Genomic DNA, 57530 nt, shown 5'->3' with positions numbered 1-57530 from the left:
GCCTGGTCCCGGGAGAACGCCAGGTCCAGGCGGCTCAGATCACCGCGGATCAGCCACTCCTGCAGTTCATCCTTGCAGTAGAAATCATGCTCGGCATTGCGCTCGCCGAAGATCAGCCAGTTGGCTTGCTGACCCTCGGCGATTCGCGCCTTGAGCAGGCTGCGCAAGCCCGCCAGCCCGGTGCCGTTGCCCAGCAATATCAGTGGGCAAGGTTCGGTCGGCAAGTGGAAGCCGCTGTTGCGTCGCACTCGCAAGCTGATGGCCGAGCCCACCGGAGCCTGTTCGGTCAACCAACCGGAGCCGATGCCCAGGCTGCCGTCGGGGTGGCATTCCTGCCGCACCAGCAACTCCAGGCAGCCGTCGGCGGCAATCGAGGCAATCGAGTATTCACGCATGCGCAAGGGCACCAGCGCATCCACCAGCGCCTGGGCGTGCAACCCCACCAGGTGCGCGCGGTTTTCCGGCAACTGGCGGCTGGCCAAGGCCTGTTCAAGGCTTTCCTGCAGGCCGTCCAGTTGCACCGGGGCACTGCCGGAAAGACCCAGGCCACCGAGGAAGTCGATCACGGCTCCGGGGCTGTTGCGTGGCATGACTTCCACCAGGTCGCCCGCCAGCCAGCTGCTGGCGCTGGGGGCGCTCAGTTGCAGCAGATAGACCCCGGAGCCACTGCTTTCGGGGTTGAGCAGGGTGCGGCTGTTCAAGGTCCAGTTGTCGAAGGCCGGAGCTTGCCACAGGTCCACCGGGGCATGGCCGGTGAGTTGGCCCAGTTGCTGCTGCCAGTGACGCAGGGCATAGGTGTCGCCACTGTCCACTTCGATGGGGGCGAACAGGGTGCTGCCGCCTTGGCTCGATAGCCAATCATGCAGGCGTCGGGCAAAGCCACAGAAGTGCGGGTATTGACGGTCGCCGAGGCCGAGCACGGCGTACTGCAGACCCTGCAGCGACAGTTCACGCCCCAGCAACTTGCGTTCGAAACCTCGAGCGCTGTCGGGTGCTTCGCCGTCACCGAAGGTGCTGACCACGAACAGCGCATGCTGGGCGTCGCGCAGGTCCTGTTGGCTGAGACTGGCCAGCGGCTGGACCTTGGCAGCGACCCCTGCGGCCTGCAGTTGGCCGGCAGTCTGCCAGGCCAGTTGCTCGGCGAAACCGCTCTGGCTGGCGAAGCCGATCAACCACGCCGAAGCATCATTGGTGGGGTTTTCCAGGCCCTGGCGGGCACTCTTGATCTGGCGTTTCTTGCGTCGGCGATCCAGGTACAGCAACCAGCCGGTGACGAAGAACAACGGCATGCTCAATGAGGCGAGGGCCAGCACGATGCGTCCGATCAGGCCGAAGTAGCTGCCCACGTGCAGCGCATAGACGCTGGTGAGCAATTGCGCCTTGAAGCTCTTGTCGGCATAGCGGTCGTGGCGGCTGATGACCCCGGTGACGGGGTCCAGGGTGATCTGGTTCAAGGCCCGCTCGTGGGGCGAGGTCTTGAGCAGGTAGAACACCGTTGCCGGTTGCCCGGCCACCGGCGGCATGCGCACGTTGTAGGCATTGAGGTCTTTGCCGGCGGCGCTGTAGATGCTGCTCCACATGGCGTTGTAGTCCGCCACCGGTGCCGGGCCCTTGGGCGCTGGGCCACCACGGCCACCACGGGCGCGTTCACTTTGCGGTGAATCGGAGAGCAATTGGGTCAGGCCCTTGTTGTACCACTCGTAGGACCAGTACAACCCGGTGAGGGCGAACAGCAGATAGAACAGCAGGCACCAGGTGCCGAACACGGCGTGCAGGTCCCAGTTGAAGCCGCGGCCTTTCTTGGCCCAGTCCAGGGTCAGCCACACGCGCCATTTGCCGACCTGGCGCGGCCAGCGCAGGTACAGGCCGGACAGGCAGAAGAAGATCAGGATCAGGGTGCAGGCGCCAGTGATCTGCCGACCGGTGTCACCGATCGCCAGGAAGCGGTGCAGTTGCAGCATCAAGCCGAAGAAGTCCTGGCCGACGGCGTCGCCCATGAACTCGCCGGTATAGGGATCGAAGTAGCGCATCTGCCCACGGCGTTCACCTGGCGGTGGGGTGAAGAACACCCGCGCGGCGTTGCCACTGTCGGTTTCCACCCAGAGCATGGACACGGTCTTGCCTTCGGCGGCCTGGATCTTGTCCACCAGTTCGGCGGGCGGTAATACCCCGGCAGGGAGTTTCTGGACTTGCAGTACCGATGGATTGAGGGCGCGCAGGATCTCGTCTTCGAACGATACCGTCGCTCCCGTAATGCCCATCAGGGCCAGGACCAGTCCTGCGCTGATGCCGAAGAACCAGTGCAACTGAAACAGGGTTTTCTTCAACACGTCACTCGCCTTGTTCGTCCAGAGAGGTGAAGCACGGCGCGCATTATGCCGTGGGTTGTCGAGAAGCATTCGTTCTTACACACGAAAGCCCCAGGCATTGGCGTGCATGGGGCTTGAGTGCCTGTGGCCGTGGCCACAGGGTTTTGTGCTGGATCAGAAGTGGAAGCTGGTGGTCAACAATGCGGTACGACCGGCTGCCTGGTTGGCGAAGTGCGCCGCGTAGGCCTTGTCGTAGTAGGTCTTGTCGGTCAGGTTCTGCACGTTCAGTTGCAGGTCGACGTTCTTGGTCAGCTTGTAGCTGGCCATGGCGTCGTAGCGGGTGTAGGAGGGAACGTACACGGTGTTGGCAGTGTCGCCGTAGACATCGTCGACATAGAACGCGCCGCCACCGACGGTCAGTTTCGAGGTGATGTCGTAGGTGCTCCAGAGGCTGAAGGTGTTCTTCGGCGTGTTCGGCATTTCATTGCCTTTGGCCGAGGCCGCACCGACGGTGATCGCGCCGTTACGACCGGTCAAGCCTGCGTCCACCAACTTGCTCTTGAGGTAGCTATAGCCGGCGAAGACTTGCCATTTGTCGGTGATCTTGCCGCTGGCGCCCAGTTCCAGGCCGTCGACACGGGACTCACCGGCGTTCTCGTAGGTCATTGCGTCAACCAGGACCCGGGTGTTTTTCTTCTCGGTGCGGAATACCGCCGCGGTGAGAGACAGGCGATCGTTGAGCACATTCCACTTGGTGCCCAGCTCGTAGTTGACGGTTTCTTCAGGCTGCAAGTCGCTGGTGCTGGCGCCAGCCGCCAGAGGGTTGCCTTCTGCACCTTCACCCACCAGTGCACCGGCCGGGGTGGCCGAGGTCGCGTAGGAGGCATAGACACTGCCGTTTTCCATCGGCTTCCAGACCAGTCCGGCCTGCCAGTTCCAGAACTGGCTGCTGTCTTTCAGCTTGCTGCGGGCCTTGACCGTGGAGGTTGGAACGGCATTGGTATTGGCCACGGTATCGAAGGTGTCGTAGCGCAGGCCCAGGTTCAGCAGCCATTTCGGATCGAGTTCGATGGTATCGAAGACGTAGGCGGCGCGGGAGGTGGCCTTGGTGTTGGTGCCGTTGTAGTTGCGCGCGGCACTGCCGGTCCAGGCTTCGTCCGGGTTCGGATTGGCCAAGGAGGTGCAACTGCCACCCGTGCTGCCGACCTTGCCTGCAGTACAGGTCGGGTTGCTGTTGGGGCTCACGGTGTAGCTGCTGACTCGGGTTTCTTCGCCGGTGAATTCAAGACCGGTCGAGTAGTTGTTCTTGAAGCCCAGTGCGTGGAACTCGCCAAACAGATCGGTCTGGTTGGTGGTGGTTTCCGTGGTCGACACGCGGCTGTTGGCGCGGCGCCAGACGGTACCGAACTGGTTGACGTTGTGCTGGCTGTCATCCGGTTGGGTGAGGATGTAATCCTGTCCGGTGTTGCCATGACGCAGGGTATTTTTCAGCGTCATGTTTTCGTTCAGGTCGTGCTCGATGGAGACGGTGCTGATGTCCGCGCGGGTCTTGCGGAAGTCTCGACCTTTCAGGCCATAGAAGTTGTTGCTGTCGCCACCGTCGGTCGGCTTGTCATGCACGTGCGGCGCTTTGGCAGCGCTCGAACTGTAGCCATACGGAATGCCCGAATCCGGCAGATCGTCGCTTTCCATGTGGTAGTAGCTGACGTTGACCCGGGTAGGGGTACCCAAGCCAAAGGTCAACGATGGCGCTACGCCCCAGCGGTCGTAGTTGACGGCGTCACGACCCGCTACGTTCTGTTCGTGGCTCATCAGGTTCAGGCGGAAAGCCGCGCCTTCGAGGAACTGACGGTTGACGTCGAGGGTGTAACGGCGGGTCTGGTCGGAACCGTAAGTGAAACCACCATTGAGGAAATCTTGTTGCTTGGGCAGCTTGCTCACCAGGTTCAGGCTACCGCCGGCCGAGCCGCGTCCACCGAATGAGGAGTTCGGGCCCTTGCTGACTTCGACCGACTCGATGTCGAAGATTTCGCGGCTTTGACCACCGGTGTCGCGTACGCCGTCGAGATAGGTGTCGCCTTGAGCGTCAAAACCACGAATGAACGGGCGATCGCCTTGGGGGTTGCCACCTTCACCTGCGCCGAAGGTGATCCCCGGAACGGTACGCAATGCATCCTGCAGGGACGTGGCGGCGGTGTCTTTGAGCACTTGCTGGGGAATCACCGTGACCGAACGTGGCGTATCCACCAGTGGTGCGGTGTATTTCTGTGAGGAGGCTTTGTCTACCTGGTAGGACGTCGACTCCTGCGCTTCACCGGTGATGCTGGTGGCATCCAGGGCGATGGCGTTGCCCGAGGTCTTCTTGCTGGTGTCTTCAGCAGCCTGGACCATGTGGCCTGCAGAGCCGGCGGTGATTGCCACGCCAATCGCAGACGCCAGCAGGCGTGGTGAACTGACGGCGGATAGTGGTTGTTGGCGTGACATTTTTATTCCCCTCCCCAGGGATTTGAGGCGGCGGAATATAGGGGATAAAAGCATTCGTTATCAATTGCGAAATATTGCTATTAGAGAAGAATTTACATTCTTTACAATTTATCTTTACGGTTTTTGCGTTCTCGTTCGTCCCCGGGTTTTACACAGTCAATAAGAATCAATATCATTGACGATCTTTTGGTTCTCAGGTACCTGGCCATGTTGCTGCACATTCCTGGCGTGTTCACCCGTGATGAAGTGGGGCGCATTCGTGAAGCCCTGGAGCAGGCCGACTGGGCGGACGGCAAGATCACCGCCGGGTACCAATCGGCCAAGGCCAAGCACAACCTGCAGTTGCCCGAAGGGCACGCGCTGGCCCAGGAGATCGGTGCGGCGATGCTCGACCGGCTGTGGAAGAACCCGCTGTTCATGTCTGCCGCCTTGCCGCACAAGGTGTTCCCGCCGTTGATCAACTGCTACACCGCCGGTGGCAGCTTCGACTTCCACATCGACAATGCGGTGCGCCAGCCCAAGGGCAGCCCGGAGCGGGTGCGCACCGACCTGTCGTCGACCCTGTTCTTCAGCGACCCCGAGGATTACGACGGTGGCGAGCTGGAGATCCAGGACACCTACGGCCTGCAGCGAGTGAAGTTGCCGGCGGGGGACATGGTCCTGTATCCCGGTACCAGTCTGCACAAGGTCAACCCGGTAACCCGCGGCGCCCGTTACGCTTCGTTCTTCTGGACCCAGAGCCTGGTGCGCGAGGACAGCCAGCGTGCTCTGCTGTTCGAAATGGACGGGGCGATCCAGGAGCTGACCCGGGACATGCCCGAGCATCCCTCACTGATCCGCCTGACCGGCACTTACCACAACCTGCTGCGTCGCTGGGTTGAGGTGTAAGCCGTGACCTTTCAACTACGCCGTGAGGAAATCCTTGATGGCGCGCAATTGAGTGCCATGCTCGAAGAGAGCCCGGCCCGTGCCGCCCAGGCAGTGCTGGTGGCGGCTCGTGAGGGGCTTGTCGATGCCCAGGCATTGCTGGGGCAGATCCTCCTCGACGGTCGGGGCATTCAGCAGGACCAGCCTTTGGCGGTGCGCTGGTTCGAGATCGCGACCCAGGGAGGGCACCTGATGGCGCGTAACATGCTCGGTCGTTGTCATGAGCACGGCTGGGGCTGCACGGCGGATGCTACCCGTGCTGCCGGACACTATCGTCTGGCCGCCGAGGCGGGTCTGGACTGGGGGCTGTACAACTACGCCAACCTTTTGGCCACCGGCCGTGGCGTGGAACAAAACCATTCCCTGGCACTGGCCTGCTATCGCCGCGCGGCGCAGTTGGGCCATGCCAAATCGATGAACCTGTTGGGGCGTTACCTGGAGGAGGGGTTGGTGTGTCCGGTCGACCTTGAAGCGGCCCGTGACTGGTATCGGCGCTCGGCCGAGGGCGGTGATTTCCGTGGCCAGTTCAGCCATGCGGCGGTGCTGGCCGATGCTGGGCGAATCGACGAGGCGGTGGAGTGGCTGAATCGAGCCCTGGCCGGCGGCAACCTGAATTTCCTCCGGGTGGCCTGCACCGCGTTGCTCAATGCCACGCACCCGGAGATTCGCGAACTGGCTCTGGCCTATCATCAGCGCGCAGCGCAATTGGGTGATGAACGGGATGTAGAGCGGCTTGCTGTCTTGGCTTAAATCACTATGATTCAAAACTAATCATTTTTAATCATTCTGATGCAGGTCTTGTCTCATGCCCTCGACAAAAGTACTGACCGCTCATATTCCCTTGGATCTGGCTGATAAGGTCGATCAACTGGCTTCTCGCCTGGAGCGCTCCCGTGCCTGGATCGTGAAGCAAGCGTTGGTGGCCTGGGTTGACCAGGAAGAAGAGCGCCGCCGACTGACGCTTGAGGCCTTGGCAGATGTAGATGCTGGAAGGGTTGTCGATCATCAGTCAGTGCTGGCTTGGGCGGAGAGTCTGTCTGGCGACAACCCTCTACCGTTACCGAAATGAGACAGCTGCAATGGACGAGCAAGGCCTTGTCCGATCTGGCTCGGCTTTTTGAATTTCTCGCCCAGGTCAATCGCTCCGCTGCTGCTCGGACCGTGCAATCTCTCGTACAGACTCCAGATACTCTTCTATATAACCCTCGATTGGGGGAAGAGTTGGAGGAGTTCAAACCAAGGGATGTTCGACGACTGCTGGTGGGGCATTACGAGATACGTTATGAGATTCAAGGCATGACCTTGTCTATCCTGCGTATTTGGCATGCCCGGGAAGATCGTTGAACCATTGAGCCACGCTCATAAAAAAGCCCATGACAAGTCATGGGCTTTTTCTTGCCGCTTGCCGCTGCGGTTAAACGTAAAACGCTTTGAGTGGCGGGAAGCCATTGAACTCAACAGCGCTGTAGCTGGTGGTGTAGGCACCGGTGGACAGCCAGTACAGGCGGTCACCGATGGCCAGGTTCAGTGGCAGGCCGTACTTGTAGTTCTCGTACATGATGTCGGCGCTGTCGCAGGTCGGACCAGCGATCACCACTTCTTCCATCTCGCCTTTCTTTTCGGTCCAGATCGGGAACTTGATGGCTTCGTCCATGGTTTCGATCAGGCCGGAGAACTTGCCCACGTCGGTGTACACCCAGCGCTCTACCGCGGTGCGCGACTTGCGCGCCACCAGCACCACTTCACTGACCAGGATGCCGGCGTTGGCGATCAGCGAACGGCCTGGCTCGAGGATGATTTCCGGCAGGTCGTCGCCGAAGTCTTCCTTGAGGAAGCGGATGATCTCTTCAGCGTAGGTTTCCAGGCTGTTGGTACGGGTGATGTAGTTGGCCGGGAAGCCACCGCCCATGTTGATCAGCTTGAGGTGGATGCCGTCTTCTTCCTTGAGGCGCTCGAAGATCACCTTGACCTTGGCGATCGCCGCGTCCCAGACGCTGATGTCGCGCTGTTGCGAGCCAACGTGGAACGACACGCCGTACGGCACCAGGCCGAGGTCGCGGGCGAGGATCAAGAGGTCCATGGCCATGTCGGTCTGGCAGCCGAATTTGCGCGACAAAGGCCAGTCGGCAGTGGTCGAGCCTTCGGTGAGGATGCGCACATAGACCTTCGAGCCAGGAGCGGCCTTGGCGATGTTGCGCAGGTCGGCTTCGGAGTCGGTGGAATACAGGCGCACGCCCTTCTCGTAGAAGTAGCGGATGTCCTTGGATTTCTTGATGGTGTTGCCGTAGCTGATGCGGTCGGGGCTGACGCCCTGGTTCAGCACTTTGTCCAGCTCATAGATCGAGGCGATGTCGAAGTTCGAGCCCTTGTCACGCAGCAGGTCGATGATCTCGACGGCCGGGTTGGCCTTGACCGCGTAGTAGACCTTGGCGAATTCGAAACCGGCGCGCAGGTCGTCGTAGGCCTGGGAGATCATCTGAGTGTCGATGACCACGAACGGGGTTTCTTGCTGGTCGGCGAACGCTTTCATTTTTTGAAAGGTTTCGCGCGCGAAATAGTCTTCGACATTAATCGACATGCGTTGGAAGCTCCTACTGGCAAACATGAGTCATCAATGGGTTTAAGGAGGTGTCATTAATGACCCCTCCTTGTGAACGTCCTCCGTATCCCCACTTTGGTTCGCCTACTTCCCAAGGCATGTCGCCGAAAGCAAAAAGGCCATGGGAAACCTGCCCTTGGCCTTGCTGTCTCGTCGTCAGTACTTGAGCCGGATGGATCGTTTCCAGCATGGACGTTCGGCGCGAACTTTAGGCGGTGAGGGGGCTGAGATCAACAAAAAATGTCGCGTTTTTGCACTTGTCTGACGTGCGTGGCGGACACCACTCTTTGTAGTCGATACAGATGACGGGCAGATGTTCCCGAAGAATTCCCCGGTGTTAAAAATACCTGCACGTTCGACGCCTTTGTCTACCTGATCACCGTAAACAACGAAGTCGTCAACATCGGCGACGTTGCCTGCGAAACGCTCCATCAGAGGGTTATTTTGATCATTGCGGCCCCTGCTTGCCGTGGCCGCGACAGGTCCGGGTGTTCATATTTCTTGCCGCCCCCGTAGGAGCCGGCTTGCCGGCGAAAAAGGCCCTTGAACCTTGCGCAGTTCTGGCGGGCGCCTTCGCTGGCAAGCCAGCTCCTACGGGGGAGGGCTGTGACTATCAGGCAGAGGCTGTTTCCGCGGGGGAAACGATGCTGGTCTTGGCCCCTCGCGAACGCCCCGAGCTCAGGTAGGCGGCAATGGATTCCTGGGTCACTTCCCCGAGGAACACCCGTTCGGCGTCCATCACCGGCAACCATGAGCGGTTGAACTCGTACATGCGCGACAGAAGAATCCGCAAGTGTTCGTCGTAGGCTGCAGTGGCGTTGAACTCCCGCAGGAATTGCTGGCAGGTGCCGGTCTGACGGTGCAAATCGCGGCGTCGTACATAACCCAGGGCCTTGTTCTCGGCACAGGTCACCACCACGTAGCGCCGGTCGTGTTCGTCCATCAGTTCCAGGGCGTCGGCCACCGGGGTTTCCGGGCTCACCGACGGCGCGTTGTCCGCAGCGTCTTCGGCCTTGACCAGCAGCAGGCGCTTGAGGGTGCTGTCCTGGCCGACGAAGTTGCTGACGAAGTCGTCCGCCGGGTGTGCCAGCAGGGTGTCCGGGTGGTCGATCTGCAGCAGTTTGCCGGCGCGGAAGATGGCGATCTTGTCCCCCAGCTTGATGGCTTCGTCGATGTCGTGGCTGACCATGATCACAGTCTTGTTCAGCGCCCGCTGCATCTCGAAGAACTCGTTCTGGATCATCTCGCGGTTGATCGGGTCCACCGCGCCGAAGGGCTCGTCCATCAGCAGCAGCGGAGCATCCGCCGCCAGGGCGCGGATCACCCCGATGCGCTGTTGCTGGCCACCGGACAGTTCCCGCGGATAACGATGCAGGTACTGCTTGGGTTCGAGCTTGATCATGCTCATCAGCTCGCGGGCGCGGTCATGGCATTTCTGCTTGTCCCAGCCCAGCAGGCGCGGCACCACCACGATGTTTTCCTCGATGGTCATGTTGGGGAACAGGCCGATCTGCTGGATCACGTAGCCGATGTTGCGGCGCAGGGTCACTTCATCCAGATCGGTGGTGTCCTCGCCATTGATCAGCACCTTGCCCGAGGTGGGCATGATCAGGCGGTTGATCATTTTCAGCGTGGTGCTCTTGCCGCAACCGGAGGGCCCGAGGAATACGCAGATCTCACCTTCATTGACGGTCAGGCTTACCGAGTCGACGGCTTTGACATCCTTGCCGTTGCTGCGAAAGGTCTTGGTCAGGTTTTGAAGTTCGATCATTTCAGGAGTCCTTTTGGAGTCAGCGTGCGTTGCAGCCATTGCAGAAGCAGGTCGGCGAAGATGGCCAGGAGACTGACCAGCACCGCGCCGACGATCAGCATCGACATGTCGCTGCGGCTGATGGAAGCAAGAATGAGTACGCCCAGGCCGCCGGCGCCGATGGTGGCGGCGATGGTCATGACGCCGATGTTCATCACCACCGCGGTGCGGACTCCGGCGAGAATCACCGGCACCGCGATCGGCAACTCGACCATGCGCAGGCGCTGGCCGAAGGTCATGCCGATGCCGCGGGCGGCTTCGCGAATGCCCGGCTCGACACCGGTCAGCGCCAGGTAGGTGTTGCGCATGATCGGCAGCAGGGAATAGAGGAACACGGCGGTGATGGCCGGCAGCGGACCGAGGCCCTGGCCGAACTTGGAGTAGAACGGCAGCAGCAGGCCGAACAGGGCGATGGACGGAATGGTCAGCAGCACGGTGGCGCTGGCCTGCAGCGGGCCGGCGAGGGTCGGGAAGCGGGTCATCAGCACGCCCAGGGGGACGCCGAAGACGATGGCCAGGGTGACGGCGATGCCCACCAGGGTGATGTGCTGCCAGGTCAGGTGCAGGACCTGGGCCCAATCGAGATGGGAAAAGGCGTTCAGGAATTCCATGTCTTCTCCTCTTTAGTTGATCGGGTGCTGGCGCAGGAAATCTGCGGCCACGGCGGAGGGGCTTTCGTGGTCGACGTCGACCCGCGCGTTCAGCTGGCGCATGGTTTCGTCGTCGAACAGCGCAGCCAGCGGCTTGAGCTCGGCGGCCAGTTGCGGGTGGGCGTCGAGGTAGACCTGACGCACCACGGGCGCGGCGGTGTAGTCCGGGAAGTAGTGCTTGTCGTCTTCCAGCAGTTTCAGCTTGAAGGCGTTCAAGCGCCCGTCGGTGGTGTAGACCAGGCCGGCAAACACCTGGCCATTGCGCAGGGCGGTGTAGACCAGGCCGGCGTCCATCTGCCGGGTGTTCTTGCGGGTCAGGGCCATGTCATACAGCTTGACCATTCCGGCCATGCCGTCGGAACGGTTGGCGAACTCGGTGTCCAGGGCCACCAGGCGATGTTCCCGGGTGTTTTCGGCCAGGGCCTGGGTCAGGTCGCTGATGCTGTTGATCTGTGGATGTTCCTTGGCCACGTTTTCTGGCAGCGCCAGGGCATAGGTGTTACTGAACTTGGACGGCGACAACCAGACCAGGCCTTTTTTCGCGTCGAGTTCTTTCACCCGGGCGTAGGACTGTTCGCTGTCGAGCTTCTCGTCGATGTGGTTGTAGGCCACCAGCGACACCCCGGTGTATTCCCAGATCAGGTCCAGTTGGCCACTTTCCTGGGCGCTGCGGGCCAGGCTGCTGCCCAGGCCGCCGGTGACGCGGGTGTCGTAGCCCTTGCTGCGCAGGTACTGGGAGGTGATTTCCGCCAGCAGGGTCTGCTCGGTGAAGACCCGGGCGCCGATGCGGATCAGCGGTTTTTCCGCGGCGTGGGCCAGTCCGCTGAAAAGCAGGACGCAGCCGAGTATCAGGCTTAATTTCTTCATGTCGGTTCCTTGTCTCTGACGGGCTTAAGACGGGCGCAGACCACGTTCCAGCCAAAGGCGGCTGGCCAGGGTCACCAGGCCGTCGAGGAGCAAGGCCAGCAGTGCGGTGCAGGCGGCGCCGAGCAGCAGTTGCGGCTGATTGTTCAGGGCGATGCCGGGGAAGATCAGGCTGCCCAGGCTGTTGGCGCCGATCAGGAAGGCCAGGGGCGCGGTGCCGACGTTGATCGCCAGGGCTACCCGCACGCCGCCGATGATGATTGGCACGGCATTGGGCAATTCGACTTTCCACAGCACCTGGCGTGGCGTCATGCCGATGCCGACTGCGGCTTCCTTGAGAGAACCCTGGACGTTTTTCAGGCCCTCAAAGGTGTTGCGCACGATGGGCAGCAAGGAGGCGAGGAACAGAGCGAAGATGGCCGGGCCACTGCCGATGCCGAGGATCCCCAGGGCGATGGCCAGGACGGCCAGAGGGGGAACGGTGTTGCCAATGTTGAAGATTTGCATGAAGCGTTCAGCGCGCCCGACCATCGAGGGTCGGCTGAGGAAGATCCCGGCGGGGATTCCCACCACCAGCGCGGCGAGCATTGACGCGAGTACCAGGTACAGATGGGCTTGCAGGTAGAACAACAGATCGTCGCGGTAGTGTTCGATCGTCGTGATGCCGATCCAGTGGACCAGCAGGGCCAGGAGGGCGATTACCGCAACCCCTCCTATCAGCCCTTTGCCATAGCGAATAGCCACAGGCGGACTCCTTTTTTCAGTCGGCGGGCACTTTCCCGTGTGGCAAGGCCATTCCTGGCTGCCGCGAAAGTACGCGCGAAAAGCAGCTCGTCGGTTGCCGGCAGAGCGGCAGGTGAACGAGCCATGAGCGCAGCTTCGTCAAGCTAACTAGCTGATATTTCAGCCCCTGACGACAGCGCGTGACAGGGGAGTGGACGTCTCCACGTTTTAAAAGGTTCCATACTTGGCAGCATATAGCCACCGTTTATCTGCCGCGTGGTGGCTTGGGCGACGGGGGCAGCGGTGGCCCGAGAGGCTATGTCTGGGCTATAATCTGCGCCCTTTTTTGATCATCGCCAGGCGATTTCCCATGACCCAACAGGCCGCCGAAGTCGCGAAACGCCGCACTTTCGCCATTATTTCCCACCCGGATGCGGGTAAGACCACCATCACCGAGAAGCTGTTGCTGATGGGCAAGGCGATTGCGGTGGCGGGTACCGTCAAATCGCGTAAGTCCGACCGCCACGCCACTTCCGACTGGATGGAGATGGAGAAGCAGCGGGGTATTTCCATTACCACGTCGGTCATGCAGTTCCCCTATCGCGAACACATGATCAACCTGCTGGACACCCCGGGCCACGAAGACTTCTCGGAAGACACCTATCGCACCCTGACCGCAGTGGACTCGGCGCTGATGGTGCTCGACGGCGGTAAGGGCGTAGAGCCACGGACCATCGCCCTGATGGACGTCTGCCGCCTGCGTGACACGCCCATCGTCAGCTTCATCAACAAACTCGACCGGGACATTCGCGACCCGATCGAACTGCTGGATGAAATCGAGGCGGTCCTGAAGATCAAGGCTGCACCCATCACCTGGCCGATCGGTTGCTACCGCGACTTCAAGGGCGTGTACCACCTGGCGGGCGACTACATCATCGTTTACACCCCGGGCCACGGCCACGAGCGCACCGAAACCAAGATCATCGAGAAACTCGACTCCGACGAAGCCCGGGCCCACCTGGGTGACGAGTACGAGCGTTTCATCGATCAGCTGGAACTGGTGCAGGGCGCCTGCCACGAGTTCAACCAGCAGGAGTTCCTCGACGGCCATTTGACCCCGGTGTTCTTCGGTACCGCCCTGGGCAACTTCGGTGTCGATCACGTGCTTGACGCGGTGGTTGACTGGGCACCGCGGCCGCTGCCGCGGGTTGCCAACGAGCGCACTGTGACGCCCCAGGAGGAGAAGTTCAGCGGCTTCGTGTTCAAGATCCAGGCGAACATGGACCCCAAGCACCGCGACCGTATCGCCTTCATGCGCATCTGCTCGGGCAAGTACGAGAAGGGCATGAAGATGCGCCACGTGCGTACCGGCAAGGACTTGCGCATCGGCGACGCCCTGACTTTCTTCTCCTCCGAGCGTGAGCAGCTGGAAGAAGCCTATGCCGGCGACATCATCGGCCTGCACAACCACGGCACCATCCAGATCGGCGACACCTTCACCGAAGGCGAGGCCCTGGGCTTCACTGGTATCCCGCACTTCGCCCCGGAACTGTTCCGCCGCGTGCGCCTGAAGGACCCGCTCAAGTCCAAGCAGCTGCGTCAGGGCCTGCAACAGCTGGCCGAAGAGGGCGCGACCCAGGTGTTCTTCCCGGAGCGCAGCAACGACATCATCCTCGGCGCCGTCGGTGTGCTGCAGTTCGATGTGGTGGCCAGCCGCCTGAAGGAGGAATACAAGGTCGAGTGCTCCTATGAGCCGATCACCGTGTGGTCCGCCCGTTGGATCGACTGCAGCGACAAGAAGAAGCTCGAAGAGTTTTCCAACAAGGCGGTGGAAAACCTGGCCCTGGACGGCGGTGGTCACCTGACCTACCTGGCGCCGACCCGGGTCAACCTGGCGCTGATGGAAGAACGCTGGCCGGACGTGAAATTCCGCGCCACCCGCGAACACCACTAAGTTCGCCGGTGACACCCCGAGCCCCGCTGTGCAGACAGCGGGGCTTTTTTTTAGCCGATGGATTCCCGGATTGGCTTGGCACCTCTCCCTGTAGGAGCTGGCTTGCCAGCGAAGAGGCCAAACGGGACGCAACACGAACCATGGCCTGTATAGGGAATGGCCGCGTGCCTTTCGCCGGCAAGCCGGCTCCTACGGGTTGCGGTGTTTTCAGGGGCTGGGCGCCGTTAGTCGGAAGGGCCCGGTCGGCTCGGGTATCGATAGCCTGCTATCTGGAAAAGCCGGGATATCGCGACTAGGTTTCAGACAGTGCTGTGGCCACTGTAAGGCAGGGTTCGCAGCCTTCGATGATTCACCTATGAAGGGATGGAATCGGCTATGAGAATGTTCCAACGCGTTGTGCTGCTGCTCAAAGTGCTGGTGATGCTGTCGCTGGGAACCTCGGCGGCCTGGGCTCACAACCTGATGCAAGTGACCGAGCCAGGCTTCACATCGAACCAGAGCACGCCGGTGCAGATGCTCGCCAAGTCCGACTCGGAGCCGGGCGATGAAGGCCAGGGTGGCAGCTCCGGCGATGACGATCAGACCACTGACGACGACGGTGACAGCCAGGGCTAAAAGAAAGCCCCCGACAACGGACTGATGCGCAATCCGTTGCCAGGGGCGGGTCGAACAAGGTTCAGGCGCTCCCGGAAGGCTTTCCGGGAGCGCCTTTTTCATGGCTGTCTACACCAGGAATTGCTCTGCGTAGTGACAGGCCACCTGCCGGCTGTCGAGCTGGCGCAGGGCCGGCTCTTCAGTGCTGCAACGCTCGGTGGCGTAGGGGCAGCGTTTGTGGAAGGCGCAACCGGATGGCGGGTTCAGTGGGTTGGGCAATTCGCCGACGATCTTGATCTTCGGCTTGTCCGGGTCCGGGTGAATGGTTGGGGTCGCCGACAGCAGCGCCTGGGTGTAGGGGTGCAGGGGACGGGTGTAGATGTCCTCCTTGGGCCCCATCTCCACCGGCCGGCCGAGGTACATCACCAGCACCTGATCGGCGACGTGACGCACCACCGCCAGGTTGTGGGAGATGAACACGTAGGCGGTGTTGAATTCCTGCTGCAGGTCCATGAACAGGTTCAATACCTGGGCCTGGATCGATACGTCCAGGGCCGAGGTCGGCTCGTCCGCCACCAGCACCTTGGGTTGCAGCATCATCGCCCGGGCCAGGGCGATGCGCTGGCGTTGCCCGCCGGAGAACATGTGCGGGTAGCGCTGATAGTGCTCGGGGCGCAGGCCTACCTGCTTCATCATCGCCTGGACTTTCTCGCGCCGTTCGGCAGCTGACAGTTTGGTGTTGATCAATAAAGGCTCTGCCAGTTGATCACCAATCTTCTGCCGTGGATTGAGCGAGGCGTAAGGGCTCTGGAACACCATCTGCACGTCTTTGCGCAGTTGCTTGCGCTGGGCCTTGTTGGCGCCGGCAACTTCCTGGCCGGCGATTTTCAGCGAGCCCGAAGAGGGCTCTTCAATCAGGGTCAGGGCCCGGGCCAGGGTCGACTTGCCGCAACCGGACTCGCCCACCACGGCCAGAGTCTTGCCGGCTTCCAGTTCAAAGGACACGCCGTTGAGCGCGCGCACGGTGGCGTGGCCCTTGAACAGGCCGCGGGATACTTCGTAGTGACGGGTCAGGTCGCGGGCGGTAAGAACGACGGCCATTACGCCACCTCCTGATTCAGCGGGTAGAAGCAGCGCGCCAGGCTGGCGGCTTTTTGATCAAGGCTGGGGCGCACTTGACGGCAGTTGTCCTGGGCATAAGGGCAGCGTGGTGACAGCAGGCAACCCTGGGGTCGATCGTAGCGACCAGGGACGATACCCGGCAGGGTCGAGAGGCGGGAGGCCCCCAGGCTGTGCTCGGGAATTGCCGCCAGCAGCGCTTCGCTGTAGGGATGCGCGGGGATGTCGAACAACTGCGGCACTTGCCCCACTTCCACGGCTTGGCCGGCATACATCACACAGACTCGCTGGGCGGTCTCGGCCACCACGGCGAGGTCGTGGGTGATCAGCACCAGGCCCATGTCCTGCTCTTTCTGCAGGGCGAGCAGCAGTTCCATGATCTGCGCCTGGATGGTCACATCGAGGGCGGTGGTGGGTTCATCGGCGATCAGCAGCTTGGGCTCGCCGGCAATCGCCATGGCGATGGCTACCCGTTGGCTCATGCCACCGGACAGTTGGTGCGGGTAGGCGTCCATACGGCTGGCAGCGCCAGGGATCTCGACCTTTTCCAGCAACTCGATGGCGCGCTTGCGTGCCGCCTTGCTGGACATCTTCAGGTGCAGGCGCAGCACCTCCTCGATCTGGAAACCCACGGTGTAGCTGGGATTCAGCGCGGTCATCGGGTCCTGGAAGACCATGGCCAGGTCCTTGCCGACGATCCGCCGGCGCTGGCGGGCGCTGAGCTTGAGCATGTCGCGGCCGTCGAAGTTGAGAGCGTCGGCGGTGACGATGCCGGGGTGCTCGATCAGGCCCATCAGCGCCATCATGGTCACCGATTTGCCGGAGCCGGATTCGCCAACGATGGCCAGGACTTCGCCCTTGTCGACCTTGAGGTCGAGGCCATCGACTACCGGAACCGCCCTGGCGTCGCCGAAGCGGACATTGAGATTCTTGATTTCTAGCAGTGACATGGGAATCTCCTCAGGCGGCGTTCTTGAGTTTCGGATCCAGCGCATCGCGCAGGCCGTCGCCCATCAGGTTGATTGCCAGCACGCTGAGCAAAATGGTCAGGCCCGGCAGGCTCACGACCCACCAGGCGCGTTCGATGTAGTCGCGGGCCGAGGCCAGCATGGTGCCCCACTCAGGGGTCGGTGGTTGCACGCCGAGGCCGAGGAAGCCCAGGGCGGCGGCATCGAGGATTGCCGAGGAGAAGCTCAGGGTCGCCTGGACGATCAGCGGTGCCATGCAGTTGGGCAGTACGGTGATGAACATCAGGCGCGGCAGGCCGGCACCGGCCAGGCGGGCGGCGGTCACGTAGTCGCGATTCAGTTCGCCCATTACCGCGGCGCGGGTCAGACGGACATAGGACGGCAGGGACACCACGGCGATGGCGATCACGGTATTGATCAGGCCAGGGCCGAGGATGGCGACAATCGCCACAGCCAGCAGCAACGAGGGCAGGGCCAGCATGATGTCCATCAGGCGCATGATGGTCGGGCCCAGCAAGCGCGGGAAGAACCCGGCGAACAGTCCGAGGAGAATCCCCGGGATCAGCGACATCACCACCGACGACAGGCCGATCAGCAGCGACAGGCGTGAACCCTGGATCAGGCGTGACAGCAGGTCACGGCCCAGTTCGTCAGTGCCCAGCAGGAATTGCATCTGCCCGCCTTCAAGCCAGGCCGGCGGCGTCAGCAGGAAGTCGCGGTATTGTTCGCTGGGGTTATGCGGGGCAACCCAGGGCGCGAACAGGGCGCAGAAGACCACCAGCATCATGAACAACAGACCGGCCACTGCCCCTTTGTTGCGGGAGAAGTGCTGCCAGAACTCTTTGTACACGGACGGATAGAGCAGGCTTTGATCGACTGCTACTGAGGAGGTTTGAGTGCTCATTAGTCTTGATCTCAGCGCTGGTGACGGATGCGTGGATTGGCAAAGCCGTAGAGGATGTCCACCACGAAGTTGACCATGATCACCAGGCAGGCGATCAGCAGGATGCCGTTCTGCACCACGGGATAGTCCCGGGCGCCGATGGCTTCGATCAGCCACTTGCCGATACCCGGCCAGGAGAAGATGGTCTCGGTCAGGACCGCGCCGGCCAGCAGTGTGCCGACTTGCAGGCCAACCACGGTCAGCACCGGAATCAGTGCGTTGCGCAGGCCATGGACGAACACCACGCGAGCTGGCGACAGGCCCTTGGCCTTGGCGGTGCGGATGTAGTCCTCACGCAGCACTTCGAGCATCGAGGAGCGGGTCATCCGCGCGATCACCGCCAGCGGAATAGTGCCCAGGACGATGGCCGGCAGGATCAGGTGATGCAGGGCGTCGAAGAAGGCGCCGGTGTCATCGGCCAGCAGGGTGTCGATCAGCATGAAGCCGGTTTTCGGCTCGATGTCGTAGAGCAGGTCGATACGCCCGGAAACCGGGGTCCAGCCCAGGCTCACCGAGAAGAACATGATCAGGATCAGGCCCCACCAGAAGATCGGCATCGAGTATCCCGTCAGGGAGATGCCCATCACCCCATGGTCGAACAGCGACCCTCGCTTCAGGGCGGCAATCACCCCGGCCAGCAGCCCGAGGACACCGGCGAACAGCAGGGCGGCCATGGACAACTCCAGGGTCGCGGGGAACAGCGAAGTGAACTCGCTCCACACGCTGGTGCGGGTGCGCAGCGACTCGCCCAGGTCACCGTGGGCCAGCTTGCCGATGTAGTCCAGGTACTGGGCGTACAGCGGCTTGTTCAATCCAAGGCGTTCCATTGCCTGGGCATGCATCTCAGGGTCGACCCGACGCTCGCCCATCATGACTTCCACGGGGTCGCCGGGAATCATGCGTATCAAGGCAAAGGTCAGCAAGGTGATGCCGAAGAATGTGGGGATCAGCAACCCCACACGGCGGGCAATAAAACTAAACATCTTCTGAAGTACCTCAATCAGCCGGTTCGGCGTTCCCGCCGCCCTTGGGGTCAAGGGCGGCGGGCGTTTCTTATTACTTCACTTGGGTGGTAGCGAAGTTGTTAGTGGCCAGGGGGCTCTGGTGATAACCCTCGACGTTCTTGCGCATGGCGGTGAACATTTTCGGATAGGCCATGGGAATCCACGGTTGATCCTGTTCGAACACCAGCATGGACTTTTCATAGAGCGCTGCCCGTTTGGCAGGTTCAGCGTCGGAGCGGGCCTGGTCGATCAGGTCCTGGAACGTTTTGTTGCACCAGCGGGCGTAGTTTTCGCCGTTTTTCGCCGCGTCACAACTCAGGTTCGGGGTCAGGAAGTTGTCCGGATCGCCGTTGTCCCCCGCCCAGCCGGCCGACACCATATCGTGTTCGCCGTTTTTCGCACGCTTGAGCATCTCGCCCCACTCCATGACGCGGATGTCGAGCTTGAGGCCGATCTTGGCCAGGTCGGCCTGCATCATCTGGGCGCCGAGCATCGGGTTGGGGTTGGTCGGACCGCCGCCGTTGCGGGTGAACAGGGTAATCATCGTGCCGTCCGGCACTGCGGCCTCCTTGAGCAGGGCGCGAGCCTTGTCCAAGTCGCGGGGCGGATTTTTCAGGCTGGTGTTGAAGCCCAGCAGGGTCGGTGGATAAGGCCCGGTGCCGATCAGGGCGTTGCCTTTGCCGTACAGGCTGTTGACGTAGGCCTCTTTGTCGAAGGCGATGTTGATGGCCTGGCGTACGCGCACATCGCTCATGTATTTGCGGGTGGTGTTCATGGCGATGTAGCTGGTGGTCATGGCTGCCAGTTCATCGACCTTGAGGTTGGCATCGGCCTTGATGCTGGGAATGTCATCGGGCTTGGGATAGAGGGCGATCTGGCATTCGTTGGCCTTGAGCTTCTGCAGGCGCACGTTGTTGTCGACGGTGATCGCCAGCACCAGCGGGTCGGCTGGCGGCTTGCCGCGGAAGTAGTCCGGGTTGGCCTTGAAGCGTACCTGGGCGTCCTTGGCATAGCGGTTGAAAATGAATGGGCCGGTACCGATGGGCTTGCTGTTGAGGTCGGCAGTCTTGCCTTCCTTGAGCAGCTTGTCGGCGTATTCCGCCGGGAAGATCGAGGAGAAGGCCATGGCGATGTCGGCCAGGAATGGGGCTTCACGACGCGTCAGGGTAAAGACCACGGTGTGGTCGTCGATCTTTTCGACGCTTTTCAGCAGTTCCTTGAAGCCCATGCTTTCGAAGTAGGGGAAGCCCACGCTGGACTTGTCATGCCAGGGATGCTTCGGGTCCAGCTGGCGCTGGAAACTCCAGAGCACGTCGTCGGCGTTCATCTCGCGGGTCGGGGTGAAGTAGTCGGTGCTGTGGAACTTGATGTCTTTACGCAGGTGGAAGGTGTATTGCAGGCCGTCCGGGCTGATGTCCCAGGATTCGGCCAGGGCCGGCTCGATGTCCGTGGTGCCGGGCTTGAAGTCCACCAGGCGGTTGAAAATGGTTTCTGCCACCGCATCGGCAGTGACTGCAGTCGTGTACTGGACCATATCGAAGCCTTCCGGGCTGGCTTCGGTACAGACCACCAAGGGTTTGGCTGCGGCGCCCATGGCGACGCTCAGCAAGGCGGCGCTCATGGCCGCTCTCAGGGGAAGCATTTTCATCAAGAACCCTCTGCAATCGATTGAACCAGATTAGCTTGAATGGCGGATTCGTCATGAACCCGCCTTTCAACTGGTGGGTTAGAGAATGTTGAACGGGATGGTGGTGACCAGGCGGAATTCGTTGATGTTGCCATCTGCCTGATGTTCGCTGGCGCGGTGGGTGGTGTACGTCGCGCGAATAGCGGTGGCCTTGAGTGGGCCGCTCTGCACTGCGTAGGACGCACCGATGCCGTATTCATAGTGGCTTTCGCCGTCCATCAGGCTCAGGTCGCCACGCTTGGCGCCTGGATCGGTGTAGGCAACACCGCGGTAGTGGGTACCGTCGATGCCCCAGCCGCGCGCCTGGTAGATGTTGAATTTCAGACCTGGTACGCCGTATTCGGCCATGTTCAGGCCGTAGGCGATCTGGAAGGATTTCTCGTTCGGTCCGTTGAAGTCCGAGAGCAGGGAGTTGGCCAGGTAGATGCCGTTGGTTTCGTGCAGGTAGTCGAAGTACTCGTTACCGCTGACTTCCTGGTACGAGAAGGTCAGGCTGTGGGCCTGGTGAGTCAGGCCGAGCGACAGCGAGTAGGTGTCGTTGTCGATCTGGCCCATCAACTTTTTACCTTCGTCGACGGTTTTGTAGTAGTTCAGGCCAGTGGTCAGGCTCAGCACCTGGCTGTCACCCAGTTCGTGGGTGGCGCCGAAGTAGTACTGGTTCCAGAAGTCTTTGACCTTGGCACCGTACAGGCTGGTTTTCAGACTCTTGAACGGCTGATAGTTGAGGCCGGCGGTATAGACCTTGTCGGTTTCCACGCCAGTGGCGGAGTACTCGCTGCGAAACTTCGACAGGCTCTGTTCGGTTCGTGGCGAGACTCGATCGAAACCAGCGAGGTCGAACGACAGGTTGTTGAGTTCTTCACTGTGCAGGCTGATGCCTTCGAAGCTCGAAGGCAGCGGACGGTTGCCGATGACGTCGACGATCGGCGTGCTGAAGTTCTGCCGGCCGGCGGTGAGGGTGGTGTTCGACACACGAAACTTGACGTTGGCCAGGCCCAGCTTGCTCCACTGGCCCACGGCGTCGCCGTCGGAGTGGGTCAGGGTACGGTTGTTCTTGCCGGCGATATCCTTGCGATCACGATCCAGAGCAATAGCGTTGTAGGCCGCCACTTCGGTACTGACACCCACGGTGCCTTCGGTGAAACCCGAGGTGTAGTTCAGGATGGTGCCCTGGACCCAGTTGATACGACGGGGAGTCGGAGTTGCGACGCCGTTGTGATTGTACGAAAAACGATCATCACGACGTTTCAGCTCGTTGGCGTACCAGTTGCGGGTACTCCCCGACAGGCTTTGCCCTTCGATGAACCCCTTGGTTTCAGCCTGGGCGCTTTTGCTGTTCAGTTCAGTCGGGACGAAGTCCTGGCTGATGCTCTCCGCATGTGCCGTGGCGGTGATGCTACTGATAGCCAAGGCTAACAATGCGCTGTTGCTCAGTTTCATGGGTGAAGCTCCTTTGCTTTCTTTTTTAAATGCCGGTTTTTTTGGGCCGGCTGTTTTTTGGAACTCATTCAAGGCTTCGCAAACGTTTGCATGTGGCTAATTCGCCAAATTCAGGCAAAGCGCCTGCGTGAGGGCGAAAAACGCCCCCAGGGTTTTGGGCTCATCGGTTATGGGTCTAGGCTGACACCTGAGAAGGAGTTACGGCCAAATGGGCTGACCATGAAACCCTCGACTTTGGCGCTTAATGGCTGGTTGATGGTTGAGTGGGCCACCGGGGTGATCGGCACTTGCTGCTTGAGCAACTGCTGGGCCTGTTTGTAGAGTTCGGTCCGCTGCTGGCGATCGGTGACGACTTTGGCTTGCTTGACCAGCTTGTCGTACTGCGGGTCGCACCACATGGAGTAGTTGTTGCCGCCGATGGCGTCACAGCTATAGAGGGTGCCGAGCCAGTTGTCCGGGTCACCGTTGTCTCCGGTCCAACCGATCAGGCTGATGTCATGTTCACCGTTCTTGGTGCGCTTGATGTACTCGCCCCATTCATAGCTGACGATCTTCACCTTGAGGCCGATTTTCGCCCAGTCGGCTTGCAGCATCTCGGCCATCAGCTTGGCGTTGGGGTTGTAGGGGCGTTGCACGGGCATGGCCCAGAGGGTGACTTCCGTGCCTTCCTTGACCCCCGCGGCCCGGAGCAGCTCACGGGCCTTTTCCGGGTTGTAGGCGGCGTCCTTGATGCTGTCGTCGTAGGACCACTGGGTCGGCGGCATGGCGTTGACTGCCAGTTGGCCTGCGCCTTGGTACACGGCATTGAGAATGCTCGGCTTGTTCACCGCCATGTCCAGGGCCTGGCGTACTTCGAGGCGGTCGAAAGGTTTGTGCTGCACGTTGTAGGCGATGTAGCCAAGGTTGAAGCCGGGCTTCTCGATGACCTGCAGTTTCGGATCGTTCTTCAGCGCATCGATGTCTGCAGGGCGCGGATGCAGGGTCACTTGGCATTCGCCGGCACGCAGTTTTTGCACCCGTACCGAGGCGTCGGTGTTGATGGCGAAAATCAGCCTGTCGAGCTTGACCCGGCTCGGGTCCCAGTAGTGCGTGTTGGCGGTGTAGCGGATCTGCGAATCTTTCTGGTAGCGCTGGAAGACAAATGGCCCGGTGCCGATGGGTTTCTGGTTGATCTGGCTAGGGGTGCCGGCCTTGAGCAACTGTTCGGCATATTCGGCAGAGAGGATCGCGGCGAAACTCATGGCGATGTTCTGGATGAAGGCTGCGTCCACGCTGTTCAGGGTGATGACCACGGTCAGCGGGTCGGTCTTCTCGACCTTGGCGATGTTCTTGTTCAGGCTCATGCCGGTGAAGTAGGGGAACTCCGTCGGGTAGGCCTTACGGAATGGGTGTTCGGCGTCGAGCATGCGGTTGAAGGTGAACAGCACATCGTCGGCGTTGAGGTCACGGCTCGGTTTGAAGTACGGCGTGCTGTGGAACTTCACCCCTTCACGCAGGTGAAAGCTGTACGTGAGACCGTCATCGGAAATGTCCCAGCTCTTGGCCAGGCCGGGAACCACGTTGGTGGCACCTCTTTCGAACTCTACCAGGCGGTTGTACAACGGCTCGGCGGCATCGTTGTCGGTGGCGGTGGTGTATTGCGCGGTATCAAAGCCTGCCGGGCTGCCCTCGGAACAGAACACCAGGCTGCGGTCGGCGGCGCTGCTGAACGAGGCACTGGCCAGTAGACTGCTGCCCAGCAGGGTCGAGAGAATCAGGGAATGACGCATGACGGTCCATCTCCATTTTTATTGTGATGATCAATGGCCATGGCTCCTTCCTGGAGCCTGTACAGGTCATTGATGCCAAACCATGGCTTGCAGCAAATGCCCGTCGGCAGGCGCAGGTTTGCCTTGCACCGACGTTAGGGATCGAGTGCAGGGGCGTACATGCGATGTGCCTTATAGCCTTGTAGGAATCGGCTTTTAATACGAAAGACCGTGTGCTCGAAGGACGGTATCTCGCAGATAGGGCCGGATTCTTCCAGGGTGGGCCGGTCAAGCAATGGCGACGTCAGGGACGTCGCCGTTGCAGGACCTTACTTGCCGATGCTGACGCCGTAGAAGGAATTCAAACCAAAGGGGCTGATCTTGAAATCCTGCACGTTGGCGCGCATGGGTTGGAACACCGTCGAGTGTGCGATAGGTGTCATCGGGACTTGGTCTTTGATGATGTGCTGCGCCTGCTTGTACAGCTCGGTGCGTTTGGCCACATCGGATGTAGCTTTGGCCTGCTTGATCAGTGCGTCGTAAGGCTTGTCGCACCATTTCGAGAAGTTGTTGCCGTTCATTGCATCACAGCCGAACAGGGTGCCGAGCCAGTTGTCCGGGTCACCATTGTCGCCGCTCCAGCCGATGATCATCGCCTGGTTTTCGCCGCCTTTGGAACGCTTGATGTACTCGCCCCATTCATAGCTGACGATGTTCACCTTAAGACCGATCTTGCCCCAGTCGGACTGCAGCATTTCGGCCATCAGCTTGGCGTTCGGGTTGTACGGACGTTGTACCGGCATGGCCCACAGGGTGATCTGAGTGCCTTCCTTGATGCCGGCTTCCTTGAGCAGCTGCTTGGCTTTCTCCGGGTCGTACTTGGCATCTTTGATCGTGGTGTCGTAGGACCATTGGGTCGGCGGCATGGCATTGACTGCCAGTTGGCCGGCGCCCTGGTACACCGAATCGATGATCTGCGGCTTGTTCACCGCCATGTCCAGCGCTTCTCGCACCTTGAGGTCGGCCAATGGGTTGGCGTCGGTGCGGCCCTTGAGTACCGGCATCACGTTGTAGGCGATATAGCCAAGGTTGAAGCCTGCCTGTTCAGGCAGCTTCAGGTCCTTGTCTTCCTTGAGCGCCTTGAGGTCGGCTGGACGCGGGAAGAGGGTGACCTGGCATTCGTTTTTCTTCAGTTTCTGAATACGTACCGATGGGTCGGTGGTGATGGCGAAGATCAGGTTGTCGATCTTCACGTCTTCAGGCTTCCAATAGTCCTTGTTGCCGGTGTAACGGATATTGGAGTCTTTCTGGTAGCTCTTGAAGACGAATGGGCCGGTGCCGATCGGTTTCTGGTTGATGTCACTGGTCTTGCCTTCCTTGAGCAGCTTGTCGGCGTACTCGGCGGACTGGATGGAGGCAAAGCTCATCGCCAGGTTCTGGATGAACGCGGCGTCAACGGTTTTCAGGGTGAACTTGACGGTCTTGTCGTCGAGCTTCTCGATCTTGGTGATGTTGGTGTCCATCCCCATGTCGGTGAAATACGGGAATTCGGTCGGGTACGCCTTACGGAACGGCATGTCCTTGTCGATCATGCGGTTGAAGGTGAACAGCACGTCGTCGGCGTTGAAGGTGCGGGTCGGAGTGAAGTACGGCGTGGTGTGGAACTTGACACCTTCACGCAGGTGGAAGGTGTAGGTCAGACCGTCGTCCGAGATGTCCCAACTGGTGGCCAGGCCAGGAATCACGGCGGTGCCGCCACGTTCAAACTGGCTCAGCCGGTTGTAGATGGTTTCGGCTGAGGCGTCGAAGTCGGTTCCGGTGGTGTACTGGCCAGGGTCGAAACCGGCCGGGCTCCCTTCAGAGCAGAACACCAGGTTAGTTGCCGCGTGGGCGAAGGGTGCGCTGGCAAGCAAGCCGGCGCTGACTAATAACGGAAGGACTGCTTTTTTGAACATGGTGGCCTCATGATTTGTTGTCATTTTTGGTGTAGAGGGCGACCTTGTGAGTCGACCCATCGATACTTATGCAGGCCCCATACCCAATGCAAGATGCAGGGCCGTCACAAGTCTCAAAGAGTGGAACGGACGTACAGGAATGACGCATTTGTATAAGTGTTGACGCATTTGATCGTTTGCGCCGGCTTTTTGTGGTGCATATGCCGCCTTCTTGTGGAGCAATCAGGGCGAATCGCGCTCACCGTTGGTGCGTCACTGGAGCCCGTTACGGCCGGCTTCGGGTTAAGCTGCTGGGTCTTGCCTTCCTTGTGCAGAGGGCCGGCGTATCTGGCTGACCGAATGAAGTAGGGCGACTCGGAGGGGGAGACCGTGCGCAACGGATGCCTGCGCTCGAGCAGGCGTTGGCAGGTGAACAGCACATTGCCGGCGGCGTTGAAGTCGCGGCTCGAAGTGACGTAGTCGGTGTGGAGGTTGCTGGCGGTGTGTGACCGCGGGGAGCCGAGGATCAGACCAGCTGTCTGCCAAACCTGGAGCGGAAAGGTCTTACGCATGCAAACCTCATTATTCTTTTTCTAGGGCGTATCTGAGGATTGGCCTTGTGGGCCATGGCAACTCGCCTTTCTATGGGGAGTGGATGCAGCCCCATGGACCCTGTGCGGCGACGGCGATCGCTTGTTGTGTTGTTGATTGTCGATTCGCCGATGCCGAAATTAAGTCATGCTGAAATCGGGGTCAACGAAAATTAAGTGTGACTTACATTTCTCCTGCGCAAAGGATGCCTCTGAGGTTCGATAGGCGGCCATGGATTGAGCTCAGGCTGCCGAATGGTCGTCGAACAGGCCCATGGTCGTGATGGTCAGGACTTCCGCCGGGCCGTTGCCGACGTTGGCCAGGCAGTGAGTCTTGGTCGCGTCGAAGTGCACCGAGTCGCCAGCGCCGAGGGGATATTGGCGGCCCTCGATGGTGTAGACGATCTGCCCTGAAAGAACATAGGAGAACTCTGAGCCATCATGGGAAATCAGCTCCGACTGGTAGCCCACCGATATGTTCATCTTCACCGCGTTGATCAGGTTGCCGGGAAAGGAACTGGACAGCCGCTCGTAGGCCAGTGGCTGGCCTTCGATGGTGTAGCGCACCCGCTTGCCTTCGTGGGAGTCGGGTTGCGCTTGAGTCGGCTGGTCGAACAGAGCGTTCAGCGGAACGTTCAGAGACTTGGCAATGTTGACCAGGGAAGAGATCGAGACACCGGTGAGATTGCGTTCCGCTTGGGAGAGGAAACTGGCAGTAAGACCGGACTCGCTGGCAATTTGGCGCAAGGTTTTCTTGGCGGCGCGGCGATAGCGGCGCAGGCGTTCGCCGATGCGATCTGCGGTCATTGGAGAGACTCTTATTGAAAGGCGCAGTATACCCGGCAGACGTCACTAACGCCTGGCAGGCGCAATACTGAGGTCGCTAACTTTAACCGCGCCGAGGTGGCCGAACGGATGCACCGTGAGCTGAGTACTCCTGGTTCGGGCTGAAATAGTTGGTAACGAAAAACGGCGATAACCTCGGTTTCGTGCTGGAGGCTACCGCCGTTTGGGGGAGGCAGGGAAACTTTACGGCATCAAGACTTCGATGGCGCCATCAGCCGTCATGCTGACCTGGCTGGTGCCTGCTTCGACTTCCGGGGTCACCGGCGCCGAATCCATGCTGGCGGCCTTCATCATCATTGGTGCGCGCATGTAGGGCTGTGGATAACCGTTGCTGTTGAGGTTCAGGTTGACGATCTTGTAGCCCTTGCCGCCCAGAGCTTCGGTGGCCAGTTGGGCGCGGGCCTTGAATGCTTTGACCGCATCTTTGAGCAGGGCGTCTTCGCTGGCTTTGCGGGTCGGATCGGCGATGGCGAAGTCCATGCCGCCCATTTTCAGGTCGCCCAGCAGTTCGCCGGTAAGCTTGGACAGAGCGGCGAAGTCGGAGCTTTCCAGGCGCAGTTCGGCGCGCTCGCGCCAGCCGGTGATCTTCTGGCCCTTGCCATCGTAGATTGGGTAGCTGTTGCGACTGCCCTGGCGCAGGGTCACATCCTTGACTTGGCGTGCCTGGCCGAGGGCCTTGTTCATGGTGGTGGTGATTTCGGCGGCGAGCTTGGCCGGATCGGTGTTCTGCGACTCGCTATAGAGGGTCACAATCATCAGATCGCGAGCCACTTCCTGGCTGACTTCGGCGCGCAGGGAAATCTGGTTGTAGTGCAGTTCATCGGCGGCCAGCGCTGGCAGGCTGATGAGGGTACCGGCGCTAAGGGCGAGAAGGGCGACGCTGCGACTGAAATGCTGCATGGAAACTCCTTGAGTGCGGTCCGCAGGCCAAAGGTTCGAGCTGCGTGAGCAGATAAGACTGTAGTTTTTATTCGCTGTTGCAGCCTTTTACAACTTTGATACATGTAAGCAGGCTACGATCCCGGGCTTGCGCTGGTAGCTGAAAGTTTGCCGCTGTCGCGGCTTTTCTCTGTGGCGCTTTGCCGCAGTTTTGCCTGCGCTGCGGGCGGCTTGGTTATACTCCCGGCGATTGCCCTGGAGCGCTCATCAGGAGAGCTCATGCTCGCCCCCGTAAAATTGCTGTCCGCGACCCGCCAGAACCTTTGGCGCCTGACCTTTATTCGTACCCTCGTGCTAGCCGCTCAGGCCGGTTCAGTGGGGATCGCCTACTGGCTCGACCTGCTGCCACTGCCTTGGCTGCAATTGAGTGTCACCCTGATTTTCTCCATGGTGCTCTGCGCCTTTACCGCCATTCGCCTGCGCACTTCCTGGCCGGTGACGGAGTTGGAGTACGCTCTGCAGCTGGCCTGCGACCTGTTTATCCACAGCGTGTTGCTATATTTCTCCGGCGGCTCCACCAACCCCTTCGTGTCTTATTACCTGGTGCCCCTGACCATTGCCGCGGTGACCCTGCCCTGGCGTTACTCGGTGGTCCTTTCGGGCATCGCACTGACCCTTTATACCTTGCTGCTGGCACGTTTTTACCCCTTGCAGACTTTCCCCATTGCCCGGGAGAACTTGCAGGTCTATGGCATGTGGCTGAGCTTCGCCCTGGCTGCGGCGGTGATTACGTTCTTCGCCGCGCGAATGGCTGAAGAGCTACGCCGTCAGGAAGAGTTGCGGGCGATCCGTCGTGAAGAAGGGCTAAGAGACCAGCAATTGCTGGCCGTGGCGACCCAGGCCGCCGGCGCCGCTCATGAGTTGGGCACGCCACTGGCGACCATGAGCGTACTGCTCAAAGAAATGCGCCAGGACCATCCCGATCCGTTGCTGCAGGATGACCTCAGCGTGCTCCAGGATCAGGTCAAGCTGTGTAAGGAAACCCTGCAGCAACTGGTGCGCGCTGCCGAAGCCAATCGTCGCCTGGCGGTGGATATGCAGGACGTCACCCAGTGGCTGGACGAAGCCTTGAACCGCTGGCACTTGATGCGCCCCGAGGCCAGTTACCGTTTCCATCTGCTGGGTGAGGGGCCGGTGCCGCGACTGGCGCCACCACCGGACCTGACCCAGGCTTTGCTCAATCTGCTGAACAATGCAGCCGATGCCTGCCCCGAAGGCCTGGAAGTACGCCTGGACTGGGACGTGGAAAACCTCACTATCAGTATTCGTGACCACGGCCCCGGAGTACCCTTGGCCATCGCCGAGCAGATTGGCAAACCGTTTTTTACCACCAAGGGCAAAGGCTTTGGCCTGGGCCTGTTTTTGAGTAAGGCCAGCGTGACCCGCGCTGGCGGCTCAGTGAAACTCTACAGTCATGAGGAAGGCGGTACGCTCACCGAGCTGCGCCTGCCTCGTGCCGCCCGAGGAGACGACCATGAGTGAAGAGATCCAAGTCGAAGGCGAGGAACTGCCACATCTGTTGCTGGTGGATGATGACGCCACCTTTACCCGCGTGATGGCCCGAGCCATGAGCCGCCGGGGCTTTCGCGTCAGTACCGCAGGCTCCGCCGAAGAGGGCCTGAGCATCGCGCAACAGGACTTGCCGGACTACGCCGCGCTGGACCTGAAGATGGATGGCGACTCCGGGCTGGTGCTATTGCCCAAGCTGCTGGAGCTGGATCCGGAAATGCGCGTGCTGATCCTGACCGGCTATTCGAGCATTGCCACTGCGGTGGAGGCCATCAAGCGCGGTGCCTGCAATTACCTGTGCAAGCCGGCAGATGCCGATGACGTTTTGGCTGCGCTGCTTTCCGAACACGCCGATCTCGACACCCTGGTACCGGAAAACCCGATGTCGGTGGACCGCCTGCAATGGGAGCACATCCAGCGCGTGTTGACCGAACACGAAGGCAACATCTCCGCCACTGCCCGAGCCTTGGGCATGCATCGCCGTACCTTGCAGCGCAAGCTGCAGAAGCGTCCCGTACGTCGCTGAACTGCGACTGAACGAATGTCCGCTGGGCGTCGTGAAAAAGCGAGCCGATCTACTATGATCGGCTCAGCGCTTGTCCCTTTCCCTATCGAGCCTCAACGATGAATCAGAACGCTGAATACTCCGCGGTCAATGATGCTGTGCGCGGGCAATTCTTTCGCCGGGTGTGGGCGATGATCACGCCTTACTGGCGCAGTGAGGAAAAGGGCAAGGCCTGGTTGCTGTTGATTGCCGTGATCGGCCTGTCGCTGTTCAGCGTGGCCATCTCGGTGTGGATCAACAGTTGGTACAAGGATTTCTACAACGCCTTGCAGAAGAAGGATGAGGCTGCGTTCTGGCACTTGATCCTGTATTTCTGCGGGATTGCTGCGGTGGCGATCCTGGGTACGGTGTACCGTCTGTACCTGACTCAGATGCTGACCATCCGCTGGCGGGCCTGGCTCACCGAGCAACACTTTGCCCGCTGGCTGGGCCACAAGAACTACTACCAGCTGGAGCAGGGCGGCTACACCGACAACCCGGACCAGCGGATTTCCGAAGACCTCAACAGCTTCACCAGCAATACCCTGGCCCTGGGCCTGGGGTTGATCCGTAACATGGTCAGCCTGGTGTCCTTTTCGATCATTCTCTGGGGCGTGTCCGGCAGCATCGAGGTCTTGGGCTACACCATTCCCGGCTATATGTTCTGGTGCGCGCTGGTGTATGCCGCAATCGGCAGCTGGCTGACCCACCTGATCGGGCGCCGCTTGATTGGCCTGAACAACCAACAACAACGTTTCGAAGCCGATTTGCGTTTCTCCATGGTGCGGGTGCGGGAGAACGCCGAGAGCATTGCCCTGTATGACGGCGAGAAGAACGAGAACCAGCGCCTGAGCAGTCGCTTCGGCAAGGTCTGGCACAACTTCTGGGACATCATGAAGGTGTCCAAGCGCCTGACCTTCTTCACTGCCGGTTATGGCCAGATTGCGATTATCTTTCCGTTCATCGTCGCTGCGCCGCGTTACTTCACCGGCAAGATCGAACTGGGCGAACTGATGCAGATCAACTCGGCCTTCGGCAACGTCCAGGAGAACTTCAGCTGGTTTATCAGCGCCTACTCGGACCTGGCCGCCTGGCGTGCCACCTGTGACCGTCTGCTGAGTTTCCGCCAGGCCATGAGCGAAAACGAGGAGCGTCCACCGGCCATTGATGTGCAGCGCCAGGGCGATCATTTGCAGGTCCGTGACCTCGCTCTGGACCTGGCAGATGGTCGTCACTTGCTGGCCGGTGCGCAGATGACTGTGCGGCCCGGTGAACGGCTGATGCTCAGTGGCCGCTCCGGCAGTGGCAAGAGCACCCTGCTGCGGGCCATGGGGCGGCTGTGGCCGGCGGGGCATGGGAGCATTTTGCTGCCGGCCCAGCGCTATCTGTTCTTGCCGCAAAAACCTTATCTGCCCATTGGCAGTCTGCGTGATGCCTTGAGTTATCCACAGCCGGGTGAAAGCTATTCCCAGGAGCGTTATGAACAGGTCCTGGAAACCTGCCGCCTGCCCCATCTGGTGGCGCGCCTGGATGAGAGCAATCACTGGCAGCGCATGTTGTCCCCGGGCGAGCAGCAGCGACTGGCTTTTGCCCGGGCACTGCTTTATGCCCCGCACTGGCTCTACATGGATGAGGCCACCTCGGCCATGGACGAAGAAGATGAGGCCACGCTGTATCAGGCACTGATCGACCAGTTGCCGGGGGTGAGCATCGTCAGCGTTGGTCACCGCAGCAGCCTCAAGCGTTTCCACCCGCGGCACATCCGTATCGAGCAGGGGCACTTGGTGGATCAGGCCCAGATGGCCTGAGTGAGGGTTTCGCCCAGGCCGCCAGGCGCTGGCGCCTGAGCCGTCTTGCGAGCGGTGCCTCAGGTTGATGCCAAGGCACGCAGGATCAAGCGCTGATCTTGGTTGCTGTGTGGTTTGAGGCGTTTCCTCCGTGGTTAATCCCGCTCCTGCAGTGGCTGCAGGGCGGGAGTGGCTCAGGACTTGTGCAGGATCATTCGATCCACTCTTACCGCCAGCTGGCCGCTTCCCGGTTGGGCGTTGAAGGTCACGTTGCCGTGTTCATCCACACTGGCCCGGGCAATCGGAGCGCCGTTGAGCAGCAGCTCCAGTGGCGCGTCCTTGAGGGATTGGCCGGAGGCCAGTTGCAGTTTCAGATTGATAGCCATGGTGATCTCCTTATCAGGCGTTGCGGTCGATGAAACGGCTGGCGCTCTTGTCGATGGAACCGATCAGTTCCGGTGAGCCTCCTCGGAACTGGCGGAACACATTGCGCCCGGTCGAGCTGCTGTTGCTGGTCCCGGACGGGATGCTCAGGGTCGGTTGGAAGCTGTCACTCAGTTCCACATAGGCCGACCAGGGGCCGTTGTAGGACTCGTTCAAGCCGCTGGTTTCGCTGAGGGCGTAGCGCACTGCGTGGCCCGGCAGCCAGTTGGGTTCGCTGGGGGTATGGCTCTGCCAGCCATCGGCCAGGATCGTTGGAGTTGTGTTGGGTGTTTCCAGGTAGCCGGCGGGTTTGTTCGGGCTGTAGTTTTTCAGCAGCAGGTAGGTACTCCAGCCCCACCAGTTATCGATGGTCTTGTTGTCATTCAGGTTATTGACGTCGCTGCGACGCAGTACCTTGTTACCACTCATCACGAACAGCGGCGAGAAGTTGCCGGCTTTCGCGGCGTTCAGGTCCGGAAGAACTTTTAACGCCGAGTAACTGGCTGGAGCCGGGAGGCTGCCACTCAAGTAGCTGGCGAAGATTTCGTCCGCCGAGCGCTGTACCGCAAGCTTCACTTGTTGCCGATTGTGGTGGTCGACGCTGTCGAAGTAGCGCTTGTCGCCGTAGGCGTGCCAGTGATCGCCCTGGGTGTTGCTGACATTGAGGCCGAACTTGCTGTCTTCGTCGTGCATGAAACGGGTAATCAGTGAGCCCAGGTCGCTGGGGGTGACCACCGCTGCCAACTGTTTGCGTGGCACTCGCACATGACCGGCGGAAAACAGGTCTGTGAGGAAGTGATCGGCGAAGGCGCTCATTGCATAGGCCAGTTCCAGTTGCTTGTCATCTGCGGTTTTACCCGCCAGCACCGCTTGCTGCAGGGCCGCCGTGTGCCCGGCGATGTAAGCCGCCAGGGCCCATTCACCAAAGTGGTCGGCATTGTTGGCCGCCAGCTTCAAGTAGCGCCCCAGAGGGAACAACGCGGAGACCAGGCTGCCGCCGCCAGTGATCTTGTTCCACTCTTCGGACAGCGTATCGCCCAGGGCATCATAGGCTTCGTGGGGTTGTTTGCCGTCGCGGATCGCCTGGTTGGCTGCGGCGATTTCTTTTTGCATTACCGCGAGGATCTGCCGGGCTTCGTCTTTGGCCGCTGGCAGCACTGCGAGGGAATTGAAGGCGGCGGTAAAACGTTGCACTCGATCGGTCGGGGTCGCGCCTTCGCAAATCGGCTGCTCGGGAATGCCGTAGAAATCCCCCCCCAGGGTAACCACCTGGCCATAGGTCAGTGACAGGCCATTGGGCAAGTGCAGTTCGACCTGCCAGGCGGGAATAGCCGGTGCGTCCTTGGTAAAGCGCAGCAGGGTGCTGTCACCGATTGCGGTGTGCTCACCACCCTCGAAACGTAGCTGTGGCCTGGTGGCTTTTTGCACGGCGCGGGGAAGGACTTCGGGGCGGTGATACTTGATGGTGTGATGGCCATCGGCGACCAGTACCAGGGTGTCGCCATCGCCTGAGATGGCAATGCCCTGTTCACTGAACAGGTGATCCAGGTCGGCAATGATCTTGCCGGCGTGTTGTGGCTGTTGCTGCTTCTGTGCAGAGAGTCCTGACATTTCTAGCTCCTTGATATGTCATGGGGATGCTTTGAATTTAACTGTATGAATATACAGTTATCTGGATAATAGAGGAAGACTTTCCGCCGTCAAGCAAGGAATGATTCCTTCCTGTATCAAGCATTGCGAATGGCAGGTTTTGCTCGGTGCTTCGGCTTCGTTCTCCAAGGCGTCAATACGCTTGGGAGATCGAGCGGACGGGGCTGTTGCATGGGCTGAACGAGCCGAATCCAGATGGAGGCAACGCCGGGCGGCGGCCTGTGGATTGGATTATCATTGGCGCCCTGACGACAGGCTCAAGGTTCATTCGCGCATGCTGGCCATCTTTTTCGAAACGCTGACGATCACTGCGCCTGTTTTTGCGATGTTGTTCCTTGGGCTACTGCTCAAGCGGGTGGGGTGGATCAACGACAACTTTATCCATGTCGCTTCGGCGCTGGCGTTCAACGTCAACATGCCGGCGCTGCTGTTTCTCGGCATTCTGCATGCGGACCTGCATTCGGCGTTGAAACCGGCGGTATTGATCTACTTTGGCGTGGCCACCCTGGTGTGTTTTGCTCTGGCCTGGGGCTGGGCGATCTGGCGTTGTCCACGGGCCGATCGCGGTATCTATACCCAGGGCGCATTTCGCGGCAATAACGCAATCATCGGTCTAGCCCTGGCGGCGAGCATGTATGGGGATTACGGGATCTCCCTGGGGGCGGTGCTGGCGGCCCTGGTGATCCTGTTCTACAACACCCTGTCGACCATTGTCCTGGCGGTCTATAGCCCGCAGATCAAGTCAGATCCCTGGAGCATCTTCAAGAGTGTGGTGCGCAATCCGCTGATAATCAGTGTGCTGGCGGCGGTGCCGTTCGCTTACTGGCAGATTCCGTTGCCGGGTTGGCTGGAGACGTCGGGTCGATACCTGGCGCAGATGACCTTGCCCATGGCACTGATCTGCATTGGTGGCACCTTGTCCATGGTGGCCTTGCGCAACAGTGGTCGGATGGCCATGAGTTCGAGCCTGTTGAAGATGGTCAGCCTGCCGGCGTTGGCGACCCTGGGGGCCTGGTTATACGGGTTTCGTGGGGCGGAACTGGGGATCCTGTTCCTGTACTTTGGCAGCCCGACTGCGGCGGCGAGTTTTGTCATGGCCCGGGCGGCCAATGGCAATCATGAACTGGCGGCGGCGATCATCGTCATCACCACCGTAATGGCGGCCGTGACCACCAACCTCGGGATCTTCCTGTTGCAGTGGGGCGGTTGGATCTGAGCACCCGATGAAGCGGATCGCCGGTCAGCCGGCGATCATTGCCCCGATGGCGAGTCTTCAGTTGGCCTGTTGATAAGTGTCTATCACTTCCTGCGCGGCGCGGAAGGCGTCGATGGCCGCGGGTACGCCGGCGTACACCGCGCAATGCAGCAGCGCTTCGCGAATCTCGTCCACAGTGCAACCGTTGTTCAGGGCGCCACGCACGTGGCCTTTAAGCTCCTGCGGGCATTTGAGTGCCGTCAAGGCCGCCAGGGTAATCAGGCTGCGGGTTTTCAATGGCAGCCCTTCGCGGTTCCATACCCCGCCCCAGGCATGCTCGTTGACGAAATCCTGCAACGGCTGGGTGAACTCGGTGGCGTTGCCCAGGGCGCGATCGACAAAGGCATCGCCCATTACCTGGCGACGCATTTGCACCCCGTTTTTCTTGTTCTCGCTCATGGCGTTTCTCTCTTGTGTTGGCGGCGCCAGGCCCGTAGCGAACTGAACAGCAGAAACGCCACCAGCGCTGGCAGGACGAAAAACAGCATCAAGTGTTCCAGTTTGCCGGCCAGGGGCATGCCGGTGGTGAAGGACACCACGTGCAGGCTATAGGCCAGGTACAGGCCGAGAAACAGTAGGCCTTCAGCCCGGGTCACGCGGTACCCGGAATAGAACACTGGCAGGCATAGCACCGCCACGCCGAGCATCACTGGCAGGTCGAAGTCCAGGGCATTGGGCGAGACCGAGAGCGGCGTCGGCGCCACCAGGGCGGTGAATCCCAGCACCCCCAGCAGGTTGAACAGGTTGCTGCCAATGACGTTGCCCACGGCGATATCCCGCTGGCCGCGCAAGGCAGCAAGCAACGAGGTGGCGAGCTGCGGCAGGGAGGCGCTGACGGCAATCACCGTCAACCCCATGACCCGCTCCGACAGCCCCAGGTTATCAGCCACGGTGATGGCAGCGCCCAGCAACAGGTGCCCGGCGAAGACCAGCAGCCCCAGGCCGAGGAGGACCATCAGCATGCTGCTGAATCTGGGGGCTGCGCTGCGCTGGTCGGCAGGATCGGGTAAACGAGGGCGCGCCGAGTGCCTTGACTGGCGTAATAGCAGGACCAGATACAGCACCAGGGCTGCGAGCAGGATCAGGCCATCAACCGAAGTGAGGCGTTCGTTATAGGCAAGGGCGAACACCAGCAGGCTGGCGCCGATCATCAGCGGGATGTCCAGGCGTACCAGTTGCCGCGACACTCGCAGTGGAATGATCAGGGCCGAGAGGCCGAGGATCACCAGGATGTTGAAGATGCTGCTGCCGATCACGCTGCCCACGGCAATGTCGGTGTTATCGGCCAGGGTCGCTTGCAGGCTGATGGCCATTTGCGGCGCGCTGCTGCCGAAGGCGACGATGCTCAGGCCCATGATCAGCGGGCGTACATGCAGCCGCGCCGCCAGGCGCACGGCGGCGCGCACCAGCAACTCGGCGCCGGCGATCAGCATCAGCAGGCCGCTGATGAGCTGGATCAGGCTGAGCAGGGGCAGTTCGGCAAAGGCGGTAATGGCTAGGGCTCCGTCGGTCAGTCGCTGAGGGCTTGGATGCGTACTTTGGCGGTACCGCTGCGCAGCATATCCAGCTGTTGAGCGGCAGTGCGGGACAGGTCGATCAGGCGGCCACGGGTGTGCGGGCCACGGTCATTGATGCGGACCACGACACTTTTGTCGTTGCCCAGGTTGGTGACTTGCACCCGGGTGCCGAACGGCAGTTCTCGATGGGCGGCGGTGAGGCCGTTCTGGTCGAAGGCTTCGCCACTGGCGGTGCGTTTGCCGTGGTGCTGGGCACCGTAATAGGAGGCCGTTCCGGTTTCGTCATAACCCCGAGGGTCGATGACATGGCTGCTGACGCAACCCGTGAGTAGAACGAGCAGGGCACCGACAATGAGCAGAGGCCGCATGCTGGAACGCTCTATTGAAAGGGGGGGAGAAGCAGTCGCGAGTAGGCGCTGGCTTGCCAGCGAAGACCGGGGTGCGTGCATCCCGTTTCGACTGACAAGCCACCGCGTCACTTTTCGATCAGCCTTCGAGCTTGCTTTTCAGCAGTTCGTTGACTTGTTGCGGGTTGGCCTTGCCTTTGGAGGCCTTCATCGCTTGACCGACAAAGAAGCCGAACATCTTGCCGCGCTTGGCTTCATCGGCGGCGCGGTATTGTTCAACCTGTTCGGCGTTGGCCGCGAGCATCTCGTCGAGCACCGCCGAGATCGCGCCGCTGTCAGTGACTTGCTTGAGGCCGCGCTTGTCGATGATCTCGTCGGCGCTGCCTTCGCCATTGGCCATGGCTTCGAACACGGTCTTGGCGATCTTGCCGGAGATGGTGTTGTCCTTGATCCGCAGCAGCATGCCACCCAGTTGTTCCGCCGAGACCGGGGCTTCGTCGATTTCCAGGCCTTGCTTGTTCAATAGGCTGCCCAGCTCGACCATGACCCAGTTGGCCGCGAGTTTGGCATCGCCGGCGATGCGGGCGACCTGCTCGAAGTAGTCCGCTTGCTCACGACTGGTGGCAAGCACGCTGGCGTCGTAGACCGACAGGCCGAACTGCTCCTGGAAGCGCTCGCGTTTCTGTGGCGGCAGTTCCGGCAGGGTGCTGCGTACCTGGTCGAGGAAGCTGTCCTCGATGACTACTGGCAGCAGGTCCGGGTCGGGGAAGTAACGGTAGTCGTTGGCTTCTTCCTTACTGCGCATCGGACGGGTCTCGTCCTTGTTCGGGTCGTACAGGCGAGTCTGCTGGATCACTTTGCCACCGTCTTCGATCAGCTCGATCTGGCGCTGGATTTCGCTGTTGATGGCCTTTTCGATGAAGCGGAACGAGTTGACGTTCTTGATCTCGCAGCGGGTGCCGAACTCGACCTGGCCCTTGGGGCGGATCGAGACGTTGCAGTCGCACCGCAGGGAGCCTTCGGCCATGTTGCCGTCGCAGATTCCCAGGTAACGCACCAGCGCGTGGACCGACTTGACGTAGGCCACGGCTTCCTTGGCGCTGCGCATATCAGGCTCGGAAACGATTTCCAGCAGCGGCGTACCGGCACGGTTCAGGTCGATGCCGGTGACGCCGTTGAATTCTTCGTGCAGGCTCTTGCCGGCGTCTTCTTCCAGGTGCGCGCGGGTGATGCCAACGCGTTTCACCGTGCCGTCTTCCAGGGGGATGTCCAGGTGGCCCTTGCCGACGATCGGCAACTCCATCTGGCTGATCTGGTAGCCCTTGGGCAGGTCCGGGTAGAAGTAGTTCTTACGGGCGAACACGTTGTGCTGGCCGATTTCGGCATCAATGGCCAGGCCGAACATCACGGCCATGCGCACAGCTTCCTGGTTCAGCACTGGCAGTACGCCGGGCATGCCCAGGTCGATCAGGCTGGCCTGGGTGTTGGGCTCGGCACCAAAGGCGGTGGAGCTACCAGAGAAAATCTTCGATTTGGTGGTGAGCTGGGTATGAATCTCCAGCCCGATCACGACTTCCCATTGCATGTGTATCTCCTCAGAAGCCGGTTGGGGTGCGGGTGTGCCAGTCAGTGTTGAGCTGATACTGGTGGGCAACGTTCAACAGGCGACCTTCCTGGAAGTACGGCGCAAGCAACTGCACGCCTACCGGCAAGCCATCGACGAAACCGGCTGGCATGGACAAGCCCGGCAGGCCGGCGAGGTTGGCGGTGATGGTGTAGACGTCTTCCAGGTACGCAGCGACCGGGTCGCTGCTCTTGGCCCCGAGCTTCCAGGCCGGGTTCGGCGTGGTTGGGCCAAGGATGATGTCGACTTCATTGAAGGCGGTCATGAAGTCGTTTTTTACCAGGCGCCGGATTTTCTGCGCCTTGAGGTAGTAGGCGTCGTAGTAGCCGGCGGACAGCGCATAGGCACCGACCATGATCCGGCGCTGCACTTCGCTGCCGAAGCCTTCGCCACGGGAGCGTTTGTACAGGTCTTCCAGCTTCTCTGGGTTGTCGCAGCGATAGCCGAAGCGCACGCCGTCAAAACGCGACAGGTTGGAGGAGGCTTCCGCCGGGGCGATCACGTAGTACGCGGGAATCGCGTGCTGCATGTTCGGCAGGCTGATTTCCTTGATCACGGCGCCGAGCTTTTCCAGCGCCTTGATGCTGTTGTGGATCAGCTCGGCGATGCGTGGGTCGAGGCCGGCACTGAAGTACTCTTTCGGCACGCCGATCCGCAGGCCCTGCAGCGAACCGTTAAGGCCGGCGCTGTAGTCCGGCACCGGTTCATCGATGCTGGTGGAGTCGTTCGGGTCGAAGCCAGCCATGCCTTGCAACAGGATTGCGCAGTCTTCGGCGGTGCGGGCCAACGGGCCGCCCTGGTCGAGGCTGGAGGCGTAGGCAATCATGCCCCAGCGGGAAACGCGACCGTAGGTCGGTTTCAGACCGGTGAGGTTGGTGAAGGCAGCGGGTTGGCGGATCGAGCCGCCGGTGTCGGTAGCGGTGGCCGCAGGCAACAGGCGCGCGGCGACGGCTGCGGCGGAACCACCGGACGAACCGCCCGGCACGTGTTCCAGGTTCCATGGGTTTTTCACCGCACCGTACCAACTCGACTCGTTGGCCGAGCCCATGGCGAACTCGTCCATGTTGGTCTTGCCCAGGGTCACAGCCCCGGCAGCGGCCAGTTTGGCGACCACGGTGGCGTCATACGGCGCCTTGAAGTTGTCCAGCATTTTCGAGCCGCAGCTGGTGCGGATGCCCTGGGTGCAGAACAGGTCCTTGTGCGCGATCGGTGCGCCGAGCAGGGCGCCGTTCTCGCCATTGGCACGACGGGCGTCGGCGGCCTGGGCCTGGGACAGTGCCAGGTCCTGGGTTAGGCTGATGAAGCTGTTGAGCTGAGGATCCAGCTGGGCGATGCGCGCCAGCAGGGTCTGGGTCAGTTCTACGGAAGAGAATTTCTTGTCGGCGAGTCCGCGGGCGATCTCGGCCAGAGTCATGTGATGCATTGCAGGCTCTTTCCCTTTAGTCGATGACTTTCGGAACCAGATACAGGCCGTTTTCGACCGCTGGCGCGATGGACTGATAAGCCTCGCGATGATTGGACTCGGTCACAACGTCTGCGCGCAGGCGCTGGCTGGCCTCCAGTGGGTGGGCCAGGGGCTCGATACCGTCGGTATCGACTGCCTGCATTTCATCCACCAGCCCGAGAATGCTGTTCAGGGCGGAGGTGATGTGTGGAAGATCGCTTTCATTGAGCTTGATGCAGGCCAAATGAGCGATTTTTTCCACGTCGGAGCGTTCAAGCGCCATGGGATTCTCCAGTGGAAAACAGAACGGATCTCGTCCGTGTGTTAGATTGTCGGAACACTACCGCATTTCTACGGTCTTATGGCCGCGATTGTGGGGGTTGGTGCACAGAAAAGCGGTCAATTTAACATATTGGCGCCTTGCCCAAAATCCCTGTCGTTGTTAGAGTTTGCCGCACTTTTTTACCCACGCGTTGCCTAGGGTCCCTTCCCCATGTTCAAGAAACTGCGTGGCATGTTTTCCAGCGATCTTTCCATTGACCTGGGCACTGCCAACACCCTTATTTACGTGCGCGAGCGCGGTATTGTCCTGAATGAACCATCAGTTGTGGCCATTCGGACCCACGGTAATCAGAAAAGTGTTGTGGCGGTTGGTACTGAAGCCAAGCGCATGCTCGGTCGTACTCCGGGCAATATTGCAGCCATTCGTCCGATGAAAGACGGCGTGATCGCCGACTTCAGCGTCTGCGAAAAGATGCTGCAGTACTTCATCAACAAGGTTCACGAAAACAGCTTCCTGCAGCCTAGCCCTCGTGTGCTGATCTGCGTTCCATGCAAGTCCACCCAGGTTGAGCGTCGTGCCATCCGTGAATCGGCCCTTGGCGCCGGTGCCCGTGAAGTGTTCCTGATCGAAGAGCCGATGGCTGCTGCCATCGGTGCCGGCCTGCCGGTTGAAGAAGCCCGCGGTTCGATGGTGGTGGACATCGGTGGTGGTACCACTGAAATCGCCCTGATCTCCCTGAACGGTGTGGTGTATGCCGAATCCGTCCGTGTCGGCGGCGACCGTTTCGACGAAGCGATCATCACCTACGTGCGTCGCAACTACGGCAGCCTGATCGGTGAATCCACCGCCGAGCGCATCAAGCAGGAAATCGGCACCGCTTACCCGGGCGGTGAAGTACGTGAAGTCGACGTACGTGGTCGTAACCTGGCTGAAGGCGTGCCACGTGCCTTCACCCTGAACTCCAATGAGGTGCTGGAAGCTCTGCAAGAGTCCCTGGCCACCATCGTTCAGGCAGTGAAAAGCGCCCTGGAGCAATCGCCTCCGGAGCTGGCTTCGGATATCGCCGAGCGTGGTCTGGTACTGACCGGTGGTGGTGCATTGTTGCGTGACCTGGACAAGTTGCTGGCCCAGGAAACCGGTCTGCCGGTGATCGTCGCCGAAGACCCGCTGACCTGTGTCGCTCGTGGCGGTGGTCGTGCATTGGAAATGATGGACAAGCACACCATGGACCTGCTCTCCAGCGAATAACATCGCTGCGAGGTCTATGCTGTTGCGCCCACAGGCAGCACTTTGCAGTGCTGCCTGTGGCGTTTATCTTCTGTCAATCTGCATCCAGGCCGGTTTGATGCCGTATGAATAAACACAACATTTGCCTGGGAGGAGCGGCTTATTAAACCGCTTTTCGCCAAAGGTCCCTCATTAGGCGTGCGCCTCCTGGTGCTGGTCGTGCTGTCGGTCGCACTGATGGTGGTCGATGCCCGCTTCACACTGCTCAAGCCAGTGCGTAGCCAGATGTCGCTGGTGTTGATGCAGTCCTACTGGATCACCGACCTGCCACAACGGCTATGGCAAGGTGTGGCCAGCCAGTTTGGCAGCCGTACCGAGCTGGTGGCCGAAAACGAAAAACTCAAGACTGAAAACCTGCTGTTGCAGGGACGCATGCAAAAGCTCGCGGCCCTGACCGAGCAGAACGTGCGCCTGCGTGAGTTGCTCAACTCTTCGGCGCTGGTCAACGAGAAGGTCGAAGTGGCCGAGTTGATCGGCATGGACCCGAACCCCTTCACCCATCGCATCATCATCAATAAAGGTGAGCGTGATGGTGTGTTCCTCGGTCAGCCGGTGCTCGATGCCCGAGGCCTTATGGGGCAGGTGGTCGAGTTGATGCCCTACACCTCTCGTGTCCTGTTGCTGACCGACACCACCCATAGCATTCCGGTTCAGGTCAACCGCAACGGCCTGCGCGCCATCGCCAGCGGCACCGGTAATCCGGAGCGCCTGGAGTTGCGCCATGTGGCCGATACTGCCGACATCAAGGAAGGCGACCTATTGGTCAGTTCCGGTCTTGGCCAGCGTTTCCCTGCCGGCTATCCGGTGGCCACGGTCAAGGAAGTGATTCACGACTCTGGCCAGCCCTTCGCTATTGTGCGAGCAGTGCCCACTGCAGCGTTGAACCGCAGCCGTTACCTGCTGCTGGTGTTCAGCGATCCACGTACCGCTGAAGAGCGGGCCAACGATGCCGCCCAGGCCCAGGAGGCCCAGGACCGACAGGGTGGCAACGCGACGCCGGTGGTCCCGGCCACAGTACCCAAGCCTGCAACAGCTCCGGCCGGGGCGGCCAATGCTGCTCCGGCGCCAGCCGCGGCGACGCCGGTCAAGCCTGCGGCCCATGCTCCGGTCAAGCCGGTTCATAAACCTGTGGTGAAACCGGCGGCTGCCAAGCCACCGGCAGCGGTACCGGCCACCACCGGAGGAAGAGAATAATGGCGGGCAGTACCTATTCACGAAACGGCTGGATTGTCTGGCTGACATTCCTCATCGGCCTGCTGCTGAGCGTGTCGCCGTTGCCACAGTTCATGGAAATCCTGCGCCCATTGTGGCTGGCTCTACTGCTGGCCTTCTGGGCCTTGGCCCTGCCGCACAAGGTGGGGATGGTCACCGCCTGGTGCCTGGGGCTGGCCGAGGATGTGCTCTATGGCACCCTGCTGGGGCAGAACGCCTTGATCCTGACGTTGATCACGTTCCTCGTGCTGTCCCTGCAGCAGCGTCTGCGGATGTTCCCGATGTGGCAGCAGAGCTTGGTGATCCTGGTGATCTTTGGCCTGGCGCAGCTTGTGCAGCTATGGCTCAGTGCCCTGACCGGCAATCGTCAGCCGACCCTGGCCTTGGTGTTGCCGGCGCTGGTCAGTGCCTTGTTGTGGCCCTGGGTCAGCTTTGGCCTGCGTGGTTTGTGCCGACGTTTCAAAATCAATTAATTCGGTCAGGCATTGGCCCGTACCTCGACAGGGAGATGTCTTGATGAGTCCGCTTTACCTCGCTTCGGGTTCACCCCGTCGGCGTGAGTTGCTCACGCAGATTGGCGTACCTTTCACCGCCATCAATGCGGATATCGATGAAACCCCGCTGGCCGATGAGCCTCCTGCCGCCTACGTCGAGCGCCTGGCTCGGGGCAAGGCAGCGGCCGGTCGCGGGTTGATCACCAGCAGTGAATCCCAGGCTCCGGCTTGCGTGCTGGGCGCCGATACTGCGGTGGTGCTCGATGGGCTGATTCTTGGCAAGCCGCAGGATCAGGCCGATGCCCTGGCGATGCTTATGGCGCTGTCTGGACGCGAACACGAAGTGCTGACTGCGATTGCCTTGCTCGACGGTGATCGTTGCGAGTCGCTGGTGGTGCGTAGCCTGGTGCGTTTTCGCCCCATCTCGGCCGAAGAGGCAGCGCTCTACTGGGCCAGTGGCGAGCCTGCGGATAAAGCTGGCGGTTATGCGATTCAGGGACTTGCGGCGGTGTTTGTGTCCGGGCTCAATGGCAGCTATTCCGCCGTGGTCGGCTTGCCGGTGTGCGAAACCGCAGAACTGCTCGGCCATTTCGGCATACCCTGTTGGCAAAACCTTCCAGTGCGCTAAAGCGCCGTACCCAACTACTGCGGCCCTCTATGAACACGCCTGAACGAGACACTGCCATGAGTGAAGAGATTCTGATCAACATCACGCCGATGGAATCGCGGGTGGCGGTGGTCGAAAACGGAGTGCTGCAAGAGGTTCACGTCGAGCGCACCCAGCGCCGGGGCATTGTCGGCAACATCTATAAAGGCAAGGTGGTGCGGGTATTGCCGGGCATGCAGGCAGCCTTCGTCGACATCGGCCTGGATCGTGCGGCCTTTATCCATGCTTCGGAAATCTCCAACCGCGAAGGCCCGGCAGTCGAGAGCATCAGCGCCCTGGTGCACGAAGGGCAGAGCCTGGTGGTGCAAGTCACCAAGGACCCCATTGGCTCCAAGGGCGCACGCCTGACCACCCAGCTGTCGATCCCGTCCCGCTACCTGGTGTACATGCCGCGTACCGCTCATGTTGGTATCTCGCTGAGGATTGAAGACGAGGCCGAGCGTGAGCGCTTGAAGCAAGTGGTCAGCGATTGCGTGGCCCAGGAAGGCATCAAGGAGGCTGGCGGGTTCATCCTGCGTACCGCCGCCGAGGGCGCCGGGGTCGACGAGATCATGATGGACATCCGCTACCTGCGCCGGCTCTGGGATCAGATCGGTATGCAGATCAAGACCATTGGCGCACCCAGTGTGATCTACGAGGACCTCGGCCTGGCGCTGCGTACCCTGCGGGACCTGGTGAGCCCGAAGATCGAGAAGATCCGCATCGATTCCCGGGAAACCTTCCAGAAGACTACCCAGTTCGTTGCCGAGCTGATGCCGGAAATCGCCGATCGCCTGGAGCATTACCCTGGTGAGCGCCCGATCTTCGACCTGTACGGCGTCGAGGATGAAATCCAGAAAGCCCTGGAGCGCAAAGTGCCGCTCAAGTCCGGTGGCTACCTGGTGGTGGACCCGGCGGAAGCCATGACCACCATCGACGTCAACACCGGGGCCTTCGTCGGCCACCGCAATCTTGAGGAAACCATCTTCAAGACCAACCTCGAAGCCGCCACCGCCATTGCCCGGCAATTGCGCCTGCGCAACCTCGGCGGGATCATCATCATCGACTTCATCGACATGGAAGATGAGGAGCATCAGCGGCAGGTGCTGCGCACTCTGGAGAAGCAGCTGGAGCGCGATCACGCCAAGACCAACATCATCGGCATTACCGAACTCGGGTTGGTGCAGATGACGCGTAAGCGGACCCGGGAAAGCCTCGAGCAGGTGCTCTGCGAACCCTGCAGCAGTTGCCAGGGACGGGGTAAGTTGAAGACGCCAGAAACCGTCTGTTACGAAATATTCCGTGAAATCCTCCGCGAAGCTCGGGCTTATCAGGCAGAAGGGTATCGGGTGCTGGCCAATCAGAAAGTGGTTGATCGTTTGCTGGATGAGGAGTCCGGTAACGTTGCGGAGTTGGAAGGTTTTATTGGCCGGACCATCAGGTTCCAGGTCGAAACCATGTATTCCCAGGAACAATACGACGTGGTGCTGCTCTGATTCCGCGTGCTTTACATCAGTGGAAACGGCTGGCTTCAGCTTTTTGCATGACTTTTGCCATGGGAGCCAACTGAAATGGAGCGGCTGATCCGCCTGTTCACCACGCTGACTCGCTGGGGGCTGGGCCTCTGTGCGTTGGCGCTGGTGATGACTGCCTTGTATGTCAGCCTGGGGCGCGAACTGACTCCGTTGGTGGCTGAATACCAGGCTGAAGTTGAAGCCAAGGTACAGCAGGCCGTGGGCTTGCCGGTACATATCGGTAGCCTCGAAGGCCGCTGGAGAGGCTTGTCACCGATCCTGCTCGCCCATGACGTGATGGTCGGCGAGGGCGCCAATGCCTTGCGCCTGGATCAGGTGAGTGTGGCGCCGGATGTGCTTGGCAGCCTGCTGGCGGGTGAGCTGCAGATTGGACGCCTGGAACTCAGCGGCCTGAGCCTGAGCCTCAAGGAGGGGGTGGACGGCCAATGGCAGTTGCAAGGCCTACCAGTGCAGCAGGATCAGCCAGTGGACCCCGAGCAATTGCTGACCCGCCTGCAGCAGGTGGCGGAACTGTCGGTGTTGGACAGTCAGATCACCTTGTTGCCGCAAGATCATCAACCGCTTGCCCTGACCTATGTCGGACTCAACCTGCGTACCGGCCCCAGTCGCCAGCGCCTGGATCTGCGCCTGACCCTGCCGGACGGCCAGCCCCTGGCCTTGAACCTGCGCACGCGGATCCGTGCCGACGCCTGGCGTGACGCTCAAGCCGACCTGTACCTGAGTCTGCCGCAAAGTGACTGGTCGCGCTGGCTGCCGGCTCGCCTTACCCAGGAATGGAAACTGTCCGCGCTCAAGGCCGGCGGCGAGCTGTGGCTGAACTGGGGCCAAGGCACGGTGCAGAACGCCACGTTGCGCCTGAATGCACCGCAGTTCACCGCTGCCTATGCCGAGCGTGCCCCGGTGACCCTGAAGAACCTGGCCTTGAACGCCTACTTCCAGCGCAGTGAACAAGGCTTGCAGGTGCAACTTGATTCCCTGGCGCTGAACCTCGGCGAGACTCGCTGGGAGTCTCGCTTGCTAGTGCAGCAGACCAAGGCCACGGAACAAAGCGAAGAACTCTGGCAGTTGCAGGCTGATCGCCTGGATCTGACCCCGGTAACGCCGATCCTCCACGCGTTGGCGCCGTTGCCGGAGGCGCTGGCCACGACCATCGATCGCCTGAAGGTCACCGGTGGGCTGCGCAATGTGCTGCTCGACTACCGGCCCCAGGCCACCGACGATCAGCGTCTGAGCTTTGCTGCCAATCTCGAACGCGTCGGTTTCGACGCCTATCATGGTGCCCCGGCAGCGCGGAACGTCAGCGGTAGCATCAGCGGCGACCTGGGCAAGGGCGAGCTGCGTATGGACAGCAAGGATTTCTCCCTGCACCTGTTCCCGATTTTCGCCAAGCCCTGGCAGTATATCCAGGCCAACGCCACCTTGACCTGGACGCTCGACAAGCAAGGTTTCACTCTGATTTCCCCCTACCTCAAGGTGCTCGGAGAGGAGGGCAAGATCGCCGGCGATTTCCTGATCCGTCTGCATTTCGATCACAGCCAGGAAGACTACATGGACCTGCGGGTCGGCCTGGTCGATGGCGATGGGCGCTACACCGCCAAGTACCTGCCGCAAATGCTCAACCCGGCGGTGGACGAATGGCTGCGCACGGCGATCCTCAAGGGCGCGGTGGACCAGGGTTTCTTTCAGTACCAGGGTTCGCTGAACCATGACGCCATCGAGGCGGCCCGCAGCATCAGCCTGTTCTTCAAGGTGCATGACACCGAGCTGGCGTTCCAGCCGGGCTGGCCGCACCTGAGCAAGGTCAGTGGGGATGTGTTCGTCGAGGACAGCGGGGTGCGCATCGTCGCCAGCAAAGGGCAGTTGCTGGACACCAAGGTACGGGATGTGTTCGTCAACATTCCCCATGCCGCCAGCGGTAAGAGTGCCCATATGTTCATCGACGGTGGTTTTGCCGGTGGCCTGGGGGACGGGGTAAAGATTCTCCAGGAGGCACCGATCGGAACCGCCTCGACCTTTGCCGGCTGGCAAGGCGAGGGTGACCTGCAAGGCAATCTGGATTTGGACATTCCCCTGGTCAAAGGCGAAGAGCCGAAGATCGTGGTGAACTTCAAGACCGACAACGCGCGACTCAAGCTCAGTGAGCCGGAACTGGAATTGACCCAGCTCAAGGGCAATTTCCGTTTCGACAGCGCTAAGGGCCTCAGTGGCGAAGGCATCAGTGCCCAGGCCTTCGACCGACCGGTGAGCGCGCAGATTTTCGCTGATGGCAAACCTGGCAAGCCCAATACTCGAGTGGTAGCCAAGGGGCAGGTGGCGGTGAAGAAACTCACCGACTGGCTGCAAGTCAGCCAGCCGCTGCCGGTGTCTGGCGAGGTGCCGTATCAGCTGCAATTGAACCTCGACGGCGCTGACAGCCAGTTGATGGTCAGTTCAAGCCTCAAGGGCGTGGCGGTGGATCTGCCGGCCCCGTTCGGTATGGCGGCCAGCACTGGGCGCAACAGTGTGTTCCGCATGACCTTGCAAGGGCCCGAGCGACGTTACTGGTTCAATTACGGCGAGTTGGCCGATTTCACCTTTGCCGCGCCCAGCGGCAAGCTCGCCGAGGGGCGCGGCGAGCTGTTCCTTGGTGATGGCGCGGCTTTGCTGCCCACTGTCAAAGGGCTGCGGGTCCGCGGGATTTTGTCCGAGCTGGATGTAGAACCCTGGAAAGCCCTGGTGGATCGCTATGCTGGGCAGGACCCGGGCGGCAGCGCCAAGCAGTTGCTCAGCAGCGCCGATTTCAAGGTCGGTACGCTCAGTGCCTTCGGCACCCGCCTGGATCAGGTCAACCTGCTGTTGATGCGTAAGCCAGCTGCCTGGGAGTTGCAGATCGACAGTCAGCAGGCCAAAGGCAAGGTCGGCATGCCCGATGCCAAGACCACGCCAATGGCCATCAACATGCAATACGTGCGCTTGCCGGCCGCTGACCCTGCGGCGCAGGCCGATGAGAATGCCCCCGATCCGCTGGCGTCGGTGGACCCCAAGAATGTTCCGCCGCTGGATATTGCCATTGAGCAGCTGTTTCAGGGCTCTGACCTGATCGGCCGTTGGGCACTCAAGGTGCGGCCAACGGCCAAGGGCATGGGCTTCAACAGCCTGGACCTCGGACTCAAGGGCATGCAGTTGCAAGGCGAGGGTGGCTGGGAAGGCCAGGCCGGTGCCAGCAGCAGTTGGTATCGTGGTCGCATTGCCGGCAAGAACCTCGCAGACGTGCTCAAGGGCTGGGGTTTTGCGCCTACGGTTACCAGTGAAGACTTTCACTTGGACGTTGATGGTCGTTGGCCGGGCTCGCCGGCCTGGGTCGGCCTGAAGCGTTATTCCGGAAGCCTGGACGCCACCTTGCGCAAGGGCCAGTTCGTCGAAGTCGACGGCGGGGCCCAGGCGTTGCGGGTGTTTGGCCTGCTCAACTTCAACTCCATTGGTCGGCGCTTGCGCCTGGACTTCTCCGACCTGTTCGGCAAGGGCCTGAGCTATGACCGGGTTAGGGGGGTGCTGGCAGCGAGCAACGGCGTCTATGTCACCCGTGAGCCGATCACTCTCACCGGACCGTCGAGCAACCTGGAGCTCAATGGCACCCTGGACATGGTGGCCGACCAGGTGGATGCCAAGCTGCTGGTGACCTTGCCGGTGACCAACAACCTGCCGATTGCCGCGCTGATCGTCGGCGCGCCAGCGGTGGGTGGGGCGTTGTTCCTGATCGACAAGCTGATCGGTGATCGGGTGGCGCGCTTTGCCAGCGTCAAATACAACGTCAAAGGTCCGTGGAAAGAGCCAAAAATCACCCTCGACAAGCCGTTTTGAGAATCCTCGATTCGCCCCTATGGAGTAGCATGGCGGCCTACCCAACACGGAGTACGCCATGTCTCTTGCGGTGATTCAAATGGTCAGCCAGAGCGATATCCTGGCCAATCTGGCGCAGGCTCGTGGCCTGCTTGAACAAGCAGCTGCCGGCGGTGCAAGGCTGGCGGTGCTGCCAGAGAATTTCGCCGCTATGGGGCGCCGTGACATGGCCGTCATCGGGCGTGCCGAAGCCTTGGGCGAAGGTCCGATCCTGCCGTGGTTGAAACAGGCCGCCCGCGACCTCAAGTTATGGATAGTGGCCGGTACCTTGCCGTTGCCGCCCGAGGATCAGCCCGAGGCCAAGTCCAATGCCTGTTCGTTACTGGTGGATGACCAGGGGCAGGTCGCTGCGCGTTACGACAAGCTGCATCTGTTCGACGTCGACGTGGCGGACAATCGAGGGCGCTACCGCGAATCCGATGACTATGCTCATGGAAACCGCGTGGTGGTGGCTGATACGCCAGTGGGGCGATTGGGGCTGACCGTCTGTTATGACCTGCGCTTTCCCGAGCTGTACAGCGAGTTGCGGGCTGCAGGGGCGGAGTTGATTACCGCGCCTTCGGCGTTTACGGCGGTCACCGGTGCCGCGCATTGGGACGTGCTGATTCGTGCCCGGGCCATCGAAACCCAGTGCTACCTGCTGGCGGCGGCGCAGGGCGGCGTTCATCCCGGTCCGCGGGAAACCTACGGACATGCGGCCATAGTCGATCCCTGGGGACGGCTGCTGGCGCAACAGGATCAAGGTGAGGGTGTGCTGCTGGCCGAGCGCGACAGCAGTGAACAGGCGTCCATTCGGGCGCGGATGCCGGTGTTCAGTCACCGGCGCATTTTCTCGCAAGGCGTTCAACGACTTGCATAAGTACGACGAATTTAAGGCCAAAGCATATGAGTGGGTTGTTGTCCTCAGTCAGTGAACATCTACTAGCCCCTGGCGGCGTGACCATCGAAAGCCTGCAGGGCGTGCTGGGGGATCTGGCCGGCCCGGGCATCGATGCCGCCGACCTGTATTTCCAGGGACAGATCTCCGAATCCTGGTCCCTGGAAGACGGGATCGTCAAGGAAGGCAGTTTCAACCTCGACCAAGGGGTCGGGGTGCGTGCGCAATCCGGTGAGAAGACCGGCTTCGCCTACAGCAACGCCATCACCCTGGAAGCCCTGGGCCTGGCCGCCCGTGCGGCGCGCTCAATCTCCCGGGCCGGGCAGAACGGCGCCGTGCAGGCGTTCACCACCCAGGATGTGGCGCAGCTTTATGCGCCGGACAACCCCCTGGAAGTCCTCAGCCGAGCCGAGAAAGTCGAGTTGCTCAAGCGTGTGGACGTGGCAACCCGTGCCCTGGACCCGCGTATCCAGCAGGTCAGCGTGAGCATGGCCGGGGTCTGGGAACGGATCCTGGTGGCTTCCACCGACGGCGGCCTGGCGGCGGATGTGCGGCCGCTGGTGCGCTTCAATGTCAGCGTCATCGTCGAGCAGAACGGCCGCCGCGAACGCGGTGGCCACGGTGGCGGCGGACGTACCGATTACCGTTATTTCCTCAGCGAAGACCGTGCCATGGGTTATGCCCGTGAGGCGCTGCGCCAAGCCCTGGTCAACCTCGAAGCGATTCCGGCGCCAGCTGGCACCTTGCCAGTGGTGCTCGGCTCCGGCTGGTCCGGGGTGCTGCTGCACGAGGCAGTGGGCCACGGCCTGGAAGGCGACTTCAACCGTAAAGGCAGTTCAGCCTACAGCGGGCGCATGGGTGAGATGGTGGCCTCGAAACTCTGCACCATCGTCGACGACGGCACCTTGGCCGGACGCCGTGGCTCGCTGAGCGTGGACGATGAAGGCACCCCGACCGAGTGCACCACGCTGATCGAGAACGGCGTGCTCAAGGGCTACATGCAGGACAAGTTGAATGCCCGGCTGATGGGTGTGGCACGTACCGGCAACGGTCGCCGCGAGTCCTACGCGCACCTGCCGATGCCGCGCATGACCAACACTTACATGCTGGGTGGCGAAAGCGATCCGGCGGAAATCATCGCCTCGGTGAAGAAGGGTATCTACTGCGCCAACCTCGGTGGTGGCCAAGTCGACATCACCAGCGGCAAGTTCGTGTTCTCCACCAGCGAGGCGTACCTGATCGAAGACGGCAAGATCACCGCGCCGGTCAAGGGCGCAACCCTGATCGGCAACGGCCCTGAAGCCATGAGCCGAGTGTCGATGGTGGGCAATGACCTGTCCCTGGACAGCGGCGTCGGTACCTGCGGCAAGGATGGGCAATCGGTGCCGGTGGGCGTCGGCCAGCCGACCCTGAAGATCGATGCGATCACCGTGGGCGGTACAGGGGCATAAGAGAGGAGGGGCGCCGGGTGAGTTGCTGGGCAACTCACCCGTGAAAGGCTCAACGCAGACCGCGTTGAGTCTCGTCCAGTTCGCGGATGTACTTGAAAATTTTACGGCTGGAGGCCGGCGCCTTGTTCTGGGCCACCTCATGCTGGGCCTGACGGATCAGGGAGCGCAGCTGCTGGCGATCGGCGTCCGGGTATTCGCCGACGAACTTTTCCAGCACGTCATCGCCACCGCCGATCAGGCGGTCACGCCAACGTTCCAGGTTATGGAAGCGTTCGTTGTATTGCCGGGTGGAGGCATCGAGTTGATCAAGCAATTGCAGAATCGCGTCGGTGTCCTGGTCCCGCATCAACTTGCCGATGAATTGCAGGTGGCGTTTACGGGCGATATGGGCGACGTGCTTGGGCGCATCCGCCAGGGCCCGGCGCATAGCGTCGGTCAGGGGCAGTTTGGCCAGCAAGTCGGGCTTGAGAGTGGTAAGGCGCTCGCCGAGATCAACCAGAGCATGCAGCTCGCGTTTGACCTGGGTTTTGCTTTTTTCCCCATCGAGGGAGGCGTCGTAAGAATCAACCATGGTGGCAGTCCGCAAAGAAACGCCGCCATGATAACCAGTCGAGGGCCGCTTGTCCGGCCCGGTCGCTCGCCGGCCTTAATCGAAAGCAGAATTTGAGTGGAGAACACCATGAGTGCAGCACAAAGCGTCGGCCCACAGGCTTTGCCGGCCCTGCAGGAGCAAGTCGAGCAGATCATCGCCGAGGCCAAGCGCCAGGGGGCCAGTGCCTGTGAAGTGGCGGTGTCGCTGGAGCAGGGGCTGTCGACATCGGTGCGCCAGCGGGAAGTGGAGACCGTGGAATTCAACCGCGACCAGGGCTTTGGCATCACCCTCTACATGGGCCAGCGCAAGGGTTCGGCCAGCACTTCCGCCAGCGGTCCCGAAGCTATTCGTGAAACCGTGGCTGCGGCCTTGGCAATCGCCAAGCACACCTCCGAAGACGAAGCCTCGGGCCTGGCAGATGCCTCCTTGATGGCCAAGGACCTGCAGGACTTCGACCTGTTTCATGCCTGGGACATCACCCCTGAGCAAGCCATCGAGCAGGCTCTGGCTTGTGAAGCAGCGGCCTTTGCCACAGATGCCCGGATCAAGAATGCCGATGGCACCACCTTGAGCACCCACCAGGGTTGCCGGGTCTATGGCAACAGCCATGGTTTCATTGGTGGTTATGCGTCCACTCGTCACAGTCTGAGCTGTGTGATGATTGCCGAGGCCGATGGCCAGATGCAGCGCGATTACTGGTATGACGTCAATCGCCAGGGCCAGTTGCTGGCGGATCCGGCGAGCATTGGCCAGCGCGCCGCCCAGCGTGCCGCCAGCCGCCTGGGTGCTCGTCCGGTACCGACCTGCGAAGTGCCGGTACTGTTTTCCGCAGAGCTGGCTGGCGGTTTGTTCGGCAGTTTCCTCGGGGCGATTTCCGGCGGCAATCTGTATCGCAAGTCTTCATTCCTTGAAGGCGCCCTGGGCCAGCAACTGTTTCCTGAATGGCTGACCATCGATGAGCGGCCGCACTTGATGCGTGCCATGGGCAGTTCGTCGTTCGACGGTGATGGCCTGGCGACCTACGCCAAACCTTTCGTCAAGGACGGTGAGCTGGTGTCCTATGTGCTCGGCACCTACTCCGGGCGCAAGCTGGGCATGCCGAGCACCGCCAACGCCGGTGGCGTGCACAACCTGTTCGTCACCCATGGCGATGAAGACCAGACGGCGCTATTGCGGCGCATGGGACGCGGCCTGTTGGTGACCGAGTTGATGGGCCATGGCCTGAACATGGTCACTGGGGACTACTCGCGTGGCGCGGCGGGGTTCTGGGTGGAGAACGGTGAAATCCAGTTCGCCGTACAGGAAGTGACCATTGCCGGTAATCTACGGGACATGTTCAAGCAGATCGTCGCCGTGGGCAGTGATCTGGAACTGCGCAGCAACATCCGCACCGGTTCGGTGCTGATCGAACGCATGACCGTCGCCGGCAGCTGATCAAGGCAGGCTTCAACGAAACGCGCGACCTTCACGGGTGGCGCGTTTTTTTGTGCCTGTGATTGTTCATGGGGGGATGAAAATTGCACAAGCTCAATTGATTTGATTCTCAATATCATTTAATAATGAATCTCATTATTCAATGAGCCCAGGTCATGAGTTCTGCCTTGCACGAGCAGCCTTATCTCGAAAGCTGGCGCTGGATGAGCCGCCAGATCCGTTGCGCACTGGAACCGGACGAGCCGCGTCTGATCGAGCACTACCTTGCCGAGGGGCGCTACCTGGCCTGCTGTACCGCCATGTCGTCCTGGACTGTCGCTGAAACCTCCTTCCGTTTGTTGATCGATACCGCTACCGATACCGCGCTGCCTTGGCATTGGCGCAGCCTGTGCCTGGACCAGGCGTGGAAGCCTTTACGCGACCTGGAACGGCTGTCTTTGTGCAAGTGCCGGCTCAAACGCTGGCAAAGCCATGCCTAGCAACTGGCGACCTGCTCGCTGTTGCCTTCCATTCCTCTGATTGAACTGGTGCAAGGATTCCCCGATGAGTAATACCCGTATCGAACGCGACAGCATGGGCGAGCTGCAGGTCCCGGAGCAGGCCCTGTATGGGGCGCAGACCCAGCGTGCGGTGGATAACTTTCCTATCAGTGGCCAGCGTATGCCGGCCGCCTTCATTCGTGCCTTGATCCTGGCCAAGGCCGCTGCGGCCAAGGCCAACGTCGAGCTTGGACAGCTCAGCGAGTCCCAGGGCAAGGCCATTGTCGATGCTGCCCAGGGCCTGCTGGAAGGCGACTTCATGCAGCACTTTCCGGTGGACATCTTCCAGACCGGTTCCGGCACCAGTTCCAACATGAACGCCAACGAAGTGCTGGCGACCCTGGCCAGCCGCCTGTTGGGCGAGGCGGTCAACCCCAACGATCACGTCAACTGCGGCCAGAGCAGCAACGACATCATTCCCACCACCATTCATGTCAGCGCAGCCCTGACTCTGCACGAGCAATTGCTGCCGGCGCTGGTGCATCTGGTGGCGGTCATCGAGCACAAGGCGGTGCAGGTGCATCCCTTCATCAAGACCGGTCGCACCCACTTGATGGACGCCATGCCGGTGCGCATGAGCCAGGTCCTGGAAGGCTGGGCGCAACAGCTCAAAGCCAACATCGCCCACTTGCAGGACCTGTTGCCGAGCCTGCAGTCCCTGGCTCAGGGGGGCACTGCGGTGGGCACTGGGATCAACGCCCATCCCGAGTTCGCGGCACTCTTCAGCCAGCAGTTGAGCAAGCTGACCCAGGTTCAGTTCACTCCGGGCAAGAACCTGTTCGCCCTGATCGGCTCCCAAGACACCGCGGTAACGGTATCCGGCCAGCTCAAGGCCACGGCGGTGTCATTGATGAAGATCGCCAACGACTTGCGCTGGATGAACTCCGGCCCCCTGGCGGGGCTCGGCGAAATCGAGCTGGAAGCCCTGCAGCCGGGGTCGTCGATCATGCCCGGCAAGGTCAATCCGGTGATTCCGGAAGCCACTGCGATGGTTGCTGCGCAGGTCATCGGTAATGACTGCACCATCACCGTGGCCGGGCAATCGGGCAACTTCGAGCTCAACGTGATGCTGCCGATCATTGCCCAGAACCTGTTGAGCAGCATCGAGTTACTGGCCAACTCCAGCCGGTTGTTGGCGGACAAAGCCATCGCCAGCTTCAAGGTCAATGAATCCAAGCTCAAGGAGGCGTTGTCGCGTAACCCGATCCTGGTCACCGCCCTGAACCCGATCATCGGTTATCAGAAGGCCGCAGAAATCGCCAAGACCGCTTACAAGCAGGGACGTCCGGTGATCGACGTAGCGCTTGAGCACACCGATCTGTCGCGTAGCCAGCTTGAGATCCTGCTGGATCCGGAAAAACTCACCGCTGGCGGCGTGTAACCCTCGACACCGCTTTGGAGGCTCACCATGGAGCACTGGAAACGCACGATCGAAAGGGCTAATCGCTTGTTCATGCAGGGGGAGCTGGTGGATGCCCGCGAGTTCTACCTGCAGGCGCTGGCCCTGGCACAGGTGTTGTTCGAGCGCTGGTCGAATCCCGACGAAGCGGTAGCGGCTTGTGTGATTTCCCATCACAACCTGGCGGACCTGCATTTGCGTCTGAACCAGCCGGAGGAGAGCGCGGAGTACCTCTGCGCTATCCACCAGCGCCTGCTGCAGACCATGCAGGACGCTCGCCTGGCACCGGCCCTGCGGGAAGCGGCGCTGCGCCAAAGCAGCAAGACCTACGTCGAGTTGCTCAATTTCATTGGTGAACACGGTGAATACCCCCGTAATCACCGTTTGCTGGACAGCAATGTCGCGCGGTTGTCCTCCGACGGCCCGACACCCGACAGCCCCTCTTTTGGAGTGCACTGAATATGTCCTTTACCTTGCCTGCCTTGCCTTACGCCTACGACGCCCTGGAACCGCACATCGATGCGCAGACCATGGAAATTCACTACACCAAGCACCATCAGACCTACATCAACAATCTCAATGCCGCTGTGGAGGGCACTGAGTGGGCAGGGTGGGAGGTGGAAAAGCTGGTGGCCAGTATTCAACAATTGCCGGAAAAACTCCGTGCTGCGGTGATCAATCAGGGCGGTGGTCATGCCAACCACTCGCTGTTCTGGGCAGTGATGACGCCTGCGGGCGGCGGCAAGCCAGAGGGCGCTCTGGGGCAGGCGATCGAGCAGCAGTTGGGTGGCTTCGAGAGTTTCAAGGACGCCTTCACCAAGGCCGCGTTGACTCGCTTCGGCAGTGGCTGGGCCTGGCTTAGTGTGACGCCGGGGAAAAAGCTGGTGGTGGAGAGCAGCGGTAATCAGGACAGTCCACTGATGAATGGCAACACGCCGATTTTGGGCCTGGACGTCTGGGAGCACGCCTATTACCTGCGTTATCAGAACCGGCGACCCGAGTACATCAATGCCTTTTACAACGTCATCAACTGGCCGGAAGTTGCTCAACGCTATCAGGCCGCGATGGCTTGAGATTTTCTACCAATAAGAACTAAGGCCGACTATGGGCACTGAAACACTGGCGATCAGCAGCGGACGGATGTTTCGTTATGCCTTCGGTTCGCTGTTGCTGTTGGCGGGTACCGCATTGCTGGTGGCTCAAGGGCTGAGCTGGCTTAATCTGGAACCGCGATTATTGCGGGCATTGCAGGGAGGATCGATCTGCGCATTGGGCACGGCGCTGGGGGCTGTCCCGGTATTGGTGATCCGCAGAATGCCGGTGGCCGTGAGTGACACCTTGCTCGGCTTTGGGGCCGGCGTGATGTTGGCGGCGACAGCGTTTTCGTTGATCGTTCCGGGTATCGCTGCCGCTCAGAGCCTGGGCTTGTCGGCCTGGAGCTCCAGCGGCCTGATCAGTCTCGGCATCATGCTCGGTGCTTTCGGACTGTTCCTGGTGGACCGCAAGGTCTCAGCAGGCAGTCCGGAAACGCTGGTGGGTACTCCCGAGCATCCAGTCATTGCCCCGAGAATCTGGCTATTTGTGTTTGCCATCATTGCTCACAACATTCCGGAAGGGATGGCGGTCGGGGTATCGGCGGGCGGGGGAATGCCCGATGCGGACAGCCTGGC

General features: G+C 60.8%; 50 protein-coding genes and 1 pseudogene (1 of these 51 running past the window's edge). 24 read left to right on the top strand and 27 right to left on the bottom strand.

All coding sequences use genetic code 11. From position 1 onward, the window contains the following. Together GV818_RS22110 and GV818_RS22105 are read right to left on the bottom strand one after the other, a co-directional pair. Positions 1 to 2330, bottom strand: the 5' portion of a protein-coding gene (locus GV818_RS22110) for a PepSY domain-containing protein (protein ID WP_161777516.1). Its footprint begins 202 nt before the window's first position; the window shows 2330 of its 2532 coding nt (coding positions 1-2330); its start codon is at positions 2328 to 2330; its stop codon lies off the left edge, out of view. Between the two features lie 153 nt (positions 2331 to 2483). Beyond that, positions 2484 to 4793, bottom strand: coding sequence for a TonB-dependent receptor (locus GV818_RS22105; RefSeq protein WP_161777515.1), 2310 nt, complete (start codon positions 4791 to 4793; stop codon positions 2484 to 2486). A gap of 207 nt (positions 4794 to 5000) precedes the next feature. Between GV818_RS22105 and GV818_RS22100 the strand changes: the two genes are divergently transcribed. The 4 genes from GV818_RS22100 to GV818_RS22085 are packed head-to-tail and all read left to right on the top strand — an operon-like array spanning position 5001 to position 7064. Continuing rightward, on the top strand, positions 5001 to 5681 hold the full coding sequence (locus tag GV818_RS22100) for a Fe2+-dependent dioxygenase (protein WP_161755693.1): 681 nt from the start codon (positions 5001 to 5003) through the stop codon (positions 5679 to 5681). 3 nt (positions 5682 to 5684) lie between these two features. Then, the gene (locus tag GV818_RS22095; protein ID WP_161777514.1) at positions 5685 to 6470 is read left to right on the top strand and encodes a tetratricopeptide repeat protein; all 786 of its coding nucleotides are present in this window, start codon (positions 5685 to 5687) and stop codon (positions 6468 to 6470) included. Between the two features lie 55 nt (positions 6471 to 6525). Further along, on the top strand, positions 6526 to 6789 hold the full coding sequence (locus tag GV818_RS22090) for a CopG family ribbon-helix-helix protein (RefSeq protein WP_161777513.1): 264 nt from the start codon (positions 6526 to 6528) through the stop codon (positions 6787 to 6789). Further along, on the top strand, positions 6786 to 7064 hold the full coding sequence (locus GV818_RS22085; RefSeq protein ID WP_161777512.1) for a type II toxin-antitoxin system RelE/ParE family toxin: 279 nt from the start codon (positions 6786 to 6788) through the stop codon (positions 7062 to 7064). The genes GV818_RS22090 and GV818_RS22085 overlap by 4 nt, the downstream gene beginning before the upstream one ends. A gap of 70 nt (positions 7065 to 7134) precedes the next feature. Here the strand turns inward: GV818_RS22085 and GV818_RS22080 are convergent, their stop codons facing one another. From GV818_RS22080 to GV818_RS22060, 5 genes are all read right to left on the bottom strand, one after another. Further along, on the bottom strand, positions 7135 to 8298 hold the full coding sequence (locus GV818_RS22080) for a type III PLP-dependent enzyme (RefSeq protein ID WP_161755689.1): 1164 nt from the start codon (positions 8296 to 8298) through the stop codon (positions 7135 to 7137). Positions 8299 to 8932: 634 nt separating this feature from the next. After that, a complete protein-coding gene (locus tag GV818_RS22075; protein ID WP_161755687.1) occupies positions 8933 to 10090 on the bottom strand; it encodes an osmoprotectant ABC transporter ATP-binding protein OsmV in 1158 nt (385 codons plus the stop codon). Further along, complete coding sequence (locus GV818_RS22070; protein ID WP_161755685.1) at positions 10087 to 10740, bottom strand: ABC transporter permease; 654 nt, start codon at positions 10738 to 10740, stop codon at positions 10087 to 10089. The genes GV818_RS22075 and GV818_RS22070 overlap by 4 nt, the downstream gene beginning before the upstream one ends. A gap of 12 nt (positions 10741 to 10752) precedes the next feature. After that, the gene (locus tag GV818_RS22065; RefSeq protein WP_161755683.1) at positions 10753 to 11646 is read right to left on the bottom strand and encodes a glycine betaine ABC transporter substrate-binding protein; all 894 of its coding nucleotides are present in this window, start codon (positions 11644 to 11646) and stop codon (positions 10753 to 10755) included. Between the two features lie 24 nt (positions 11647 to 11670). Then, the gene (locus GV818_RS22060; RefSeq protein WP_161777511.1) at positions 11671 to 12387 is read right to left on the bottom strand and encodes an ABC transporter permease; all 717 of its coding nucleotides are present in this window, start codon (positions 12385 to 12387) and stop codon (positions 11671 to 11673) included. Positions 12388 to 12736: 349 nt separating this feature from the next. On the opposite strand from GV818_RS22060, the gene GV818_RS22055 reads away from it, so the two are divergent. Continuing rightward, positions 12737 to 14320 carry a peptide chain release factor 3 gene (locus tag GV818_RS22055; protein WP_161755679.1) on the top strand — a complete coding sequence of 528 codons (1584 nt, stop codon included), beginning with the start codon at positions 12737 to 12739 and terminating at the stop codon, positions 14318 to 14320. A gap of 375 nt (positions 14321 to 14695) precedes the next feature. After that, entirely contained in the window at positions 14696 to 14935 is a 240-nt protein-coding gene (locus GV818_RS22050; RefSeq protein ID WP_178125057.1) for a hypothetical protein, read from the top strand. 108 nt (positions 14936 to 15043) lie between these two features. On the opposite strand, the gene GV818_RS22045 is transcribed toward GV818_RS22050, so the two are convergent. The 11 genes from GV818_RS22045 to GV818_RS21995 all read right to left on the bottom strand — a co-directional run bounded on the left by GV818_RS22045 (position 15044) and on the right by GV818_RS21995 (position 28093). Beyond that, the gene (locus GV818_RS22045; protein ID WP_161755675.1) at positions 15044 to 16015 is read right to left on the bottom strand and encodes a peptide ABC transporter ATP-binding protein; all 972 of its coding nucleotides are present in this window, start codon (positions 16013 to 16015) and stop codon (positions 15044 to 15046) included. Then, on the bottom strand, positions 16015 to 16983 hold the full coding sequence (locus tag GV818_RS22040; protein ID WP_161755673.1) for an ABC transporter ATP-binding protein: 969 nt from the start codon (positions 16981 to 16983) through the stop codon (positions 16015 to 16017). Before GV818_RS22040 ends, GV818_RS22045 begins: the two co-directional genes overlap by 1 nt. A gap of 10 nt (positions 16984 to 16993) precedes the next feature. Further along, positions 16994 to 17905, bottom strand: a complete 912-nt coding sequence (locus GV818_RS22035) for an ABC transporter permease subunit (RefSeq protein ID WP_161755672.1) — start codon at positions 17903 to 17905, stop codon at positions 16994 to 16996. A gap of 11 nt (positions 17906 to 17916) precedes the next feature. Then, entirely contained in the window at positions 17917 to 18927 is a 1011-nt protein-coding gene (locus GV818_RS22030) for an ABC transporter permease subunit (protein ID WP_161755669.1), read from the bottom strand. Between the two features lie 73 nt (positions 18928 to 19000). Continuing rightward, entirely contained in the window at positions 19001 to 20596 is a 1596-nt protein-coding gene (locus GV818_RS22025) for an ABC transporter substrate-binding protein (protein WP_161777510.1), read from the bottom strand. Between the two features lie 78 nt (positions 20597 to 20674). Next, a complete protein-coding gene (locus tag GV818_RS22020; protein ID WP_161755665.1) occupies positions 20675 to 22075 on the bottom strand; it encodes an OprD family porin in 1401 nt (466 codons plus the stop codon). A gap of 167 nt (positions 22076 to 22242) precedes the next feature. Beyond that, on the bottom strand, positions 22243 to 23844 hold the full coding sequence (locus GV818_RS22015; protein WP_161777509.1) for an ABC transporter substrate-binding protein: 1602 nt from the start codon (positions 23842 to 23844) through the stop codon (positions 22243 to 22245). A gap of 308 nt (positions 23845 to 24152) precedes the next feature. Beyond that, positions 24153 to 25778 carry an ABC transporter substrate-binding protein gene (locus GV818_RS22010; RefSeq protein WP_161777508.1) on the bottom strand — a complete coding sequence of 542 codons (1626 nt, stop codon included), beginning with the start codon at positions 25776 to 25778 and terminating at the stop codon, positions 24153 to 24155. Between the two features lie 113 nt (positions 25779 to 25891). Then, on the bottom strand, positions 25892 to 26329 hold the full coding sequence (locus tag GV818_RS22005) for a hypothetical protein (RefSeq protein ID WP_161777507.1): 438 nt from the start codon (positions 26327 to 26329) through the stop codon (positions 25892 to 25894). Positions 26330 to 26590: 261 nt separating this feature from the next. After that, positions 26591 to 27154, bottom strand: coding sequence for a helix-turn-helix domain-containing protein (locus tag GV818_RS22000; protein ID WP_161755657.1), 564 nt, complete (start codon positions 27152 to 27154; stop codon positions 26591 to 26593). A 222-nt stretch (positions 27155 to 27376) separates the two neighbouring features. Beyond that, complete coding sequence (locus tag GV818_RS21995; protein ID WP_161755655.1) at positions 27377 to 28093, bottom strand: SIMPL domain-containing protein; 717 nt, start codon at positions 28091 to 28093, stop codon at positions 27377 to 27379. A 258-nt stretch (positions 28094 to 28351) separates the two neighbouring features. Here GV818_RS21995 and GV818_RS21990 point away from each other — a divergent pair, with 258 nt between their 5' ends. The 3 genes from GV818_RS21990 to GV818_RS21980 all read left to right on the top strand — a co-directional run bounded on the left by GV818_RS21990 (position 28352) and on the right by GV818_RS21980 (position 31993). Next, a complete protein-coding gene (locus GV818_RS21990; RefSeq protein WP_161755653.1) occupies positions 28352 to 29614 on the top strand; it encodes an ATP-binding protein in 1263 nt (420 codons plus the stop codon). After that, positions 29607 to 30167: a response regulator transcription factor gene (locus tag GV818_RS21985; protein WP_016968400.1), complete on the top strand. Its 561-nt coding sequence runs from the start codon at positions 29607 to 29609 to the stop codon at positions 30165 to 30167. The genes GV818_RS21990 and GV818_RS21985 overlap by 8 nt, the downstream gene beginning before the upstream one ends. Positions 30168 to 30265: 98 nt before the next feature. Further along, entirely contained in the window at positions 30266 to 31993 is a 1728-nt protein-coding gene (locus GV818_RS21980; protein ID WP_161777506.1) for an ABC transporter ATP-binding protein/permease, read from the top strand. A gap of 173 nt (positions 31994 to 32166) precedes the next feature. Here the strand turns inward: GV818_RS21980 and GV818_RS21975 are convergent, their stop codons facing one another. Next, entirely contained in the window at positions 32167 to 32358 is a 192-nt protein-coding gene (locus GV818_RS21975; protein WP_161755649.1) for a hypothetical protein, read from the bottom strand. 13 nt (positions 32359 to 32371) lie between these two features. Further along, positions 32372 to 34006: a phospholipase gene (locus GV818_RS21970; protein ID WP_161777505.1), complete on the bottom strand. Its 1635-nt coding sequence runs from the start codon at positions 34004 to 34006 to the stop codon at positions 32372 to 32374. Positions 34007 to 34319: 313 nt separating this feature from the next. Here GV818_RS21970 and GV818_RS21965 point away from each other — a divergent pair, with 313 nt between their 5' ends. Beyond that, positions 34320 to 35261 carry an AEC family transporter gene (locus GV818_RS21965; protein ID WP_161777504.1) on the top strand — a complete coding sequence of 314 codons (942 nt, stop codon included), beginning with the start codon at positions 34320 to 34322 and terminating at the stop codon, positions 35259 to 35261. A 57-nt stretch (positions 35262 to 35318) separates the two neighbouring features. On the opposite strand, the gene GV818_RS21960 is transcribed toward GV818_RS21965, so the two are convergent. The 6 genes from GV818_RS21960 to gatC form a co-directional block, all read right to left on the bottom strand. Then, positions 35319 to 35699 carry a carboxymuconolactone decarboxylase family protein gene (locus tag GV818_RS21960; protein ID WP_161755643.1) on the bottom strand — a complete coding sequence of 127 codons (381 nt, stop codon included), beginning with the start codon at positions 35697 to 35699 and terminating at the stop codon, positions 35319 to 35321. Next, positions 35696 to 36760: a calcium/sodium antiporter gene (locus GV818_RS21955; protein WP_161777537.1), complete on the bottom strand. Its 1065-nt coding sequence runs from the start codon at positions 36758 to 36760 to the stop codon at positions 35696 to 35698. The genes GV818_RS21960 and GV818_RS21955 overlap by 4 nt, the downstream gene beginning before the upstream one ends. A 50-nt stretch (positions 36761 to 36810) precedes the next feature. After that, positions 36811 to 37185 (bottom strand): septal ring lytic transglycosylase RlpA family protein, encoded by a 375-nt coding sequence (locus tag GV818_RS21950; protein WP_161755641.1) that lies wholly within the window; start codon positions 37183 to 37185, stop codon positions 36811 to 36813. 118 nt (positions 37186 to 37303) lie between these two features. Then, positions 37304 to 38749 carry an Asp-tRNA(Asn)/Glu-tRNA(Gln) amidotransferase subunit GatB gene (gatB, locus tag GV818_RS21945; RefSeq protein ID WP_161777503.1) on the bottom strand — a complete coding sequence of 482 codons (1446 nt, stop codon included), beginning with the start codon at positions 38747 to 38749 and terminating at the stop codon, positions 37304 to 37306. Between the two features lie 10 nt (positions 38750 to 38759). After that, entirely contained in the window at positions 38760 to 40211 is a 1452-nt protein-coding gene (gene gatA / locus GV818_RS21940; RefSeq protein ID WP_161755637.1) for an Asp-tRNA(Asn)/Glu-tRNA(Gln) amidotransferase subunit GatA, read from the bottom strand. 16 nt (positions 40212 to 40227) lie between these two features. Continuing rightward, entirely contained in the window at positions 40228 to 40515 is a 288-nt protein-coding gene (gene gatC, locus GV818_RS21935) for an Asp-tRNA(Asn)/Glu-tRNA(Gln) amidotransferase subunit GatC (RefSeq protein ID WP_161755635.1), read from the bottom strand. A 210-nt stretch (positions 40516 to 40725) separates the two neighbouring features. Here gatC and mreB point away from each other — a divergent pair, with 210 nt between their 5' ends. From mreB to tldD, 8 genes are all read left to right on the top strand, one after another. After that, positions 40726 to 41763 carry a rod shape-determining protein MreB gene (mreB, locus tag GV818_RS21930; protein WP_002555108.1) on the top strand — a complete coding sequence of 346 codons (1038 nt, stop codon included), beginning with the start codon at positions 40726 to 40728 and terminating at the stop codon, positions 41761 to 41763. A 141-nt stretch (positions 41764 to 41904) separates the two neighbouring features. Next, positions 41905 to 42996: a rod shape-determining protein MreC gene (gene mreC, locus GV818_RS21925; protein WP_161755873.1), complete on the top strand. Its 1092-nt coding sequence runs from the start codon at positions 41905 to 41907 to the stop codon at positions 42994 to 42996. Beyond that, positions 42996 to 43487, top strand: a complete 492-nt coding sequence (gene mreD, locus GV818_RS21920; RefSeq protein ID WP_161755633.1) for a rod shape-determining protein MreD — start codon at positions 42996 to 42998, stop codon at positions 43485 to 43487. The genes mreC and mreD overlap by 1 nt, the downstream gene beginning before the upstream one ends. A 43-nt stretch (positions 43488 to 43530) precedes the next feature. Further along, entirely contained in the window at positions 43531 to 44136 is a 606-nt protein-coding gene (locus GV818_RS21915; RefSeq protein WP_161777502.1) for a Maf family protein, read from the top strand. 56 nt (positions 44137 to 44192) lie between these two features. Then, complete coding sequence (gene rng / locus GV818_RS21910) at positions 44193 to 45650, top strand: ribonuclease G (protein WP_161777501.1); 1458 nt, start codon at positions 44193 to 44195, stop codon at positions 45648 to 45650. A gap of 75 nt (positions 45651 to 45725) precedes the next feature. Then, a complete protein-coding gene (locus GV818_RS21905) occupies positions 45726 to 49529 on the top strand; it encodes a YhdP family protein (RefSeq protein WP_161777500.1) in 3804 nt (1267 codons plus the stop codon). A gap of 58 nt (positions 49530 to 49587) precedes the next feature. After that, positions 49588 to 50427: a carbon-nitrogen hydrolase family protein gene (locus GV818_RS21900; protein ID WP_161777499.1), complete on the top strand. Its 840-nt coding sequence runs from the start codon at positions 49588 to 49590 to the stop codon at positions 50425 to 50427. A 26-nt stretch (positions 50428 to 50453) separates the two neighbouring features. Then, on the top strand, positions 50454 to 51896 hold the full coding sequence (gene tldD, locus GV818_RS21895; RefSeq protein WP_161755623.1) for a metalloprotease TldD: 1443 nt from the start codon (positions 50454 to 50456) through the stop codon (positions 51894 to 51896). A 49-nt stretch (positions 51897 to 51945) separates the two neighbouring features. On the opposite strand, the gene yjgA is transcribed toward tldD, so the two are convergent. Next, positions 51946 to 52467: a ribosome biogenesis factor YjgA gene (gene yjgA / locus GV818_RS21890; protein WP_161755621.1), complete on the bottom strand. Its 522-nt coding sequence runs from the start codon at positions 52465 to 52467 to the stop codon at positions 51946 to 51948. 108 nt (positions 52468 to 52575) lie between these two features. On the opposite strand from yjgA, the gene pmbA reads away from it, so the two are divergent. The 6 genes and pseudogenes from pmbA to GV818_RS21860 form a co-directional block, all read left to right on the top strand. Further along, entirely contained in the window at positions 52576 to 53922 is a 1347-nt protein-coding gene (gene pmbA / locus GV818_RS21885; protein ID WP_161755619.1) for a metalloprotease PmbA, read from the top strand. 155 nt (positions 53923 to 54077) lie between these two features. Next, positions 54078 to 54473, top strand: a pseudogene (locus GV818_RS21880) (FagA protein). Then, positions 54466 to 55842 carry a class II fumarate hydratase gene (locus GV818_RS21875; protein WP_161777498.1) on the top strand — a complete coding sequence of 459 codons (1377 nt, stop codon included), beginning with the start codon at positions 54466 to 54468 and terminating at the stop codon, positions 55840 to 55842. Before GV818_RS21880 ends, GV818_RS21875 begins: the two are co-directional and overlap by 8 nt. A gap of 27 nt (positions 55843 to 55869) precedes the next feature. Beyond that, positions 55870 to 56319: a hypothetical protein gene (locus tag GV818_RS21870; protein ID WP_161777497.1), complete on the top strand. Its 450-nt coding sequence runs from the start codon at positions 55870 to 55872 to the stop codon at positions 56317 to 56319. A 2-nt stretch (positions 56320 to 56321) separates the two neighbouring features. After that, entirely contained in the window at positions 56322 to 56933 is a 612-nt protein-coding gene (locus GV818_RS21865) for a superoxide dismutase (protein ID WP_161755611.1), read from the top strand. A gap of 31 nt (positions 56934 to 56964) precedes the next feature. Further along, positions 56965 to 57530, top strand: a 566-nt coding sequence (locus GV818_RS21860; protein WP_372242113.1) for a ZIP family metal transporter, incomplete at its 3' end; no start/stop codon positions are given.

It is taken from the genome of Pseudomonas sp. Fl4BN1, from assembly GCF_009908285.1.
GTDB lineage: Bacteria > Pseudomonadota > Gammaproteobacteria > Pseudomonadales > Pseudomonadaceae > Aquipseudomonas.
Note: the sequence above shows the minus strand (reverse complement) of the source record. Positions and strands in the feature narration are given on the sequence as shown.

Bases quoted from the DNA above. Each gene is read 5' to 3' on its own strand.
- GV818_RS22105 (WP_161777515.1), bottom strand. From the start codon at position 4,793: ATGTCACGCCAACAACCACTATCCGCCGTCAGTTCACCACGCCTGCTG.
- GV818_RS22100 (WP_161755693.1), top strand. From the start codon at position 5,001: ATGTTGCTGCACATTCCTGGCGTGTTCACCCGTGATGAAGTGGGGCGC.
- GV818_RS22090 (WP_161777513.1), top strand. From the start codon at position 6,526: ATGCCCTCGACAAAAGTACTGACCGCTCATATTCCCTTGGATCTGGCT.
- GV818_RS22085 (WP_161777512.1), top strand. From the start codon at position 6,786: ATGAGACAGCTGCAATGGACGAGCAAGGCCTTGTCCGATCTGGCTCGG.
- GV818_RS22080 (WP_161755689.1), bottom strand. From the start codon at position 8,298: ATGTCGATTAATGTCGAAGACTATTTCGCGCGCGAAACCTTTCAAAAA.
- GV818_RS22075 (WP_161755687.1), bottom strand. From the start codon at position 10,090: ATGATCGAACTTCAAAACCTGACCAAGACCTTTCGCAGCAACGGCAAG.
- GV818_RS22070 (WP_161755685.1), bottom strand. From the start codon at position 10,740: ATGGAATTCCTGAACGCCTTTTCCCATCTCGATTGGGCCCAGGTCCTG.
- GV818_RS22065 (WP_161755683.1), bottom strand. From the start codon at position 11,646: ATGAAGAAATTAAGCCTGATACTCGGCTGCGTCCTGCTTTTCAGCGGA.
- GV818_RS22055 (WP_161755679.1), top strand. From the start codon at position 12,737: ATGACCCAACAGGCCGCCGAAGTCGCGAAACGCCGCACTTTCGCCATT.
- GV818_RS22050 (WP_178125057.1), top strand. From the start codon at position 14,696: ATGAGAATGTTCCAACGCGTTGTGCTGCTGCTCAAAGTGCTGGTGATG.
- GV818_RS22045 (WP_161755675.1), bottom strand. From the start codon at position 16,015: ATGGCCGTCGTTCTTACCGCCCGCGACCTGACCCGTCACTACGAAGTA.
- GV818_RS22040 (WP_161755673.1), bottom strand. From the start codon at position 16,983: ATGTCACTGCTAGAAATCAAGAATCTCAATGTCCGCTTCGGCGACGCC.
- GV818_RS22035 (WP_161755672.1), bottom strand. From the start codon at position 17,905: ATGAGCACTCAAACCTCCTCAGTAGCAGTCGATCAAAGCCTGCTCTAT.
- GV818_RS22030 (WP_161755669.1), bottom strand. From the start codon at position 18,927: ATGTTTAGTTTTATTGCCCGCCGTGTGGGGTTGCTGATCCCCACATTC.
- GV818_RS22025 (WP_161777510.1), bottom strand. From the start codon at position 20,596: ATGAAAATGCTTCCCCTGAGAGCGGCCATGAGCGCCGCCTTGCTGAGC.
- GV818_RS22020 (WP_161755665.1), bottom strand. From the start codon at position 22,075: ATGAAACTGAGCAACAGCGCATTGTTAGCCTTGGCTATCAGTAGCATC.
- GV818_RS22015 (WP_161777509.1), bottom strand. From the start codon at position 23,844: ATGCGTCATTCCCTGATTCTCTCGACCCTGCTGGGCAGCAGTCTACTG.
- GV818_RS22010 (WP_161777508.1), bottom strand. From the start codon at position 25,778: ATGTTCAAAAAAGCAGTCCTTCCGTTATTAGTCAGCGCCGGCTTGCTT.
- GV818_RS22005 (WP_161777507.1), bottom strand. From the start codon at position 26,329: ATGCGTAAGACCTTTCCGCTCCAGGTTTGGCAGACAGCTGGTCTGATC.
- GV818_RS22000 (WP_161755657.1), bottom strand. From the start codon at position 27,154: ATGACCGCAGATCGCATCGGCGAACGCCTGCGCCGCTATCGCCGCGCC.
- GV818_RS21995 (WP_161755655.1), bottom strand. From the start codon at position 28,093: ATGCAGCATTTCAGTCGCAGCGTCGCCCTTCTCGCCCTTAGCGCCGGT.
- GV818_RS21990 (WP_161755653.1), top strand. From the start codon at position 28,352: ATGCTCGCCCCCGTAAAATTGCTGTCCGCGACCCGCCAGAACCTTTGG.
- GV818_RS21985 (WP_016968400.1), top strand. From the start codon at position 29,607: ATGAGTGAAGAGATCCAAGTCGAAGGCGAGGAACTGCCACATCTGTTG.
- GV818_RS21980 (WP_161777506.1), top strand. From the start codon at position 30,266: ATGAATCAGAACGCTGAATACTCCGCGGTCAATGATGCTGTGCGCGGG.
- GV818_RS21975 (WP_161755649.1), bottom strand. From the start codon at position 32,358: ATGGCTATCAATCTGAAACTGCAACTGGCCTCCGGCCAATCCCTCAAG.
- GV818_RS21970 (WP_161777505.1), bottom strand. From the start codon at position 34,006: ATGTCAGGACTCTCTGCACAGAAGCAGCAACAGCCACAACACGCCGGC.
- GV818_RS21965 (WP_161777504.1), top strand. From the start codon at position 34,320: ATGCTGGCCATCTTTTTCGAAACGCTGACGATCACTGCGCCTGTTTTT.
- GV818_RS21960 (WP_161755643.1), bottom strand. From the start codon at position 35,699: ATGAGCGAGAACAAGAAAAACGGGGTGCAAATGCGTCGCCAGGTAATG.
- GV818_RS21950 (WP_161755641.1), bottom strand. From the start codon at position 37,185: ATGCGGCCTCTGCTCATTGTCGGTGCCCTGCTCGTTCTACTCACGGGT.
- gatB (WP_161777503.1), bottom strand. From the start codon at position 38,749: ATGCAATGGGAAGTCGTGATCGGGCTGGAGATTCATACCCAGCTCACC.
- gatA (WP_161755637.1), bottom strand. From the start codon at position 40,211: ATGCATCACATGACTCTGGCCGAGATCGCCCGCGGACTCGCCGACAAG.
- gatC (WP_161755635.1), bottom strand. From the start codon at position 40,515: ATGGCGCTTGAACGCTCCGACGTGGAAAAAATCGCTCATTTGGCCTGC.
- mreB (WP_002555108.1), top strand. From the start codon at position 40,726: ATGTTCAAGAAACTGCGTGGCATGTTTTCCAGCGATCTTTCCATTGAC.
- mreD (WP_161755633.1), top strand. From the start codon at position 42,996: ATGGCGGGCAGTACCTATTCACGAAACGGCTGGATTGTCTGGCTGACA.
- GV818_RS21915 (WP_161777502.1), top strand. From the start codon at position 43,531: ATGAGTCCGCTTTACCTCGCTTCGGGTTCACCCCGTCGGCGTGAGTTG.
- rng (WP_161777501.1), top strand. From the start codon at position 44,193: ATGAGTGAAGAGATTCTGATCAACATCACGCCGATGGAATCGCGGGTG.
- GV818_RS21905 (WP_161777500.1), top strand. From the start codon at position 45,726: ATGGAGCGGCTGATCCGCCTGTTCACCACGCTGACTCGCTGGGGGCTG.
- GV818_RS21900 (WP_161777499.1), top strand. From the start codon at position 49,588: ATGTCTCTTGCGGTGATTCAAATGGTCAGCCAGAGCGATATCCTGGCC.
- tldD (WP_161755623.1), top strand. From the start codon at position 50,454: ATGAGTGGGTTGTTGTCCTCAGTCAGTGAACATCTACTAGCCCCTGGC.
- yjgA (WP_161755621.1), bottom strand. From the start codon at position 52,467: ATGGTTGATTCTTACGACGCCTCCCTCGATGGGGAAAAAAGCAAAACC.
- pmbA (WP_161755619.1), top strand. From the start codon at position 52,576: ATGAGTGCAGCACAAAGCGTCGGCCCACAGGCTTTGCCGGCCCTGCAG.
- GV818_RS21875 (WP_161777498.1), top strand. From the start codon at position 54,466: ATGAGTAATACCCGTATCGAACGCGACAGCATGGGCGAGCTGCAGGTC.
- GV818_RS21870 (WP_161777497.1), top strand. From the start codon at position 55,870: ATGGAGCACTGGAAACGCACGATCGAAAGGGCTAATCGCTTGTTCATG.
- GV818_RS21865 (WP_161755611.1), top strand. From the start codon at position 56,322: ATGTCCTTTACCTTGCCTGCCTTGCCTTACGCCTACGACGCCCTGGAA.